The 56,832-nt window shown below is 70.5% G+C and carries 56 protein-coding genes and 2 riboswitches (2 of these 58 only partly in view); of the genes, 20 read left to right on the top strand and 36 right to left on the bottom strand.

Translation table 11 applies throughout. The features are described from left to right. A protein-coding gene (locus IEZ13_RS34920; RefSeq protein WP_183225293.1) for a cytidylyltransferase domain-containing protein crosses the window boundary here: on the top strand, positions 1–9 show its end. The gene continues 717 nt to the left of window position 1, outside the view; 9 of the gene's 726 nt are visible here — the last part of the coding sequence; its start codon lies off the left edge, out of view; it ends in the stop codon at positions 7–9. After that, on the top strand, positions 6–1,013 hold the full coding sequence (locus IEZ13_RS34915) for a PseG/SpsG family protein (RefSeq protein ID WP_183225294.1): 1,008 nt from the start codon (positions 6–8) through the stop codon (positions 1,011–1,013). The genes IEZ13_RS34920 and IEZ13_RS34915 overlap by 4 nt, the downstream gene beginning before the upstream one ends. Here IEZ13_RS34915 and IEZ13_RS34910 read toward each other — a convergent pair. From IEZ13_RS34910 to IEZ13_RS34895, 4 genes are all read right to left on the bottom strand, one after another. Next, positions 991–2,004 (bottom strand): NADPH:quinone reductase, encoded by a 1,014-nt coding sequence (locus tag IEZ13_RS34910; protein WP_183225295.1) that lies wholly within the window; start codon positions 2,002–2,004, stop codon positions 991–993. The genes IEZ13_RS34915 and IEZ13_RS34910 overlap by 23 nt on opposite strands. 116 nt (positions 2,005–2,120) lie before the next feature. Beyond that, entirely contained in the window at positions 2,121–2,843 is a 723-nt protein-coding gene (locus tag IEZ13_RS34905) for an anti-sigma factor family protein (RefSeq protein ID WP_183225296.1), read from the bottom strand. Next, positions 2,840–3,409: a sigma-70 family RNA polymerase sigma factor gene (locus IEZ13_RS34900; protein ID WP_229795410.1), complete on the bottom strand. Its 570-nt coding sequence runs from the start codon at positions 3,407–3,409 to the stop codon at positions 2,840–2,842. The genes IEZ13_RS34905 and IEZ13_RS34900 overlap by 4 nt, the downstream gene beginning before the upstream one ends. Positions 3,410–3,507: 98 nt before the next feature. Continuing rightward, positions 3,508–4,584, bottom strand: coding sequence for a neprosin family prolyl endopeptidase (locus IEZ13_RS34895; RefSeq protein ID WP_229795408.1), 1,077 nt, complete (start codon positions 4,582–4,584; stop codon positions 3,508–3,510). Between the two features lie 359 nt (positions 4,585–4,943). Here IEZ13_RS34895 and IEZ13_RS34890 point away from each other — a divergent pair, with 359 nt between their 5' ends. After that, the gene (locus IEZ13_RS34890; protein WP_183225299.1) at positions 4,944–5,396 is read left to right on the top strand and encodes a cysteine dioxygenase; all 453 of its coding nucleotides are present in this window, start codon (positions 4,944–4,946) and stop codon (positions 5,394–5,396) included. Between the two features lie 6 nt (positions 5,397–5,402). Here IEZ13_RS34890 and IEZ13_RS34885 read toward each other — a convergent pair whose 3' ends face one another. From IEZ13_RS34885 to IEZ13_RS34865, 5 genes are all read right to left on the bottom strand, one after another. After that, complete coding sequence (locus IEZ13_RS34885) at positions 5,403–5,963, bottom strand: hypothetical protein (protein ID WP_183225300.1); 561 nt, start codon at positions 5,961–5,963, stop codon at positions 5,403–5,405. Between the two features lie 25 nt (positions 5,964–5,988). Further along, a complete protein-coding gene (locus IEZ13_RS34880) occupies positions 5,989–7,086 on the bottom strand; it encodes an AAA family ATPase (protein WP_183225301.1) in 1,098 nt (365 codons plus the stop codon). Then, positions 7,083–7,709: a nicotinamide riboside transporter PnuC gene (gene pnuC, locus IEZ13_RS34875; protein WP_183225302.1), complete on the bottom strand. Its 627-nt coding sequence runs from the start codon at positions 7,707–7,709 to the stop codon at positions 7,083–7,085. The genes IEZ13_RS34880 and pnuC overlap by 4 nt, the downstream gene beginning before the upstream one ends. A gap of 42 nt (positions 7,710–7,751) precedes the next feature. Beyond that, complete coding sequence (locus IEZ13_RS34870; RefSeq protein ID WP_183225303.1) at positions 7,752–8,114, bottom strand: Atu4866 domain-containing protein; 363 nt, start codon at positions 8,112–8,114, stop codon at positions 7,752–7,754. Positions 8,115–8,233: 119 nt separating this feature from the next. Beyond that, positions 8,234–8,797 (bottom strand): TetR/AcrR family transcriptional regulator, encoded by a 564-nt coding sequence (locus IEZ13_RS34865; RefSeq protein WP_183225304.1) that lies wholly within the window; start codon positions 8,795–8,797, stop codon positions 8,234–8,236. Between the two features lie 223 nt (positions 8,798–9,020). Between IEZ13_RS34865 and IEZ13_RS34860 the strand changes: the two genes are divergently transcribed. Both IEZ13_RS34860 and IEZ13_RS34855 read left to right on the top strand, forming a co-directional pair. After that, positions 9,021–9,917: an ABC transporter permease gene (locus IEZ13_RS34860; RefSeq protein ID WP_183225305.1), complete on the top strand. Its 897-nt coding sequence runs from the start codon at positions 9,021–9,023 to the stop codon at positions 9,915–9,917. Further along, on the top strand, positions 9,910–10,680 hold the full coding sequence (locus tag IEZ13_RS34855) for an ABC transporter ATP-binding protein (RefSeq protein WP_183225306.1): 771 nt from the start codon (positions 9,910–9,912) through the stop codon (positions 10,678–10,680). Before IEZ13_RS34860 ends, IEZ13_RS34855 begins: the two co-directional genes overlap by 8 nt. A 21-nt stretch (positions 10,681–10,701) precedes the next feature. Here IEZ13_RS34855 and IEZ13_RS34850 read toward each other — a convergent pair whose 3' ends face one another. Continuing rightward, positions 10,702–11,697, bottom strand: a complete 996-nt coding sequence (locus IEZ13_RS34850; protein WP_229795406.1) for a coiled-coil domain-containing protein — start codon at positions 11,695–11,697, stop codon at positions 10,702–10,704. Positions 11,698–11,734: 37 nt separating this feature from the next. Further along, positions 11,735–11,950: riboswitch (cyclic di-AMP (ydaO/yuaA leader) on the bottom strand. A gap of 207 nt (positions 11,951–12,157) precedes the next feature. Continuing rightward, a riboswitch (cyclic di-AMP (ydaO/yuaA leader) is annotated at positions 12,158–12,292 on the top strand. Between the two features lie 4 nt (positions 12,293–12,296). Between IEZ13_RS34850 and IEZ13_RS34845 the strand changes: the two genes are divergently transcribed. Further along, positions 12,297–13,313 (top strand): coiled-coil domain-containing protein, encoded by a 1,017-nt coding sequence (locus tag IEZ13_RS34845; protein ID WP_183225308.1) that lies wholly within the window; start codon positions 12,297–12,299, stop codon positions 13,311–13,313. Between the two features lie 54 nt (positions 13,314–13,367). On the opposite strand, the gene IEZ13_RS34840 is transcribed toward IEZ13_RS34845, so the two are convergent. From IEZ13_RS34840 to IEZ13_RS34820, 5 genes are all read right to left on the bottom strand, one after another. Beyond that, on the bottom strand, positions 13,368–15,731 hold the full coding sequence (locus IEZ13_RS34840; RefSeq protein ID WP_183225309.1) for a glycoside hydrolase family 65 protein: 2,364 nt from the start codon (positions 15,729–15,731) through the stop codon (positions 13,368–13,370). Positions 15,732–15,754: 23 nt separating this feature from the next. Next, entirely contained in the window at positions 15,755–16,489 is a 735-nt protein-coding gene (locus IEZ13_RS34835; protein ID WP_183225310.1) for a beta-phosphoglucomutase family hydrolase, read from the bottom strand. Between the two features lie 91 nt (positions 16,490–16,580). After that, positions 16,581–17,015, bottom strand: coding sequence for an ATP-binding protein (locus IEZ13_RS34830; protein ID WP_229795404.1), 435 nt, complete (start codon positions 17,013–17,015; stop codon positions 16,581–16,583). Positions 17,016–17,120: 105 nt separating this feature from the next. Then, positions 17,121–18,401, bottom strand: a complete 1,281-nt coding sequence (locus tag IEZ13_RS34825; protein ID WP_183225312.1) for an ABC transporter ATP-binding protein — start codon at positions 18,399–18,401, stop codon at positions 17,121–17,123. 364 nt (positions 18,402–18,765) lie between these two features. Then, positions 18,766–20,625, bottom strand: a complete 1,860-nt coding sequence (locus IEZ13_RS34820; RefSeq protein ID WP_183225313.1) for a DUF5941 domain-containing protein — start codon at positions 20,623–20,625, stop codon at positions 18,766–18,768. Positions 20,626–20,844: 219 nt separating this feature from the next. Between IEZ13_RS34820 and IEZ13_RS34815 the strand changes: the two genes are divergently transcribed. Next, complete coding sequence (locus IEZ13_RS34815; protein WP_183225314.1) at positions 20,845–21,042, top strand: PspC domain-containing protein; 198 nt, start codon at positions 20,845–20,847, stop codon at positions 21,040–21,042. 135 nt (positions 21,043–21,177) lie between these two features. Here the strand turns inward: IEZ13_RS34815 and IEZ13_RS34810 are convergent, their stop codons facing one another. The 7 genes from IEZ13_RS34810 to pdxH are packed head-to-tail and all read right to left on the bottom strand — an operon-like array spanning position 21,178 to position 27,002. Continuing rightward, positions 21,178–21,894 carry a DUF4230 domain-containing protein gene (locus IEZ13_RS34810; protein ID WP_183225315.1) on the bottom strand — a complete coding sequence of 239 codons (717 nt, stop codon included), beginning with the start codon at positions 21,892–21,894 and terminating at the stop codon, positions 21,178–21,180. A gap of 58 nt (positions 21,895–21,952) precedes the next feature. Beyond that, positions 21,953–23,128 (bottom strand): acyl-CoA dehydrogenase family protein, encoded by a 1,176-nt coding sequence (locus IEZ13_RS34805; protein ID WP_183225316.1) that lies wholly within the window; start codon positions 23,126–23,128, stop codon positions 21,953–21,955. A gap of 48 nt (positions 23,129–23,176) precedes the next feature. Beyond that, a complete protein-coding gene (locus IEZ13_RS34800) occupies positions 23,177–23,473 on the bottom strand; it encodes a type II toxin-antitoxin system VapB family antitoxin (RefSeq protein WP_183225317.1) in 297 nt (98 codons plus the stop codon). A gap of 50 nt (positions 23,474–23,523) precedes the next feature. Beyond that, the gene (locus IEZ13_RS34795; protein ID WP_183225318.1) at positions 23,524–24,141 is read right to left on the bottom strand and encodes a nitroreductase family protein; all 618 of its coding nucleotides are present in this window, start codon (positions 24,139–24,141) and stop codon (positions 23,524–23,526) included. Then, on the bottom strand, positions 24,141–25,061 hold the full coding sequence (locus IEZ13_RS34790; protein WP_183225319.1) for an aldose 1-epimerase family protein: 921 nt from the start codon (positions 25,059–25,061) through the stop codon (positions 24,141–24,143). The genes IEZ13_RS34795 and IEZ13_RS34790 overlap by 1 nt, the downstream gene beginning before the upstream one ends. Positions 25,062–25,071: 10 nt before the next feature. Then, on the bottom strand, positions 25,072–26,319 hold the full coding sequence (locus tag IEZ13_RS34785) for an MFS transporter (protein ID WP_183225487.1): 1,248 nt from the start codon (positions 26,317–26,319) through the stop codon (positions 25,072–25,074). A gap of 29 nt (positions 26,320–26,348) precedes the next feature. Further along, on the bottom strand, positions 26,349–27,002 hold the full coding sequence (gene pdxH / locus IEZ13_RS34780) for a pyridoxamine 5'-phosphate oxidase (RefSeq protein ID WP_183225320.1): 654 nt from the start codon (positions 27,000–27,002) through the stop codon (positions 26,349–26,351). Between the two features lie 204 nt (positions 27,003–27,206). Here pdxH and IEZ13_RS34775 point away from each other — a divergent pair, with 204 nt between their 5' ends. The 4 genes from IEZ13_RS34775 to thpR all read left to right on the top strand — a co-directional run bounded on the left by IEZ13_RS34775 (position 27,207) and on the right by thpR (position 31,166). Continuing rightward, positions 27,207–28,313: a citrate synthase 2 gene (locus IEZ13_RS34775; protein WP_183225321.1), complete on the top strand. Its 1,107-nt coding sequence runs from the start codon at positions 27,207–27,209 to the stop codon at positions 28,311–28,313. A 2-nt stretch (positions 28,314–28,315) separates the two neighbouring features. After that, positions 28,316–29,434, top strand: coding sequence for a phosphoserine transaminase (gene serC / locus IEZ13_RS34770; RefSeq protein WP_183225322.1), 1,119 nt, complete (start codon positions 28,316–28,318; stop codon positions 29,432–29,434). Between the two features lie 200 nt (positions 29,435–29,634). Continuing rightward, positions 29,635–30,687: a septation protein SepH gene (sepH, locus tag IEZ13_RS34765; RefSeq protein WP_183225323.1), complete on the top strand. Its 1,053-nt coding sequence runs from the start codon at positions 29,635–29,637 to the stop codon at positions 30,685–30,687. Further along, positions 30,636–31,166 carry an RNA 2',3'-cyclic phosphodiesterase gene (gene thpR / locus IEZ13_RS34760; protein WP_183225488.1) on the top strand — a complete coding sequence of 177 codons (531 nt, stop codon included), beginning with the start codon at positions 30,636–30,638 and terminating at the stop codon, positions 31,164–31,166. Before sepH ends, thpR begins: the two co-directional genes overlap by 52 nt. A gap of 4 nt (positions 31,167–31,170) precedes the next feature. On the opposite strand, the gene IEZ13_RS34755 is transcribed toward thpR, so the two are convergent. The 4 genes from IEZ13_RS34755 to IEZ13_RS34740 all read right to left on the bottom strand — a co-directional run bounded on the left by IEZ13_RS34755 (position 31,171) and on the right by IEZ13_RS34740 (position 35,261). Then, positions 31,171–31,737, bottom strand: a complete 567-nt coding sequence (locus tag IEZ13_RS34755) for a hypothetical protein (RefSeq protein WP_183225324.1) — start codon at positions 31,735–31,737, stop codon at positions 31,171–31,173. Positions 31,738–31,841: 104 nt separating this feature from the next. Further along, positions 31,842–33,188 carry an MFS transporter gene (locus IEZ13_RS34750; RefSeq protein ID WP_183225325.1) on the bottom strand — a complete coding sequence of 449 codons (1,347 nt, stop codon included), beginning with the start codon at positions 33,186–33,188 and terminating at the stop codon, positions 31,842–31,844. A 70-nt stretch (positions 33,189–33,258) separates the two neighbouring features. After that, positions 33,259–33,693, bottom strand: a complete 435-nt coding sequence (locus tag IEZ13_RS34745; protein ID WP_183225326.1) for a MarR family winged helix-turn-helix transcriptional regulator — start codon at positions 33,691–33,693, stop codon at positions 33,259–33,261. A gap of 116 nt (positions 33,694–33,809) precedes the next feature. After that, complete coding sequence (locus tag IEZ13_RS34740) at positions 33,810–35,261, bottom strand: NCS2 family permease (RefSeq protein ID WP_183225327.1); 1,452 nt, start codon at positions 35,259–35,261, stop codon at positions 33,810–33,812. Between the two features lie 134 nt (positions 35,262–35,395). On the opposite strand from IEZ13_RS34740, the gene IEZ13_RS34735 reads away from it, so the two are divergent. Continuing rightward, positions 35,396–35,701: a DUF2530 domain-containing protein gene (locus IEZ13_RS34735; RefSeq protein WP_372441920.1), complete on the top strand. Its 306-nt coding sequence runs from the start codon at positions 35,396–35,398 to the stop codon at positions 35,699–35,701. On the opposite strand, the gene IEZ13_RS34730 is transcribed toward IEZ13_RS34735, so the two are convergent. After that, positions 35,698–36,567 carry a DUF3027 domain-containing protein gene (locus IEZ13_RS34730; protein WP_221246041.1) on the bottom strand — a complete coding sequence of 290 codons (870 nt, stop codon included), beginning with the start codon at positions 36,565–36,567 and terminating at the stop codon, positions 35,698–35,700. The genes IEZ13_RS34735 and IEZ13_RS34730 overlap by 4 nt on opposite strands. Before the next feature lie 54 nt (positions 36,568–36,621). Between IEZ13_RS34730 and IEZ13_RS34725 the strand changes: the two genes are divergently transcribed. The 4 genes from IEZ13_RS34725 (at position 36,622) to IEZ13_RS34710 (ending at position 42,862) form a co-directional block, all read left to right on the top strand. Then, positions 36,622–38,646, top strand: a complete 2,025-nt coding sequence (locus IEZ13_RS34725) for an MFS transporter (RefSeq protein WP_183225329.1) — start codon at positions 36,622–36,624, stop codon at positions 38,644–38,646. Between the two features lie 1,019 nt (positions 38,647–39,665). Next, positions 39,666–40,298, top strand: a complete 633-nt coding sequence (locus IEZ13_RS34720) for a futalosine hydrolase (RefSeq protein ID WP_183225330.1) — start codon at positions 39,666–39,668, stop codon at positions 40,296–40,298. Positions 40,299–40,919: 621 nt separating this feature from the next. Then, positions 40,920–42,116 (top strand): MFS transporter, encoded by a 1,197-nt coding sequence (locus tag IEZ13_RS34715; RefSeq protein WP_183225331.1) that lies wholly within the window; start codon positions 40,920–40,922, stop codon positions 42,114–42,116. Between the two features lie 149 nt (positions 42,117–42,265). After that, positions 42,266–42,862, top strand: a complete 597-nt coding sequence (locus IEZ13_RS34710) for a TetR/AcrR family transcriptional regulator (protein ID WP_183225332.1) — start codon at positions 42,266–42,268, stop codon at positions 42,860–42,862. On the opposite strand, the gene IEZ13_RS34705 is transcribed toward IEZ13_RS34710, so the two are convergent. From IEZ13_RS34705 to IEZ13_RS34695, 3 genes are read right to left on the bottom strand one after another with little or no spacing between them, the layout of a single operon-like run. Next, positions 42,847–44,199 carry a GH1 family beta-glucosidase gene (locus IEZ13_RS34705; protein ID WP_183225333.1) on the bottom strand — a complete coding sequence of 451 codons (1,353 nt, stop codon included), beginning with the start codon at positions 44,197–44,199 and terminating at the stop codon, positions 42,847–42,849. The genes IEZ13_RS34710 and IEZ13_RS34705 overlap by 16 nt on opposite strands. Before the next feature lie 11 nt (positions 44,200–44,210). Continuing rightward, a complete protein-coding gene (locus IEZ13_RS34700) occupies positions 44,211–45,386 on the bottom strand; it encodes an MFS transporter (RefSeq protein WP_203834037.1) in 1,176 nt (391 codons plus the stop codon). Beyond that, the gene (locus tag IEZ13_RS34695; protein WP_183225334.1) at positions 45,383–47,395 is read right to left on the bottom strand and encodes an amidohydrolase family protein; all 2,013 of its coding nucleotides are present in this window, start codon (positions 47,393–47,395) and stop codon (positions 45,383–45,385) included. Before IEZ13_RS34695 ends, IEZ13_RS34700 begins: the two co-directional genes overlap by 4 nt. 123 nt (positions 47,396–47,518) lie before the next feature. On the opposite strand from IEZ13_RS34695, the gene IEZ13_RS34690 reads away from it, so the two are divergent. Continuing rightward, positions 47,519–48,328 carry a 1,4-dihydroxy-6-naphtoate synthase gene (locus IEZ13_RS34690; protein ID WP_183225335.1) on the top strand — a complete coding sequence of 270 codons (810 nt, stop codon included), beginning with the start codon at positions 47,519–47,521 and terminating at the stop codon, positions 48,326–48,328. Between the two features lie 6 nt (positions 48,329–48,334). Here the strand turns inward: IEZ13_RS34690 and IEZ13_RS34685 are convergent, their stop codons facing one another. Genes IEZ13_RS34685 through IEZ13_RS34675 form a run of 3 tightly spaced genes read right to left on the bottom strand, consistent with a single transcriptional unit; the run spans position 48,335 to position 49,591 of the window. Beyond that, the gene (locus IEZ13_RS34685; RefSeq protein WP_183225336.1) at positions 48,335–48,721 is read right to left on the bottom strand and encodes a cold-shock protein; all 387 of its coding nucleotides are present in this window, start codon (positions 48,719–48,721) and stop codon (positions 48,335–48,337) included. A 46-nt stretch (positions 48,722–48,767) separates the two neighbouring features. Beyond that, entirely contained in the window at positions 48,768–49,394 is a 627-nt protein-coding gene (locus IEZ13_RS34680; protein ID WP_268240176.1) for an HAD family hydrolase, read from the bottom strand. Then, positions 49,391–49,591, bottom strand: a complete 201-nt coding sequence (locus tag IEZ13_RS34675) for a hypothetical protein (RefSeq protein ID WP_183225337.1) — start codon at positions 49,589–49,591, stop codon at positions 49,391–49,393. The genes IEZ13_RS34680 and IEZ13_RS34675 overlap by 4 nt, the downstream gene beginning before the upstream one ends. A 78-nt stretch (positions 49,592–49,669) precedes the next feature. Here IEZ13_RS34675 and IEZ13_RS34670 point away from each other — a divergent pair, with 78 nt between their 5' ends. The 3 genes from IEZ13_RS34670 to IEZ13_RS34660 all read left to right on the top strand — a co-directional run bounded on the left by IEZ13_RS34670 (position 49,670) and on the right by IEZ13_RS34660 (position 54,388). Further along, on the top strand, positions 49,670–52,054 hold the full coding sequence (locus IEZ13_RS34670) for a helicase-associated domain-containing protein (RefSeq protein WP_183225338.1): 2,385 nt from the start codon (positions 49,670–49,672) through the stop codon (positions 52,052–52,054). Between the two features lie 189 nt (positions 52,055–52,243). Further along, complete coding sequence (locus tag IEZ13_RS34665; RefSeq protein WP_183225339.1) at positions 52,244–53,905, top strand: DNA repair helicase XPB; 1,662 nt, start codon at positions 52,244–52,246, stop codon at positions 53,903–53,905. A gap of 222 nt (positions 53,906–54,127) precedes the next feature. Then, a complete protein-coding gene (locus tag IEZ13_RS34660) occupies positions 54,128–54,388 on the top strand; it encodes a YcxB family protein (RefSeq protein ID WP_183225340.1) in 261 nt (86 codons plus the stop codon). Between the two features lie 43 nt (positions 54,389–54,431). Here the strand turns inward: IEZ13_RS34660 and IEZ13_RS47030 are convergent, their stop codons facing one another. The 3 genes from IEZ13_RS47030 to ligD form a co-directional block, all read right to left on the bottom strand. Beyond that, the gene (locus tag IEZ13_RS47030) at positions 54,432–54,815 is read right to left on the bottom strand and encodes a hypothetical protein (RefSeq protein ID WP_229795402.1); all 384 of its coding nucleotides are present in this window, start codon (positions 54,813–54,815) and stop codon (positions 54,432–54,434) included. Between the two features lie 3 nt (positions 54,816–54,818). Continuing rightward, on the bottom strand, positions 54,819–56,282 hold the full coding sequence (locus IEZ13_RS34650; RefSeq protein WP_229795422.1) for an Ig-like domain-containing protein: 1,464 nt from the start codon (positions 56,280–56,282) through the stop codon (positions 54,819–54,821). 71 nt (positions 56,283–56,353) lie between these two features. Next, positions 56,354–56,832: the 3' portion of a non-homologous end-joining DNA ligase gene (gene ligD / locus IEZ13_RS34645; RefSeq protein ID WP_183225342.1), read on the bottom strand. The gene runs 430 nt beyond the window's last position; the window shows 479 of its 909 coding nt (coding positions 431–909); its start codon lies off the right edge, out of view; it ends in the stop codon at positions 56,354–56,356.

Genomic DNA, 56,832 nt, shown 5'->3' with positions numbered 1-56,832 from the left:
CAGGCATGATCTCCGTGGGGATCCGGTGTGACGCCGGACCGCGTACCGGGGTGGGCCACCTGGTGCGGTGCGTGGCGCTCGCCGAGGAGCTGACCGCCCGCGGGGTGGACGTGCACTTCCTCAGCGACCTGGGCGGGCTGGAGTGGGCCGCCGCGCAGCTCGACCAGCGCGGGCTGCCCTGGCATCCGGCGCCCTACGACGAGGTGGGACTGGTCGCGGCGGCCGAACGGCTGAACCTGGACGCGCTGGTGGTGGACTCCTACACGCTGCCGCCGTCGCACAGCCGGGCGGTCCGCGGCACCGGCCGGACCGTGCTGGCCATCGTGGACGGTGACCCGCGCGGCCAGGACGCGGACATCTACGTCGACCAGAACCTGGACGCCGCCCTCGACATCGGGGACGTCCGGCTAGCCGGGCTGGACCATGCGCTGCTGCGTGCCTCGGTGCGGCGGTTGCGGCCCTCTTCTGCGCCGGTGCACTCGAATGCCCGTACGCCCAAGGTTGTCGCGTTCTTCGGCGGAACCGACGCCTACCGTGCCGCGCCGCAGGTGGCGCGACTGCTCGCCTGGACCGCGGCGCCCTTCGACGCCACCGTCGTCGCCGCCGACGACGGACTGCGCACCGAACTGCTCGCGGTCCCGCCCGGCGAGGGCCAGACCCTGCACGTCATCGAACCGACCGACCGCCTGCCCGAACTGCTCGCCGACGCCGATCTGGTGGTCAGCGCGAGCGGCACGTCGACGTGGGAGCTGCTGTGCCTGGGCCGGGCCGCCGCGCTGGTCTGGGTCGTCGACAACCAGAAACGGGGGTACGAACGGACCGTCGCCCGTGGCTACGCGGCCGGCCTGGGACGTCTCGGGGAGCTGGGCGGGGAGGCGGTGACCACGCTGCGCCGGCTGCTACTGAACCCGGGCGATCGGACCGCCCTGGCCGTCCGCGGATGGGCCGCGGTGGACGGCCGGGGTGTCGAACGGGTGGCGGACAGCCTGCTCAGGGAGCGGTCACCTCGATGACGACCTTGCCGACGGCATGGTTCTCGACGGCCTCGTGCGCCTCGGCGACCCGGTCCAGCGGGAACCGGATGATCGGCAGCCCGGCCTCCTCGCCGACCCGGAAGGCGCCCGTGTTGGCCGCCTCGGCGACCGCCGCCACCGCGTTCGCCTTCTGCTCGGGTGTGGTCGTGTAGGTGAGCACGAAGTCGAGGCTGACGTTCTTCAGCATCGCCTTGAAGCTGGGCACGCTGAACTTCCCGCCCACGTAGATGGCGATGTTGCCGCCCGGGGCGATCACGTCCAGGTCGAGGTCGAGGTTCGCGGTGTTCACCTCGACGATCACGTTCGGGCCGCCCGGGCTCAGCTCCCGGACCCGGGCCGCGACGTCCTCCTCCCGGTAGTCGATCACCGCGTCGGCGCCGGCGGCGAGCGCGAGGGCCGCCTTCTCCTTCGTGCTGACCGTGGTCAGCACGGTGGCGCCGGCCCACTTGGCGAGCTGGATGGCCGCGTTGCCGACCGCGCCCGCGCCACCGGCGACCAGCACGGTCCGGCCGTCCAGCGCGCCCGGGACCAGCCGGGCCGGGCCGTCGGTGGCCAGGGTGAGGCAGCGGTGCGCGGTGAGCGCCGGAATGCCCAGGTCGGCGCCGACCTCGAACGGGATGTCGTCGTTCATCCGGACCACCTGGTGACGGGGCAGTACCACGTACTCCTGGGCGGTGCCGTTCGCGCGGCCGAACCCGGCGTCCCACACCCACACCCGGTCGCCCGGCTCAAGATCGGAGACGCCCTCGCCGAGGGCGTCGACCACACCGGCCCCGTCCTGGTTCGGCACCCGGGGTGGGGCCACCCCGTCCGGCACGCCACGACCGGCCCGGGTGCCGGTGTCGGTGGGGTTCACCGCGGAGAGAACGATCCGGACGCGGACCTCCCCGGCGGCGGCCAGCGGCAGACCACGGTCGACGAGTCGGAGGACGGAAGCGGGGCCAGTTTCGGGGAAGACGGCGGCACGCATGTCTCTCACCCTATTCGCGCTCAGTGATCCATCTCGGTTGCCGAACAGGAGTAGTGGGCGGTGATCGCCGGGACGGGGTTTCATGACTCTCCTTCGACCCATCCCGGCAACCGCTTTCAGGCCACCGTCGCCGTGCCCAGCACCTTCCCCTCGCGGTCGGTGATCAGGATGGCGTCGACCTCGGCCGCCTTCACCGAACTGGCCCCGGTCAGCTTCGCCTCGCCGTCCAGCGTGTCGCCCCAGGCGGCGGCCTGCTCGGTGGCGCCGCCCTTGGTGCGCACCAGGCACAGGAAGGGACCGTTCCCGGATATCCGGCTCACGTCCAGCCCCACTTCGACACCCCACTTCTTCGGGGTGATCGACGCCTGGCCGGTGAGCCCGCTGCCCGGCGCCGGCTGGAACCGCGCGCTGATCAACTGCACGCTGGGCAGCGCCTCCGGACCTCCCGGGGTGCCCTCGCCGGTGTTCGTCATGATCCCGTAGCCGATCGCGGCGGCCGCGATGAGCGTGACCGAGGCGGCGGCCAGCCACCGCACCCGGTTCACCCGGGTCTGCTTGAACTTCTGCTGCCGCATCCGGCTGAGCAGGTTCTCGATGTTCTGCGGGCTCGGCCGGGCGGCCGGTGAGACCGCGAGCGCCGCGCCGCCACCCAGGTGCCGCGCGTCCGGCAGACTCTGCAGCATTTCCGGTACGGGGGAGAGCCGGTCGAGTTCGGCCCGGCACTCCGCGCAGTCGTGCAGATGTTCGTCGAGCCGGTCGGTGTCCGCCTCGTCCAGGCCGCCCAGGAGATATCCGCCCAGCAGACGATGCAGAGCGCCGTGCTCGTCAAGATCGCTCATCGCAACATCCCCATCTCCTCGAAGACGGTTCGCAGTGCGCGGACGGCGTAGTAGGCCCGGGATTTGACGGTGCCCTCCGGCACCGACAGCTTCCGCGCCGCGTCCGCCACGCTCTGCCCCTCGTAATACATCGCCTGGATGACCGCCCGGTGTTCCGGCGAGAGGCGTTCCAGAGCCTCCGCCACCAACCAGCCTTCCACCATCTGATCGACATTGTCCGCCGACGGCACCGAGTTGACCGCGTTCTCGTCGGCGACCAGCTTTGGCCGGCGCTGTTCGGCCCGCCAGGCGTTGGTCACCACGTTGCGGGCGATGGTGAGCAGGTACGACCTGGTCCGCCCCGGTTCCGGGTCGAGGTGGTCGATGTGCTTCCAGGCTCGCAGAAGTGTCTCCTGAACCAGGTCCTCCGCCTTGTGCCGGTCGTTCACGTACCGGGAGACGAAGTTGATCAGGACGGCATAGTGTTCGGTGTAGAGCGCGGTCATCAGTTGCTCGTCGGGGTTCACCCGTCGCTTCATCGGCGCCAGCTCTCCCCTCGGGTTCGGCCCGGCCACCTCGATGTACATCGTGGCATGTGGACCGGTTCAAGGACCGCCCCGGAAAACCGGAAAACACCGATGCCCGGCACCCTCCAGGGGCCGGGCATCGAGTCTGGGGATTCAGGTCAGCAGGATCCGGGGCCGCCGTACCGGAAGGTCCGGGCGCTCAACTTGGTGACCGTGTAGAGGTCGCTGGTGCTGCGGATGTGCATCTCCGCCGCGGGCCCGTTGAGGTAGGTCAGGCTGCCGACCCGGGCGGCCGTCGTGTCGTTGCCGTCCCTGCCGTTGCCCATCTGGGTGCAGGGGGTGGCGGTGGCCGCGGCCACCTCACCGAAGACCTGGACCAGGCCGGTCTTGGAGAATTTCACGGTCGGCCACAGCCACTCCGGGAAGTAGCCCACCCACTCGGTGTCGTAGGCGATCCACCAGGCCCCGTTGAAGTACTGGATGCCGAACCGCTTCGTGATGTCCTGCGGCAGCGTGTCACCGGGCCGGATGTTGTCGCTGTACTGCACGAAACCGCAGCCGTTGTAGCAGGTCGGCTTCCGGTCCACCCAGTGGTAGACGAACAGGTGGGGATCGTCGTCGCCGTTGACCACACGGTCCACGTTCCAGCCGACCTCGACGATCTGGGCGCCGTCGGCGGACTGCACGGCCAGCTCGGCCAGCGTGTGGTAGTCGGATCGGGCCAGGACCGGCCGGCTGATCGTCAGGTTCGCGTACGCCCCGTCGGAGACCGCGGCCTGCGACCCGACGTTGTAGAGGAAGTGGACGGTCGGCCTGGCCGCGGCGGCGGTCGGGGTGGGGCTCGGCGGCTCCGGCGGCACGACCGTGGTCGTCTCCTTCTTGAGCACCCCGGAACGCGTGGAACGGCCCTTCGGCGCGTACTCCTCCTCGGCCTCCTCGCCGCTCGCGTCGGGCGCGGCCGCGTCCAGCCCGGCGGCCTTCAGCGCGCCGCTGCTGGCGCCGTCGCGCCCGGTCTGGATCTCCTGGGGCCGCTGACCCCAGGGCAGCTTCGTCGGCGGGGCCTCGACCGGCGGCTCGCCACCCTCCGCCGGACCGGGGTCGGCCGGCGCAACCGCGGGGACAGTTCTCTCCGGGATCTGCTCCGCACCCGCGTTGAGGGTTGAGACGACTCCGATGGAGCCGACCACGGCTGCGGTTAGGCCGGCGGCGAACAGCCCGCGGCGTGACTTCGACACGTGTCCGTCCTCGGTGTGGGGGCATCGGAGGCGGGGTGCGGCGGCCTCCGGCGACCGGTTCTCGGCGGCGCTGGTCACCATATAGCCATCTCGATTGGGCAGGGACCGCCTGAGCAGCGGATTCTGTCGAAACGGCCGATCGGGGTAGGCCGATCTGGTGACAGACCACCCAAAAATCTCGACACAGCGTGGCGACATGGTCGCTCAACGCTGTTTTTCGCACCACGCCTCGAAAGAGGCATACCTCGCCAAGCCTCTTTCGAGGCCGAAGCCTCCGGCGGATTCGCCCCACACGGGTGACGATCATGTGATAAAACCTATCTGGTCTATAGGTTTTGTATGCCTGCCGGGAGGCTGCCGTGTCCGACCATCTCGCCATCGCGCAGTGGTACTCCGCCACCGCACACGACTGGGCCGTCGCGCCCCGCTTCAATCCGGTGGACCGCTGGTACCACCGGCTCGCGGTGGCCGACGGTCACGAGGTCTGGTTGCTCACCTGGCTGCCCGGACAGGCCACCGAGATCCACGACCACGGTGGCTCGTCCGGCGCGTTCTTCGTGCACAGCGGCGATCTCACCGAGGACACCGTGTCGACGGCCGGCGGCCGGCCCCGGATCGTCTCCCGGGAGCTGGGTGAGGGCGTGGGCCGCCGGTTCGGCGGCCACCACATCCACCGGATCGTCAACAACGGCATCCGGCCTGCGGTCAGCGTGCACGTCTACGGTCCGGCGCTGACCAGCATGACCAAGTACCGGCTCGGGCCGGACGGCCTGGAGGTCCTGACCGTGGAGCGGGCCGGCGCCGAGTGGTGAGCCCGGCTACTCCGGGTAGACCACGCCGGAGCGGCCGCTGTACAGGTTCCGGGTGCCGTCCAACCGATGGCCGGTGTTCGGCGCGTCCAGCCAGACGATGTAGGCGGCGCCCGGGGTCAGCCCGGTGACCGTGGTGCTCATCGCGCACCCGCTGCCCGGCGCCACCTCCTGCCACACCGGTTGCGGCTGTGGGCCTTTCACCAGCTTCTGCGGCACGGCCGCCACCCGGTAGTTCGAGTTGAACTGGGTCGGCCAGTCGACCTTGAGCGAGCCGGCGCCCGGGGTCACCCGGACCGGGATCAGCGCCGGGTCGGTCCGCGGCCAGAGCTTCGTACACCTCGGGTCGGGGGTGGGCACGGAGAGCGAGACCTCCGGTGTCGGGCTGGGGGCGCCCATCGTGACCGACGGGGACGGGGTCGCCTGCCCCTGCTGCACGAGCAGCCAGGACTCGCCGTCCCGCGCGGCGCCCTCGGTCGTCGCGGTGCGGTCGCCGAGGCCCAACGCGGCGCAGCCGCCGAGCGTGAGCGACGTCGCCGCCAGCGCGATCGCGATCCTGGTGTGCCGCACGTGCCGTCCTTCCGATCGGGGTCACCTACTGATCGGCGGCGGCCACCGGGGTTTTAGGGCGCAGCGGCTCGGCGAATCGCCAGCCCTCGGCGAGCAGGTCGTCGACGGCCCGGATCGCGGTGCGCAGGCGTCGCCCGTACGGCCCGGTCAGCTCCACCCACGGCGTGCCGCCGGCCGCCAGCCCGGCCCGGAACCGCCCGGTCATCCACTGCCGCAGGTGTTCGCCGTCACGCAACCCGTCGTCCTCGAACGGCACGTCCGCGCAGTCGGTCAGCAGGTAGAGGTCCGGCGCCCGGACCAGCTCGCACACCGCGGGCGAGGCGCTGCCCAGATAGCGCTCCTCCCAGACCGTGGTGGCGAAGGCGTCCGTGTCACCGAAGATCACCGGTGAGCCGGCATGGGCGGCCGCGTCCTCGTCCGCGCTCTGCTCGACCGCGACCGTCACGAAGTCCGCCCGGTCCCAGTTCACGTCGAAGACGGTGGCCTCCGGCCGGTCCGCCCGCAGCTCGGCGAGCTTGCGCTCGGTGAGCTCCCGGCCGAACTCGGGCACCCAGCGGGTGCCCGCCCAGACACCGCCGCGGGTCCGGTAGTGCCGGGCCAGCGCACGGGCCATGGTGGTGGTGCCGGTCGACTCGGCGCCCACCACGATCACCCGCCGGGCCAGGTGACCCCGGGCACCGGCCCGCAGCCGGTCCCAGTGCGCGGCCGGGTCGGCGCGGATCGCCGTACCGGAGACCGGCACGCGGAGCCGGTCCGGGTCGAGCAGGACCGGCTCGGCGTGGAAGCGGCGGGCCAGCTCGACCCCGTACGCCTCGGAGGAGAACACCGCGTCCACCCGGTCGACGCCGGCCGCCGCCCGGAAGACCGCCATGTGCAGCTCCCACACCGCCGGGTCGGCGTAGTCGATCGGGTGGTCGTCGTGCACCCCGGCGAACCGGACGTTCGGGCCGTGCTCGGCGCGCAGCCACGCCAGCCGATCGGCCAGCGGGATACTCTCCGCCGAGGAGGGCGCCACCACCACGGTGACCCGTTCGCAGGCGGCGGCCGCGGCGTCGATCAGCGCGTGGTGGCCCTCGTGCGGCGGATAGAACTTCCCGACGATCAGCCCGTGCCGGTACCTCATGCCGGAACCGCCCCGGGCCGTGCCCGCAGCGCCACCCGCCACGAACGCAGGCCCAGCACGCACAGGAGCAGGAAGGCCACGTACAGGATCGCGGTGAGCCGGAGATCCTTGTACACGTAGAGCGGGATGTAGATCAGGTCGGCGGCGATCCAGATCCACCAGCTCTCCACCAGCTTGCGGGTCTGGCCGTAGGTGGCCAGCAGGGACAGCGCCGTGGTGAGCCCGTCGGCCAGCGGGACCGTGGAGCCGGTGAGCCGGTCCAGGAAGAGCCAGAGGCCGGCGGTGAGCAGCACCCCGGCCACGATCAGGCCGGTCCACTCGGGACGGGTCGTGGAGCGGACCTCCAGGGCGGACCGGTTCTGGCCGCCGTACAGCCAGGCCCACCAGCCGTAGCAGCCGAGGATCACGTAGACGATCTGGAGGGTGGCGTCGGCGTACAGGCCCGCCGACCAGAAGACGACCATCAGCAGGAGCACGTTGAGGATGCCGAGCGGCCAGTTGAGGATGTGCCGGCGGACCAGGAGGCCGACGTTCACGAGCCCGGTCAGGAACCCGAGCACCTCGGCCCAGGACGTCGGCACGCCGAACGCCACCAGCGCCGGACTGTTCAACCAATCGATCATGGGGGACAGCATCACCGCCGTACGCCCGGGGAGGGAACCGGGTTATCCGGCGGGACGCAGGCGGTGGCCGGCCATCTCCAGCTCACCGTCCTGGACGGCGACCGCGGTCTGCAGGCCGGAGTCGTCCCGGAGCAGCACCGACCCGCCCTCGATCCGGTAGGTGCCGCGGGCCGGCCGTCGCCGGCCGGCCACCTCACCGGCGTACGTCCCGTCGGTCCGCAGGCTCAGCCGGACCACGCCGTCGGCGCTGTGCCACGAGCCCACCACGGCGTCGCTGATCGCCAGCGGGGGCCGGGGGCCGCCGGACCCGGAGTACGGGCCCGGCGAGCCCCCGAGCGCGATGGCCAGCAGCGAGGTGGCGTCGAGGACGGTGAAGTCGACACGGGAATCACAGACAGGGGTCACGATCAGCGGCTCCGGGGGTGTCGGGTCGGGGTCGGCCCTAACGGTCGGCACTCCCGGCCCGCGACGCTGGATTAGCTGAGTTGCAAACGGGAGCGGTCCGGTGCGCGTTCGGTTGCCGGTCAGCCGGTGGCGCGCAACGCCGCGGTCACCGCCACCGTGAACTTCTCCAGGTAGTCCTCTCCGATCGGCTGCCGGGCCACGGCCAGCCGCCAGTAGAGCGGGCCGAGGATCATGTCCACGGCCACCTCCGGATCGGTGCCCTCGGGCAGCTCGCCGCGGGTCACCGCCTGCCCGATCAGCTTCTCGCCGACGGCCTGCTGGTGGGTCCGGAGAGCCCGTTGCAGGGTCTCGGCGATCTGCGGGTTGCGGGCCGCCTCAGCCATCAGGTCAGGGATGATCTGGGACGCGATCCGGTGCTGGAGAGCCGTGCTCACGATCATCAGGAGGAGCTGGAGGTCACCGGAGAAACTGCCGGTGTCGGGAAGTGGAACTTTCCGCTCCGCGACATCCGAGATTATCTCCATTACCATTTCGAGCTTGTTGCTCCATCGACGGTAGATCGCCGTCTTGCCGACCCCGGCACGGCGGGCCACCGCCTCGATGGACAACCGGCCGTAACCGACCTCCGCCAGCTCACTCATGACGGCGTTTCGGATCGCCACGGTGATATCGCCTCGGAGCACCGCCGCTCCGGCTGGTGCGCGCTTGATTGTCGCCACACGGTCACTATAGCGCTACGACGTAACGGTTGCGTTCCGCCGTTTGGTCAGCTACCGTCACATCCACGTCGATACGAACCCGTTCCATCGGCATCGGCGGGGGCCTGTCATGCTGCATGCTGTGACCTCGCACCAGGCATCGGATCCCGCCGCGCCCTTCGGGCCGACCAGATCGGAGCACCACCCCATGCCAGAGACGGCGGTCGCCGAGACCGACGCCGGCCTCTCCCCCAAGGAGCTGGCCCGGCGCCACGGCCTGAGCGCGTCCGGGCGGCTTCCGAGCCTTCCGGACTACACCCGGCAGCTGTGGGAGTACCGGCACTTCATCCGGGCCCACTCCAGCGCGAAGATGACGTCCGCACTGGGCAACACCAAGCTCGGCGCGGTGTGGCAGGTGCTCACCCCGATCATCAACGCGGCTGTCTACTACGTCATCTTCGGCCTGGTCCTCGGTGGCCACGAGGAGATGCCGAACTTCATCGCGTACCTCTGCATCGGTGTTTTCGTGTTCCAGTTCACCCAGTCGGTGGTGCAGACCGGGACGAACGCGATCACCGGCAACCTGGGGCTGATCCGCGCGCTGCACTTCCCCCGGGCCAGCCTGCCGCTCTCCGCCTCTCTGGTGGAGATCCGCAACTTCGTGGTGGCGGTGTTCGTCCTGATGGGCATCGTGCTGATCACCGGCGAGCCGATCACCGTCGAGTGGCTGATCGTGGTGCCGGCCCTGATCCTGCAGTCGTTCTTCAACGTCGGCCTGGGCCTGTTCATGGCCCGCTACGGCTCCAAGGTGCGCGACGTCAAGCAGCTGATCCCGTTCATCATGCGGTTCTGGCTGTACGGATCGGCTGTCCTCTACCCGGTGACGAAGTTCCAGGACCTGCTGAGCGGCTGGCAGCTCCAGGTGGTCGAGGCCAACCCGCTGCTGGTCTACATCGAGCTGATGCGCCACGCGTTGCTCAAGGAAGCGACCCTGGCGAACTCCCCGGCCGTGCTGTGGATCGAGGCGGTCGTCTGGACCGTGGTCGTCGGCATCGGCGGCTTCGTTTACTTCTGGCGCGGAGAGAAGGGCTACGGCCGTGGCTGACAACGAGCGGGTTCCCACCGTCATCGCCGACGAGGCCCACATCATCTACAAGGTCCACCAGGCCGGTGCGTCCAGTTCCAGCCCGCTGGCCAGCTTCAAACGCCTGGCCACCCGGAGCAAGAACTCGAACATCCGTGAGGTGCACGCGGTCAAGGGTGTCAGCTTCGTGGCCTACAAGGGCGAGGCGATCGGCCTGATCGGCACCAACGGCTCGGGCAAGTCGACCCTTCTGCGCGCGGTGGCCGGTCTGCTGCCGGTCTCCCGGGGCGCGATCTACGCCTCCGGCCAGCCGTCCCTGCTGGGTGTGAACGCGGCACTGATGAACGAGCTGCCCGGCGACCGCAACGTCGAGCTGGGCTGCCTCGCGATGGGCATGTCGCCGGCCGAGGTGCGGGCGAAGAAGGACGAGATCATCGAGTTCTCCGGCATCAACGACAAGGGCGACTTCTCCACCCTGCCGATGCGGACGTACTCCTCGGGCATGTCGGCCCGGCTGCGCTTCTCGATCGCGGCCGCCAAGCAGCACGACGTGCTCCTGATCGACGAGGCGCTGGCCACCGGTGACGCCAAGTTCCGCAGGCGCAGCGAGGCCCGGGTCCGGGAGCTGCGCGCCCAGGCCGGCACGGTGTTCCTGGTGAGCCACAGCGAGCAGTCGATCCGGGACACCTGTGAGCGGTGCATCTGGCTGGAGGCCGGCACGATCCGCGCCGACGGCCCGACCGACGAGGTGATGAAGGAGTACGAGGCCTTCGCCCGCAGGTAGGCCCCGCACTCCCCCGGTGGTTCAGTTGACCGACAGGTGCACGTGGTTGGTGTGGTCGCTGGACGGGTCGCCGCCCGCCCCGCTGTACGACTTCCAGCCACTGCTCGGCAGCCAGATCCGGCGGTACCAGATCACGTACAGGACGTCCAGGTCGTCCGCGTTGTTGATGAAGTAGTTCGCCAGGTTGTCGCCGTACGTCTTGTCGGCTCCCGTGGCGTCCCCGCCGAAGGTGCCCTTCTCGGCGGAGAAGTCGCAGGCCCGGCCCTTGGGGTGCTCGCCGCTGTTCTGCGTACGCCAGCACTTGGTGAACCGGGTGAAGCCGTCCGCCCGGGCCTGCTTGTAGGCATGCAGCAGGGTCGCGGTGATGCAGCCGCCGGTGCCGGTCGGGTCGTCCTGGTTGCAGCTCGACCCGCCCGGGCCCGGCTCCGCGTCGGCACTGCCGCCGCCGTCGGAGGAGGACGAGGCGTCCGAGCCCTGGTTCGCCGCCTTGAGCGCCGCCTCGGCCTTGGCCTTCTGCTTCGCCATCACGGTGACCTGCTTCTGCTGGTCCTTGATCGCGATGTCGATGGAGTCCTTGGCCTTCTGGCGGTCGTCGCGGGTGGTCTTCAGGCCCTGGATCGCCCGGCTCTGGTCGGCCGCGACGATGGCCAGGGTCTCGGCCCGGCCCAGGAAGCCCTCGGCCGAATCGGCGGCGAGCACGGCTGACATCGGCCCGGCCCGGCCCGCGGTGTACGCCTGCGTGGCGATCAGGTCGAGTTGCTCCTGCTGTGGCCCGAGCTCGGTGTCCAGGCGCTTGAGCTCCGAGGTCAGCTTGGTCTGCTGCTCCTTGGAGGTCTTCAGCTTCTTCTTGGCCTCGATGTAGCCGCTGGAGGCCTTCTCGAGTTGTTCGATGAGGGACTTCGATCCGCCCTCACCGTCGTCCCCGGTGTCTCCGGGGGCGGCGAGCAGCCGGGGGGCCGCGCTGGCCGGCGACGCGACGACGGCCAGTCCGCACGCGGCGACGAGCAGCGCCAGCAACGCCGCTAATCGCCGCGCAGTGTTCTGCTGCACAGGCATTTCCTTCCGTCGGCCGCCGGCCGGGTTAGCTGACGGGTTCGGGACGAAGGAAATCCCTACCGCGAGTAGCGGATTCACCCCGGGATGCGGCTTATTCGCGACCTACCTCGAGCCTCGCTCGCCGTAGGCCGACAACGGTGGCCCTCACCGTCGCGAATAAGTCGCACATTGGTTCCCCGGCTCGCCATTCACGGCGATTAGGCGGCGGCCCCCGCGCGGGAACCGCACCGACCATACCGACTCGATCGACAGATCGACAGTTCTCGTACGCACCGCAATTGCCCCGACACGACAGGTGATTGCAATTACGGAATGTGTTTGCGAGGTAACTCTTTTCGCGGTTCCTGGGGTCTGATCCACGGCGATATCTCGGGTAAACTGGCCGCCGGTCCTGCCAGGACGGCACCGCCCCCGAGTTGCCGGCAGGCCGCCGCCCAATCGTCGCAAGACGAGCCGGGGAACCAGGTTCACTGGGGTGTATCCGCAGTTTGCGGTAGGGATTGCTTCCGTCCCGAACCCGTCAGCTAACTCGGTCGGCGGTGTCACGGAAGGAACTGTTGATGGCAGCAAGTCCCCGCCGGTGGCTGATACTTGCCCTGGCGCCGCTGGTGAGCGCCCTGATGTTCATGGCGCCCGCGACTCCGGCCGCGGCCGAGCCAGGCGGCTCCTCATCCTCCGCACAGGAGGAGGACGAGGACGCAACTCTCAACGACGTGATCGAGTCGACCAACCGGCGCTACGCCTCCGCGAAGTCCGCGGTGACGCAGTCCACCAAGACGCAGGCCAAACTGGCCACGCAGATCAAGGCGGCGGAGGGCCGGCGGGACGCACTGATCCCCGAGGTCGACCAGATCGCCAAGCAGCAGTACATGACCGGCAACCTGAGCGCCATGGGCTTCCTTCTCAGGTCCCAGGACTCGGGCGACTTCCTGACCAAGGCGGTCTCCCTCGAAGAGATCAACAAGCTGCACGACGCCAAGCTGCACGAGCTCAACGTGGCGATCACCGAGATCTCGGAGAGCAAGGCGAAGCTGGATGCCGAGGTCAAGGCGCAGCAGCAGAACGCCGCCGTGATGAAGAAGCAGAAGGACGCGGCCGACAAGGCGTTCCAACTGGTCGGCGGCAAGTCGGTGACCAAGGGCCTCGTGGTGGCGGACTCGCCGGAGGCCGACCCGGCGCCGCGGAACTCCTCCGGCGGTTTCTCCTCGGAGGGCTGCACCGAGGACGACCCGACCACCGGCGGCTGCATCACCAAGCGCACGCTGCACATGTACAAAGAGACCAAGAAGGCCGGCTTCAACATGTTCGTCGGCTGCCACCGCGACGGCGGGCCCTTCGAACACCCCAAGGGCCGTGCCTGCGACTGGTCGTTGCAGAAGAGCGGATTCTCGGTCTACGACACCGACAAGGAATTCAGGTACGGCAACAACCTGATGGCGTTCCTGGTCCGTAACGCCGACGAGCTCGGCATCTACTACGTGATCTGGAACAAGATGATCTGGTTCCCGGCATCGGGCTGGAAGACCTACCACGGGGTCAGTGACCACACCGACCACGTACACGTCTCGATGCTCTGACGGACCTCATGAGAACGGCCCCCGCCCATCCGGACGGGGGCCGTTCTCATGTGCTCAGTGCACCGCGCGCCGGACCGGAGCGCGGCCGTGCGGCTGGGTCGGCGCCGGGCCCGGCGGCACCGCGGCCGGGATCGGCATGGTGACCGGTCGCACCTGGGTCACCTCGAGTTCCTTGCCGTGGTGGACCAGGGTGAGCCGGGCCTGCCCGCCACCGTTGCGCAGCGAGTAGGTCACCTCGTCGGAGGTCACGTTGACGCGCAGCCGCAGACCCCGCCAGAGCAGCGAGAACTCCAGATTGTTGATCCGGCTGGGCAGCCGCGGCGCGAAGCTCAGCTGGCCGTTGAAGTCCCGCATGCCGCCGAGGCCGGCGACCAACGCGATCCAGGAGCCGGCCAGGGACGCCACGTGCACGCCGTCCCGCGCGTTCTGGTGCAGGTCGTGCAGGTCCATCAGGGCGGCCTCGCCCAGGTAGTCGTGCGCCAGCTCGAGATGCCCGGTCTCGGCCGCCATGACCGCCTGGATGCAGGCCGACAGCGACGAGTCCCGGACGGTACGGGCGTCGTAGTACGCGAAGTTGCGCGCCTTCTCCTCCGGGGTGAACGCGTCGCCCCGGATGTACATCGCCATCACCAGGTCGGCCTGCTTGACCACCTGCTTGCGGTACAGGTCGAAGTACGGGAAGTTGAGCAGCAGCGGGTAGCCCTCCGGCGGCGTGCCCTCGAAGTCCCACTCCTGGAGCCGGGTGAAGCCCTCGCACTGCTGGTGGACGCCCAGCTCCTTGTCGTAGGGGATGTGCACGGCCGCCGCCGCGTCCCGCCAGGAGGCCGCCTCCTCGTCGTTGACCCCGAGACCGCGGGCCAGGTCCGGGTGCCGCTGGCAGGCGTCGACGGCGGCCATCAGGTTCTGCTGCGCCATCAGGTTGGTGTAGATGTTGTCGTTCACCACGGCGGTGTACTCGTCCGGCCCGGTGACGCCGTCGATGTGGAACCGCCCGTGCCGGTCGTGGTGGCCCAGCGACCGCCACAGCCGCGCCGTCTCCACGAGCAGCTCCAGGCCGACCTCACGCTCGAAGTCGAAGTCCCCGGTGGCCTGCACGTAGCGGCGGACCGCGTCGGCGATGTCGGCGGCGATGTGGAAGCCGGCGGTGCCGGCCGGCCAGTAGCCCGAGCACTCCTGGCCGCGAATGGTCCGCCACGGAAAGGCCGCCCCCGACAGGCCCAGCGTCTGCGCCCGCTCCCGGGCCAGATCCAGCGTCGAGTGCCGCCAGCGCAGCACGTCGGCCGCCGCGGAGGGCTGGGTGTAGGTGAGCGCCGGCAGCACGAACGTCTCGGCGTCCCAGAACGTGTGGCCGTCGTAGCCGGGGCCGGTCAGGCCCTTGGAGCCGATCGGCCGCTTCTCCGCCCGGGCGCCGGCCTGGAGCGTGTGGAAGAGGCCGAACCGAACCGCCTGCTGCACCTCCGGGTCGCCCTCGACCTTGACGTCCGAGTGGTCCCAGAACGCGTCCAGGTAGTCCTGCTGCTGCTGGACCAGACCCTCCCAGCCGTCCAGCCGGGCGCTGGCCAGGGCCGCCCCGACCTGGTCGCGCAGGGCGGGCAGCGAGCGCATGCTGGACCACCCGTACGCCGCCAGCTTGACCACCCGCAGCTTCTGCCCGGGCTCCAGACGGCAGGCGACCGTGGTGCGCAGCCAGTCCGGGTGGCCCTCGGTGGTGATGGCGTGCCGGCCCGGGGTCTCGACCAGGTGCTCCATGGCCGCGGCCATCCGCAGGTCACTGGCCTTCGTGCGGTGGATCAGGATGCCGCCGGCGGGCTGCTCCATCATCTCCTCGGCCAGCAGCGGGCGGTCCAGCACGGCGGCCACCCGGGGGTCCTTGCTCATCGGCGGCAACTGCTCGTTCGCCACCAGCTCGGATTGCAGGATCAGCCGGGCCGAGGTCTCCAGGGGCTCCACCTCGTACAGGAAGGCCACGACCGCGCGCTGGGTGAACGAGACCAGCCGGACGGTCCGCACCCGGACACCCTGGCCGGACGGGGACACCCACTCGACGCACCGTTCCAGCAGGCCCGCCCGCAGGTCGAGGCAGCGCTCGTGGGAGCGCAACTCGCCGTACCGGACGTCGAACGGCTCGTCGTTGACGAGCAGGCGCATCAGCTTGGCGTTGGTGACGTTGACCATGGTCTGGCCGGACTCGGGAAAACCGTACCCCGCCTCGGCGTGCGGCAGCGGCCGCAGCTCATAGAACGAGTTCAGATAGCTGCCCGGCAGACCGTGCGGCTCGCCCTCGTCCAGGTTTCCGCGTATCCCGATGTGGCCGTTCGAGAGAGCGAATACCGACTCGGACTGGGCCATCAGGTCCAGGTCGAGCCGGGTCTCCCGGATGTGCCAAGGGTCGACGGGATAAGCCCGTTCACGGATCACGGTCGTGCCTCTCGTAACTGATTTCAGAGGAGGTCTTTGAGATCTTGCACCACGATGTCGGCGCCGTGTTCGCGCAGCGCGTCAGCCTGGCCCACCCGGTCCACGCCGATCACGATGCCGAAGCCACCGGCCCGGCCGGCGGCCACGCCCGCCTGGGCGTCCTCGAACACGGCACAGCTCGCCGGGTCGAGGCCGAGCAGCTCGGCGCCCTTGAGGAAGGTATCCGGCGCGGGCTTGCCGGGCAGACCCAGCTCACGCGCGACGACGCCGTCCACGCGGGCCTCCAGGAGGTCGGCGATCCCGGCCGCCTCCAGGACGTCCTTGCAGTTGGCGCTCGCCGACACGACCGCACGGCGTAGACCGGCGGCCCTGGCGGCCCTCAGGTACTCCACCGATCCGGGGTAGACCTGGACGGCGCCTTCTTTGATCTTCTGTAGCACGAGCACGTTCTTGCGATTGCCGATGCCGTTGACGGTCTCCCGATCGGGGGTGTCGTCCGGGTCGCCCTCGGGCAGGGTGATGCCCCGGGACGCCAGGAACGTCCGGACACCGTCGGCACGCTGACGGCCGTCGACATAACGGTGATAGTCGACGCCGGAATCGAATGGGACGAAAAGTTGATCATGTCTTTCCGCCCACGATTCCAGGAACGTATCGAACGTTTGTTTCCATGCGGCGCTGTGCACGAGCGCGGTCTGCGTCAGCACGCCGTCAAGATCGAAAAGGCAAGCGGTCACCTGTGAAGGAAGTCCGAGCACGCGCCCAATGTAGCCGGACGCGATCCACGAGGAGCGCGGAAGGGCGTCTTCACATTTCCACGATGTTTCACAAGGCGTTCAACCTGCTGTTTCACCGGGGATCCGGCACGACATCCAGACCGATACGTAGGCCGATCGAGGTACCGATCGGCCCGGTGGCCGTCGTGACCTCGTCACAGAGCTGATGAGCCAGCCAGAGACCCCGGCCGCCGACCTCGAACGTCTCCGGCGTGCGCACGCGGTCCAGAAAGGCGCTCGGGATGCCCGGGCCGGCGTCGTCCACCACGCACCACACCGAGCCGCCGTCGATCCGCAGCACGACCCGGCCCCGCCCACCCGCGTGCAGCACCACGTTGGTGATCACTTCGTTGACGGCCAGCACGAACCCGTCCAGGCGGTCACCGGCGAGCCCGGCGACGCCCAGCAACCGGGTGATCTCATGCCGCAGGATCGTGATGTCGTCCCGGCCGAAGGCACGGTCCAGCAGCACCGGCCACGCCCGCGAGGGGCCGGAAGCCGCGCGCACGCCTTGGCCGTTCCTTTCCTCCACCGTGCAGCAGCCTACGCGCTGTGGCCGACCGGTAGCGGGAGGCATCCGTGGACGCGCCCGGAAGTGGCGCGGGACCCCCGGTCAGCGCCAGCCGACATCGATCCGGTCACCCCGCTCGTCGAAGAAGTGCACGGCGTCCATCCGCACCGACACGGCCAGCGGATGACCGGGACCGATCGCCGGGTACGGCGCCAGGCGCACCGCCAGCTCGGCCGGCTTGCGGTGATGCTTGCCCACCTCGCTCAGCACACCGACACGGCCCTGCGGGGCCACCGGCTCCGGCGTCTGGCCGGCCAGACGTTGCAGCGCCTTCCGGAACCCGCCACCGACGCTCCGGGTCTCGGTCACCGGGCCGCTCATCTCGTCCACCACGATCGCCGTGGCGCCGATGTCCAGGTATGCCAGCGACTCGTGCCCGTGGTGCTCCAGGAAGCGGATCCGGCCCTGGAAGACGGGCCCCTGCGTGTCCGGCGTGACCGGGGTGAGCGCCTCGGCCCGGATGCCGACCACGATCCGCTCGCCGTGGTAGCGGGCCACCGCCCGGGCGCGTGGGTCGTTCCACGGCATGTAGAGCGTCTGCTCGCCGAAGCTCAGCGCGATGTACTGGTCCAGGTGCACGTAGACCGCGGCCTCGAGCAGGTTCATCTTGGGCGAGCCCAGGAAGGCGGCGACGTACAGGGTGGCCGGGCGCCGGTAGACCTCGGTCGGCGTGCCGACGTCCTGGAGCACGCCCTTGCGCATGATCGCGACGCGGTCCGCCATGGTCAGCGCCTCGGCCTGGTCGTGGGTCACGTACATGGTCGTCACACCCAGCTCACGAGTCATGCTCGTGATCTCGGCGCGCAACTCGGCGCGGAGTCCACTGTCAAGGTTGGACAATGGCTCGTCCATCAGGAAGATGCCTGGTCGACGCACCATGGCGCGGCCCATCGCGACCCGCTGCCGCTGACCGCCGGAGAGCTGACTCGGCCGCCGCGCCAGGACCTCGCCGATGCCGAGCGCGCCGGCGATCGCGTCCACCCGCTCCTGCCTCGGTGTCGGCTCGATACCGGACAGCTTCAGCGGGAAACCGATGTTCTCCGAGACGGTCATGTGCGGATAGAGCGCGAAATCCTGAAACACCATCGCGATGCTGCGGTCCCGCGGCGGCAGCTCCAGAACGGGCTCGCCGTTCAGGAGAATGTCCCCCTGCGTGGGATCCTCCAACCCGGCGATCATCCGCAGCACGGTCGACTTTCCGCAGCCCGAAGGCCCGAGCAGGACCATGAACTCGCCGTCCTGCACATCCAGGCTGACGTTGTCGACGGCAGTGGTGCCGTCTGGCCAGATCTTGGTGACCTCTTTCAGCGCGACGGTGGACACCGTCAACCTCCCGCATCGACTGTGATCCCGATCCCACGACGGTCGGCGATCGGGTACTGACTCTGCGAGTGGCTTCGATGCTTCGCCATCGGGCGAAAGTGCCATTTGCACATAGTGATCAATCGATTACAGAGATCAGACCTTTTCGCCTCTCTCATGTGCACGTGCACAGAAAAACATTTTTCATCGGTACGCGACACAAGCCCACAAAAGCACTTTCTCGCCCCGCCAAGCCCCGCGATCAATTGCCACTCAAGCCCGTGCCGCGCCCGCCGGCATGCCCCACCCAACGCACCGATCTTGGACGCTTCGCCACCGCGGGCGGTGGCGAAGCGTCCAAGATCGGCGTAACGGGGTTGTGGGGCTAGCGGGACGCCTTCCAGTCCTTCACGGCGGTGAGGGTGAACGTGAACAAGACGGCGGCCGCCAGGAGGGCCGTGGCGGAGGTGGCATAACCCAGGAGGGCCGCGACGACCAGGAGCAGGACGCGGCCGTCCCAGCCGAGGACGGCGCCGCCCGCACCGGTCGCCGGGGCGCCCTTCTCCATCCGGGCGGTCAGGTCGTAGTGGCGCATGGCCAGAGCGAACAGCAGCAGGAAGACCACGGCGGGCGGAACCGGCCCGTAGAGGCCCACGGCCGCCACCGTCAGGTACTCGGCGGCCCGCAGGGCGGCCGGCACCAGCCAGTCCAGGGAGCCGTCGTGCCGCACCCGCGCCGGGAAGCCGCAGACCAGCACCGGAATCACCACGAGCGCGAGCACCCACGGCCGATGGCCCGGCCCGGCGGCGGCCGTCGCGGCCACCGCGGCCATGGCGTAGACCGTGAAGAGGGCGGCGAACGGCAGCGGCCGCCCGGCGCCCACCCGGCTCAGCACCGACCGCACCAGCGGCCCGTCGTCGCGGTGCCGCATGGTGTCGACCGTGTGCAGCACCCCGACCCGCATGGAGAGGGCCCGCAGCGACCGCAGCGCCAGCGTGTAGGCCGCCGCCAGCAGACCGAAACCGACCACGGCGGCCAGCGTCACCCGGCCGTCGGTGAACGCGGCCAGCACGGCGATCAGCGCCCACCGCTCACCGATCGGGAAGACCACGATCCGCTTGGCCCAGTAGATCAGTGACCCGCGCTGGCTCTGCGCCTTGACCGAGGCCGCGGTGAGCCGCGCACCCACTCCACCGGACGCGGCCGGGGCGGGACGGGCGGCGGCCTCGTCGTGCAGGGCGCCGTACCAGGTGTCGGTCATGTGCCGGGCGGTCTGGAGGATGATCGCGGCGATCGCGAGCGGCCACGCGTACGGCAGCCCGATCCGCTCCGCCCCGGCCGCCAGACCGGCGTAGACCGCGTACTCCTTGGCCCGGTCGGCCATCGTGTCGAGCCAGCCGCCGAAGGCGTCGAACTTCCGCGTGTACCGCGCCAGTTGCCCGTCCACGCAGTCGAGCACGAACCCGAGGTAGAGCAGCACCCCGCCGAGCACCATGGCGACCCGGGAGGCCTGCCAGAACAGCAGCGCCGCGGCGACCGCGAAGAGCACCGACAGCCCGGTCACCGCGGTCGGTGTCAGCCGGAGCCGGGCGGCGGCCCGGGTGACCAGCGGCGACCAGCTGCTCACCGCGTACGTCGTGAAGAAGTCGTCCTGTTCCTTGACGGCGAGCCGGAGTCGCGCCGCGTCCTCGTCCACCGCGGCGACCGCGGCCCGTGCCCCGGCCAGCTCCGCCTCGGTGGTGACCTGCTCGGCGTGCAGCAGGCGCACCCGGGTGGCGACCGGCACGAACCCGTCGGCGAGCATCTCGGCCAGCACGTCGGGGTGGTCGGCGGCCTTCTCCAGCAGCGGCAGCTCGGCGGGGGCGATGCACATGGCGCCCAGGTAGCGCACGGTCCCGCCGCCGGGCGGGGCGGCGATGACGCGGCCCCGGTCCTCTTTGAGCTCACCGGCCGGGTCGGCGGCGACCAGCACGGTGCTGCGCCCGGCCGGCTCGGTGGCCAGCGTCCAGAGCAGGCTGCCGTGCGCGACCAGGTTGTCGGCGCAGATCAGGAGGGGGACACCCGCGTCGCGGGCCTGCCGGGCCAGCTCCCGCAGGCGGACGGCCTCGCCGTCGCCCGGGGTGAGGCGGTGGACCGCCGGGATCCCGGCCGCCCGCAGCGCACCGGTCAGGTCGCCGGCGAGCCGGTCGGCGTCACTGTCCGGGATGGCGGGGCCGGTCCGTGCGGTCAGAACGGCCAGCGTCACCGGAGCACCACCGCTTGCCTCCTCAGCCTGACGGACCGGTCCTCACCAGGCCCGAAACGCGGTCCAGGTTAACAGCGGGCGTCACATGGGTACGGGTCACCCTTACGGGAGCTGACTCGCTCGCATCCACCCGTGGAACGAGGGACGGCCCGGCTCCCGTACCTACCGTCGAAGTGGCCACGGCAGAGAGCCGGGGCCGCCGCCGAAGGAGTGGATGACGTGACCAGCCCCCTCAGGACCCGCTCGTTCTCCCGCCCCCGTAACAACCGCCGGATCGCCGGTGTGTGCGCCGGGTTGGCCCAGCGTTTCGGGATGCGCCCCGGCACCGTCCGGCTGCTGTTCGTCCTGTCCTGCCTGCTCCCGGGCCCGCAGTTCCTGGCCTACCTGGTCCTCTGGGCGCTGATGCCCAGCGAGTGACGCCCGTCGGAGGGCGTGAGCCCGAAAACGGGTAGGCGACACCGGCCTGGTCGGCTCCCCCCGTACGCCGGCCGGTGATCGCCGGTGGCGTCGCTCTCCGGGCAACGAGGCCCGGAGAGCGACGACCACCGCGGGTCATGGGTTGGCGAAGGTCACCGTGACCGTCGAATAGCCCAGCCGGGCGAAGAGGCTCTCCAGCATGCGCTGCGTGTTCTCCCGGGCTCGCTCGTCCAGCCCGCTCGCCCGGGCCGCCTCGGTGATCCGCTGCTGGGCGAGCTGATAGACCTGCTGCTGCTTGGCGGGATCGTCGCGGAAGGCGTCACCGATCCGGTTGAAGAGCCCGCGCTCCTCGGCGACCACGTAACTGCGCTCCATGTCGAGAGCGGCCGTGGACTGCTGCGGGGCGGGCAGCCTCAGCTCGATCGTCTTCTTCTCCTCGTCCACCTTGAGCGCGTCACCGGCCAGGCCGCCGAAGTCGACATAGGCCTCGACGGTGCCCGAGCCGACGAACAGTGTCCGCCGGTTGATCAGGAAGTCGGGGATGTTGTCCCGGTTCTCCTGGAGATCGACGATGACCTGGAAGGTGCCGTCGGCGGCCACGAACCGCTCCAGGTCGCGCATGGACTCGAGGAGCACCGGCTGGCTGCGGTCGGTCGTCCGGTCGGCGAACGGGTTGTCGAAGGTGGGCAGCACGTTGATCGCGCGCAGCCCGAGGCAGGACGCCACCAGCAGGGCGAAGACAACGCCCACGAAGATCAGCAGCCGGGCGAACCCGCTGGGTCCGCGCTGAACGGCCGGGAATTCGCTGGTGGGCTCGGGGTCGGGGGATGCGGGGGCGGGCGATTCGGCCATGTCTAAACGGTACGGAGGGGGTACGACAATCCGCGACCGGAGCACCCGCTCGGACACCTCACCGCGCGAAAGCGTTCAAACCGGTCAGCTTCTGCCCGATCGACAGCTGGTGGATCTCCGACGTCCCCTCGTACGTCAGCACGCTCTCCAGATTGCTGGCGTGCCGCATCACCGGGTACTCCGCCAGGATCCCGTTGGCCCCCATGATCGTCCGGCACTGCCGAGCGATCTTGATGGCCTCCCGCACGTTGTTCAGCTTCCCGACGCTGATCTGCTCCGGCCGCAGCGGTCCGTCCTGCCGCTCCCGCCGCCGCCCCAGATGCAACGCCAGCAGGAAGCCCTTCTGCAGCTCCAGAGCCATGTCCGCGAGCTTGGCCTGGGTCAGCTGGAACCCGGCGATCGGCCGGCCGAACTGCTCCCGCGCGGCCGCGTAGTCGAGCGCCGTGTCCAGGCAGTCCCGGGCCGCCCCGAGCACACCCCAGATGATGCTGAGCCGGGCCTCGGTGAGGCAGGACAGTGGCGCCATCAGGCTGCGGGCGCCGGGCAGCCGGGCGCTCTCCGGAAGCCGGACCCCGTCCAGGGCGATCTCGCCGGTGCTGGACGCGCGCAGCGACATCTTGTGGCTGATCTCGCGGGCCGCGTAGCCGCTCACATCGGTCGGGACGACGAATCCGGCCACGCCCTTGTCGGCTCGCGCCCAGATGATCGCCACGTCGGCGATCGGCGCGTTGAGGATCCAGGTCTTCACGCCGTCGAGCACCCAGTCGTCGCCGTCCCGACGGGCCCGGGTGGACATGCCGGTCGGGTCGGAGCCGTGGTCCGGCTCGGCCAGGCCGAAGCAGCCGATCGCCCGGCCGGACGCCAGCGCCGGGAGCCAGGCGAGTTTCTGCTCCTCCGAGCCGTAGCGCCAGATCGCGTACATCACCAGGGAGCCCTGCACCGAGATCAGCGAGCGGATCCCGGAGTCGGCGGCCTCCACCTCCATGCAGGCCAGGCCGAGGGCGACCACCGACGAGCCGGCGCAGCCATACCCCGTCAGGTGCATGCCGAACAGGCCGGCCTTGCCGAACTCGACGGCCAGCTCCCGGATCGGGGCATCGCCGTTCTCGTACCACTCGGCCACGGCCGGACGAACGTGATCGTCGGTGACGCGGCGGGCGAGAGCGCGGGCGTCGCGCTCCTCATCACTCAGCAAATCGTCAAGATCCAGCAGGTCAAGAGGTCGAACACCCATGACCCAAGCTAACCGGCGGGCGTCCAACATCGACAGACCCGGATGAGATCAGACCTCCAGGACCAGCACCCGCGCGTGGATCTCCTTGCGCTGCTGCAGTGCCGCGCGCAGGGCGCGGTGCAGACCGTCCTCCAGATAGAGGGCGCCCTGATATTCCACGACATGGGGGAAAAGGTCGCCATAGAAGGTGGAGTCCTCGGCGAGGAGCTTGTCCAGCGCCAGCTCGCGCTTGGTGGTGATGAGGTCGGCGAGCCAGACCTTGCGCGGCGGAATGTCCGCCCACTCCTTGAGCGTGGTCTGGTGATCGGGGTACGGGGCTCCGTCCCGGACCGCTTTGAAGATCACGGCGGCTGCCCTTTCCGTGAGAACCGTATGCCAGCGTAACCCCGGGCCGGTCAGACCTCGCCCGCCGAAGTCCACCGGCCATGATGCACCACGGAGTCCACCGGACGGTGCCCGCGCCGCAGTGACGGTGACCTCTTGTCCTCGCCCCGGTACCCGATCGTCAGTGCTCCGATCGGGCGGAACTCCGGCGGCACCCCGAACGCCTCCTTGACGGCGTCCACCCGGCCGGCGGGCAGCCCGATGAAGCACGATCCGAGGTCCTCGTTGACCGCGGTGAGGTGCATGAGCAGGGCGGCGAACCCGGTGTCGATGTCCCAGAACGGCGCGGGCCAGCGTGACTCGTCACGATCCGCCCAGCCTTTGTCGGGCTGGGCGTAACGCTCCAGATAGGCCGATTTGTTGGACAGCGCCACGATGATCAGCGGCGCCGTCCGCATCCGGACCAGCCAGCCCCCGGCCGGCCCCTCGGCATCCGCGGTCGCCGCCCAGAACCGGTCCCGATCGGCCCGCGCGGTGAGGACCAGGAAACTCCAGCCCTGCGAGAAGCCGGCCGACGGCGCCCGCAGGCCGTGCCGGACGATCTTGTCGACCAGCTCCGGCGGGACCGGGCGGTCCGGGTCGTAACCGCGCACCATCCGCCGCCGGCGGATCACCTCGTCGAACTCCATCAGGCCCGGATGCCCCAGGACGTCGACCAGGCGGTGCCGGGCTGAAGGACGACCAGGTCACGCCCGGTCCGGAAGGCATCCGGCGGGCAGGTCATCGGCTCCACCGCGACGGACCGGCGGAACCGCTCGCCGTGCAGGGTGTCGGCGGTGAAGACCTGCCAGTAGCGGTACTTGTCGTCGGCCCAGACCACGATGCTCCGGCCGGAGGCCGGGTCGGACAGGGTGACCGCGGTGATCCCGTCGGGGCCGAAGTCGATGTCCCCGAAGGTGGTGTCCAGCACCAGGTCACCGATCCGGCGGGGCTCACTGAAGTCGAACTCGGTCCCGGCGATCTTGGAGGCGCCGATCGGCAGCAGCCGGTTGTCCGCCAGGATCCGCGACCTCGCCGGCACGTGGAGCACGGTGTCCTCCACGGTCACGCCAGGCAGACGCAGGTATGGGTGGACCGAGTACCCCCAGGGCGCGTTCGACTCCGAGGTGTTCACCACCTCCTGCACCGCCCGGAGCCCGTCGGCCGACACCGACCAGCGGTTACGCAGGCGCAGCGACCACGGGTAGCCGACCTGGGCGGGCAGGTCGTACTCCAGCGTGACCGCGTCGGCGGTCTGCTCGACGGCGTGCCAGCGGGACCAGTTGACCAGCCCGTGGATGGCGTTGTGCCGGGCCGGCTCGGTGAGCGCGAGCTGGTACGACCGGCCCTCGAACTCGTATTTCCCGTCCCGGATCCGGTTGGGCCATGGCGCCAGGATCTGCCCGGCCGAGCCTGGGGCGATCTCGTCCTCGCCGAAGCCGTCCAGCAGCTCGGTGCCGTCGACGGAGTACGCCCGCAGCGTGCCACCGATCTCGGTGACGACGGCGCGGTGCCCCGCCGCCTCGATCGACCACTGGATCCCGGACCTCGCGGCTGACTCTGCGCTCATACCCGCGACATTATCCGGCGTCCACCCGCTCCGGCTCGGACTGGTAGCGGATCAGCGCGGGCGAGGTACACGCGAGCACCACGGCCAGTCCGGCGGCGACGAACCCGCCGCCCACCCAGGACGCGCCGACGCTGGTCAGGTCGGCGGTGGCCCCGGCCCGCAGGTCACCGAGGCGGGGTCCACCGGCCACCACCACGGTGAACACGCCCTGGAGGCGGCCGCGCAGCCGGTCCGGCGCGAAGGTCTGCATGATCGTCTGCCGGTAGACCGCGCTGACCAGGTCGGCCGCGCCGGCCAGGGCGAGCATCAGCACCATCACCCACAGGTGGTCGGCCAGCCCGGAGAGGCCGATCGCCACACCCCAGCCGACCACCGCGACCACCAGGGCCAGCCCCTGCCGGCCGATCCGGCCGATCCAGCCCGAGGTGAGCCCGCCGATCATCGCGCCGATCGCGATCGCGCTGTACAGCCAGCCGACCACCGAGCCGCCGCCGAACTGGACCGCGACCGCCGGGAACAGGGCCCGGGGCATTGCGAACACCATGGCGATCAGGTCGATGACGAAGGAGAGCAGCAGCACCGGCTGGGTGGCCAGGAACCGCAGGCCGGCGAGGATGCCGCGGAGTCCGGCGCTGGGCTTCTCGCCGTGATCCTCGTGGGCCGCGGGCGGAATGTCCGGCAGCCGCCAGGTGGCCCAGAACGTGACGGTGAACATCAGGACGTCCACCGCGTACGCCACGGTCACGCCGGTGCCGGTGGACCAGACGCCCATGATCACGCCGGCCGTGAGCGGACCGAGCACCCCACCGGCCGTGATGGTCGTGTAGTTCAGTGTGTTGGCGGCCGGGACCAGGCGCTCCGGGACGATCCGCGGCACGATCGCCTGCCGGGCCGGGGAACTGACCGCGAACCCGGCCGACTGCACCGCGGTGAGCGCGAGCAGCAGGTGCCCGCTGCGCACCCCGAGCAGCGCCTGGATCAGCAGCGCCAGCGTGCCGGCCCAGGTGATCACCGAGCTGCACAGCAGCAGTTTGCGCCGGTCCACCACGTCGGCCACCGCGCCGCCCCAGAGACCGAAGATCAACAGCGGGACCAGCCCGGCCACGCCGAGCAGGCCCACCCAGGTGGGCGATCCGGTGATCGCGAACATCTGCACCGGTACGGCCACCGCGGTGAATTGGAAGCCGAAGTACGACGCGCCGTTGCCGATCCAGGTCCGCCGGAACGTGGGCACACGCAACGGCCGCGTGTCGATCATCCAGGACCGCGGCCGCCGGGTGGCCTGACTCAAGGCGCCAGCCTCTCCACCGCCCAGCCCGGACCGGTCGCGCGGTAGCGGAGGCGGTCGTGCAGCCGGCTGGTCCGGCCCTGCCAGAACTCCACGGCGTCGGGCCGCACCCGCAGCCCGCCCCAGTGCGGCGGGGCCGGCACCGGACCGGTCCCGAACCGCTCGGCCACCGCGGCCAGGCGATCGTCCAGCGCCTCCGGCCCGGGCAGCACCGTCGACTGCGGGCTGGCCCAGGCGCCGAGCTGGGAGCCGCGCGGCCGGGAGGCGAAGTACTCCTCGGTCTCCGCGCGCGAGACCCGCTCGACCGGGCCGGTCACGATCACCTGCCGCTGCATCGGAAACCACGGGAAGACCAGGCTCGCGTACGGATTGGCGGCCGTCTCCCGGCCCTTGCGCGACTCGTAGTTGGTGAAGAAGACGAAACCGCGGTCGTCGTACCCCTTGAGGAGAACGGTCCGTGCCGAGGGACGCGCCCCGGCGTCCGCGGTGGCCACGATCATCGCGTTGGGCTCCGGCAGGCCGAAGGCCGTCGCGTCGGCGAACCAGCGCCCGAACTGCTCCGGCCAGGTGGCGGCCAGAACACTCTCGGTCAGCGGCGGCCACTCCCCGTAGTCACGGCGCATCCCGGCGGGTGACGGTGCTTCAGCCCCCATGCCGCTCCCTCGCTCTCGGCCCTTCCCCGGCGCAAACTACTGAGGTAACCCCGGGATGTGAAACGAACCGTAAATCCCCCACCGCGAATCGTCAGTTGAACCAGGATGGGTGTCATCCAGAGCACAATCGCGATGGGTCGACCATGCCGTTACCCGGCGGGCAAGATGAATGGCCCACCGCAGTTCGGTTCCACAGGGAGTGCCGTGACCGACTTCAAGCCGGGGCTCGAGGGCGTCATCGCGTTCGAGACCGAGATCGCCGAGCCCAACCGTGACGGTGGCGCCCTGCGATACCGCGGCGTCGACATCGAGGACCTGATCGGGCAAGTCTCCTTCGGCAACGTCTGGGGACTGCTGGTGGACGGCCGGTTCGGCCCGGGGCTGCCACCCGCCGAGCCGTTCCCGGTGCCGGTGCACTCCGGGGACATCCGGGTCGACGTGCAGTCCGCCGTCGCGATGCTGGCGCCCTACTGGGGCCTGTCCCAGATGCTCGACATCAGCGACGAGCAGGCCCGCCGCGACCTGGCCCGGGTGTCGGTGACCGCGCTGTCCTTCGTCGCCCAGGCGGCCCGCGGGCTGGGCCTGCCGGCCGTCCCGCAGAAGGACATCGACAAGGCCGAGACCATCGTGGAGCGGTTCATGCGCCGGTGGCGTGGCGAGCCGGACCCACGGCATGTCAAGGCCGTCGACGCGTACTTCATCTCCTCCTGTGAGCACGGTCTCAACGCGTCCACCTTCACCACCCGGATCGTCGCCTCCACCGGCGCCGACGCGGCCGCCTGCATCTCCTCCGGGATCGGCGCGCTCTCCGGCCCGCTGCACGGCGGGGCGCCCACCCGGGTGCTGCACATGATCGAGGCGGTCGAGCGCAGCGGCGACGCGGCCGGCTATGTGAAGGACCTGCTGGACCGCGGTGAGCGGCTGATGGGCTTCGGCCACCGGGTCTACCGCGCCGAGGACCCGCGGGCCAAGCTGCTCCGCCGGATCGCGAAGGACCTGGGCGCCCCGCGCTTCGAGGTGGCCGAGGCACTGGAGCGGGCCGCGCTGGCCGAGCTGCACGAGCGCAAACCCGACCAGCATCTGTGGACGAACGTGGAGTTCTGGGCCGCCGTGGTGCTCGACTTCGCCGAGGTCCCGGCGCACATGTTCACCTCGATGTTCACGTGCGCCCGGGTGGCCGGGTGGAGCGCGCACATCCTGGAGCAGAAGAAGCTCGGGCGGATCCTGCGACCGGGTCTCCACTATGTGGGACCGGAGCCACGGAAGCCGCAGGAGGTCGAGGGCTGGGATCAGCTCCCGCATAATGTGTGATCGTGGCTGACATCCGGATCCCCGACACGATCAAACCCGTAGACGGCCGTTTCGGCTCGGGCCCGAGCAAGGTCCGTCCCGAGGGTGTCGAGGCGCTCTCCGCGGTGTCCCGCACCTTCATGGGCACCTCGCACCGGCAGAGCACGGTGAAGGACCAGGTGGCCCGGCTGCGCCGCGGTCTGGCCGAGTTCTTCTCGATCCCCGACGGATACGAGGTGATCCTGTCCAACGGCGGGACCAGCGCCTTCTGGGAGGTCGCCACCTTCGGCCTGGTCCGGGAGAAGGCCCAGTTCGCCGAGTTCGGCGAGTTCGGCGCCAAGTTCGTGCAGGCGGTCACGGACGCGCCCTTCCTGGCCGAGCCGACCGTGCACCGGGCCCCCGGCGGCCAGGCGTCGTTCTTGCGCGCCGAAGCCGGCGCCGACGTCTACGCCACCGTGCAGAACGAGACGTCCACCGGTGTGGCCGTCCCGGTCCGCCGGGTCGAGGGCGCCGACCCGGGCGCGCTCCTGCTCACCGACGCCACCTCGGGCGGCGGCAGCCTCGACGTCGACGTCCGGGAGACCGACGTCTACTACCTGGCCCCGCAGAAGGCGCTCGGCTCGGACGGCGGGATCTGGCTGGCCCTCATGTCGCCGGCCGCGATCGAGCGGGCGTACCAGATCAAGGCGTCCGGGCGGTACATTCCTCAGTTCCTGGACCTGGTGACCGCGATCGAGCAGTCCCGACTGGAGCAGACCTACAACACTCCGGCGCTGGCCACCGTCTTCCTCGCCGCCGAGCAGGTCGACTGGATGAACGCGCAGGGCGGTCTGTCCTGGGCGGTCAAGCGGAGTGCGGAGAGCGCGGCGGCGATCTACGGCTGGGCCGACCGGTCGTCGTTCGCGCAGCCGTTCGTCACCGACCCGGCGCTGCGCTCGGCCGCGGTGGCCACCATCGACTTCGAGGGTGTGGACGCCGCTGCCATCGCGACGGTGTTGCGCGCCAACGACGTGGTGGACACCGAGCCCTACCGCAAGCTGGGCCGCAACCAGCTCCGCGTCGCCCTCTACCCGACCGTCGACCCGTCCGACGTGACCGCTCTCACAGCCTGCATCGACTATGTGGCCGAACGTTTGGGTTAGTCATATTGACGGCGCTCCGGGCGTACCGATAAAGGTTGAAGGAAGCCGCCGGCGGAGAACGAAGATCATCTCCGCTGGTCAGCAGTTTGACGGCGTGGCTTACCCCCATCGGGTGACCAAGGGGCGTACCGTGTTCCGAAACGCGCCCGGGTGAATGACTCTCGGGAGCACAGGCCAACGCGACGAGACGGAGGCAACGCATGCGGCCGGTACGCTTCGTCGCCCTCTCTGAAGACGGTCAGGCTCTCGTGCTCGCCGACGAGGTCGGGCGCCTGCTGGCTCTCCCCATCGACGAGCGTGTGTCCGGGGTCCTCACCGAGGGTCCCGCGGCTCCCGGCACGGCCGTGGCGGTCCTGTCCGCCGAGTCGGCGCCCTCGCTGTCCCCGCGTGACATCCAGGCCCGCATCCGGTCCGGCGAGTCCGCCGAGGATGTGGCCCGCATCGCCGGTGTCCCGGTCGACCGGGTCCTGCGCTATGCCGGCCCGGTGTTGCAGGAGCGGGCCATGCTGGCCCAGCACGCTCGCCGGACCAGGCTGAAGACGTCCGACTCCGGTCAGCCACTGTCCGAGGTGGTCGACAGCCGTCTCGCGCAGCACGGCATCGACACCGAGAAGATCTCGTGGGACGCGTTCCGCCGCGACGACGGCACCTGGCGCATCGTCGCCACCTGGCCGTCCGGCAAGGCCACCGCCCAGGCCATCTGGGATCTGGACAAGGGCCGTCAGGTGGTGTCGCCGCACGACGACATGGCTCAATATCTGTGCGCCGAGCGCCCCACCCAGATCCTCGGTCAGGAGCCCGCTCCCGAGCGCGGCGGCCACGGTCTGCCCGGTCCCGCCCGGAGCACCGAGCCGAGCCGTGGCGGCCACGGTCTGCCCAGCGCCGACCCGGCGCCGTCCCGTTCGGGCCGTGACCCGATCCGTGCCGGCCGTGACGCGCTGCTGGCCTCGCTCGACCGGCCGCTCGAGGGTTCGTCCGGCCGTGGCCTGGAGCCGGCTCCCCGCCGCCCGGTCGCCGGGGGCGCCGCGGCGCTGATGGGCGGTGGTTCGGGTTCCGCCTTCGACGACGACGCCGACCTGCCGAAGGAGGTGCCGGCCGTGCCGTCCCTGGCGGTGCTGCGCCCGCGCCGCACGGTGGGCCAGAGCACCTCGGCCAACACCGAGTCGGAGGAGAGCAACAAGCCGCGCAAGCGTCTCCCGAGCTGGGACGACGTGTTGTTCGGCGGCGGCCCGGCGGCCCGCGAGTCGTCCTGACCGGCCCGCGCCTCTTCGTCGCCGTCTTCCCGTCCGCGGAGGCCCGCGACCATCTGCGCCGTCACCTGCCGCCGCACGCCGCCCGCCGCCCGGACAAGTGGCATGTCACCCTGGCGTTCCTCGGCGACGTGCCGGAGGAGCCGGTCGTCGAGGCCCTGACCACGGTTCCCGGTCCCGGCCCGGTGCGTCTGCACCTGGCCGGCAGCGGGCGGTTCGGCTCGGTGCTCTGGGCCGGTCTGCTCGGTGATCTGGAGCCGTTGACGGCCTTCCGCGAGCGGGTCCGGGTCGCGCTGACCGAGGCCGGGTTCCCGATCGACGGGCGGCCGTTCCACCCCCATCTCACGATCTCCTACCGGTTCGACCGCCGCGTCGTGGCGGCGCTCGCCGACTACTCCGGACCGTCCTGGGAGGTCGACGAGTTCTCCCTGGTCAGCAGCGTGGACGGCGAATATCACCGGCTCTGGGCCGGCCCGCTCTGACTCCTCAGGCGGACGGGCCGGTCTCCCGGCGCAGGATCAGGCCGGCCGCCTCCAACGTGGCCTCAACGCGGAGCCGCTCCAGATCCAGGTCCGAGCCGGTCAGCGACTGCAGGCGCTCCGGGACGCCCAGGCAGCGGCACGCCATCCGCAGGTAGGTGTCGTAGGCCAGCATGACGGCGTTGAACAGCGCCTCCGACTGCGCCACCAGCCCGCTTCGCCGCTGCTGGTCGAGACGGCGCAGCTCGTACGCGATCCGCTCGATCGGCGGCGGGCGCAGCGCGGCCAGGCGGGACGGGTCCCAGCTCTTCATCCCGCGCTCGAGGCGCCGCAGCGAGGCACGTTCGTGGCGGCCTCGCGGGCCCCGCTCGACCCGGCGGCGGGACCGGCGGGCCAGGTGGCGTTGGGCGGCGCGGTCACGGCCGTTACGGGCGCGCAGCTCGCGGCGGCCCCGGCGGGTGAGCAGATGGCGCAGGTCGGACGCCTGGCCGCTGAGCATGATGGTGGCGGCGCACGGCAGGATCAGCAGCGCCGAAAGCGCCGCCGACAGCACAGCGAGATGCGCGATCGCCACGGTTAGACGCTAGGCCCTGTCCGGCCAGGCGGGAATACCCGTTTGGTGGACCCGGCCTGCCGACCTTGCCGGGATCCCGGAGAAGTCCGGGATCGGCGGACCGATCAGACGTTCACGCCGGAACCGGAGTGCGCGAGCGGTTCGGCGTGCGCGCGGGACGCGCTCCGCGGCCGCGGAACCACCGGGGTGACGGCCAGCCGGATCCGCCGGCTCGGCCGCCTCTCGATCCGCAACCGCTCGCCGCTGGCCCGCAGCTGCCAGGCCAGTGCGCCCAGCGCGGCCACGAAGCTGACCAGACCGGCCGCCCAGATGCTCGACGGCACCCCGAAATGCTCACCCCACCAGCCGGAGAGCGTCGCCCCGATCGGTGTCGTACCGAGGAAGACCAGCACGTACAGGGCCATGACCCGGCCCCGGTACTCCGGGTCGACGCCCATCTGCACCCGATGGTTCGCCCCCTGGGCCAGGTAGATCGAGAAGAAGCCGGTGGGCACCAGCAGCAGCGCCGCGACCGCGAAGTTGGGCGCGAACCCGACCGCGAACTCGAACACCCCGAAGAACAGCGCCGCGCCGATCACCTTGTAGACGCCGGGGCGGGTCCGGCGGCGGGTGCCGGCCAGCGCGCCACCCAGCGAGCCGATGGCCAGACACGTGGTGAGCAGGCCGAACGACGACGGGCCGGCGTTGAACTCGATCTTCGCGAGGGCGGCCAGCGTGACCGGGAAGTTGAAGCCGATCATGCCGATCACGGCCATCATGCCGATCGGCAGCAGCAGGTCGTGCCGTTTGCCGACGTAGCGCAGGCCGTCGATCACCCGGGCGTCACCGCCGGCCCGGCGGTCGGTGCCGTGCAGCTCGGCGGGGCGCATCCGCAGGTAGGTGAAGACCGGCGCGACCGCCAGCACCGTCGAGATCAGGAACACCCCGGGCGTGGCGAGCACCGCGAGCAGCACGCCGGCCAGGGCCGGGCCGCTGATCCGGGCGATGTTGAAGGTGGCCGCGGAGAGCGCCAGCGCGTTCGGCAGCAGCCGCAGCTCGACCAGCTCGGAGACGAACGCCTGCCGCACCGGGGTCTCCACCGCGTTCGCGATGCCGAGGAACAGCGCGGACACGAACACGTGCCACAGCTCGACCACCCCGGCCGCGACCAGCACCGCGAAGAGGATCGCGAAGGCGGCGAAAGCGGCGTTCGCCGCGACCAGCAGCTTGCGCTTGTCGTACCGGTCGGCCAGGCGGCCACTCCAGAGGGTCAAGACCATCACCGGTACGAACTGAAGCGCCGTGACCATGCCCAGTGCCCCGGGTGAGTCGCCGGAGAGCTCGAGTACCAGCCAGTCCTGGGCGGTGAACATCATCCACACCCCGACCAGCTTCACCAGCTGCCCGCCGGCGAACAGTCGGTAGTTCGGAACCCGCAGGGATAGGAATGTGGTGTTCAGGGCTGCCCGCACGCGGTATGCGCCTCCTCGGTCGTACGCGTCATCCTCGTGTGATGAAGCGAGCGACCTCGGAAGGGCGGGGTCAGCCCCGGGCGACCCGCTGCAGGATCTCCGCAGCGTGTGCCAGGGTGTCCCGTTCCTCGGGGGTGAGCCGGTCCAGCTGGACGGCGAGCCACTCGTTACGGGCCCGCTCGTGCAGTGCGTAAACCGCCCGGCCCTCGTCCGTGGCGGCCAGGATCACCTGGCGCCCGTCGGTCGGATGCGGCGTACGCGCGACGAGCCCGCGCTCCTCCAGCTTTCCCACGATCTTCGTCATCGTCGGGGGCTGGACGCGCTCCACGTCGGCGAGCTCACGCGGAGTCAGCGCGCCGGCCAGCTGGAGGCTGGTCAGCGCGGACAACTGACTGAACGTCAGATCACCCACGGGGCGGGCCTGCCGGACCCGCCGACTGAACCGGATGATCGCATCCCGCAGCGTCTTGGCCAGCGATTCCGCTGTCGTGCGCTCCGTCGTCATCACCCGCTCCATCACGGTCCTTAGCCTAGCTAATGAGCATGGCTAACGACATCCGATTATCCGTATGACAGCCGTCACCGGGCACGCTAGCGCACCCGGTTGACGGCCGAGAATCCTCAGAGGATCCAGGACTCCAGCGGACCCCTGGTGAAGTACAGGACGAACAGGGCGGCGATGCCGTACATCATCGGGTGGATCTCCCGCGCCCGGCCGGTGGCCACCTTCAGGACGACGTAGGTGATGATCCCGGCCCCGATGCCGTTGGAGATCGAGTAGGTGAACGGCATCAGCGTGACGGTGAGGAAGGCCGGCAACGCGATGGTGTAGTCCGTCCAGTCGATCTGCCGGACCGCGGTCATCATCAGGAAGCCGACCACCACGAGCGCGGTCGACGCCGCCTCGAACGGCACCACCTTCACCAGCGGCGCGAAGAACATCGCCACCAGGAAGAGCACACCGGTGACCACGCTGGCCAGACCGGTCCGGGCGCCCTCACCGACGCCGGACGCGCTCTCCACGTACGACGTGTTGCTGGACACGCTGGCCGCGCCACCGGCCGCGGCGGCGATCGAGTCGACGAGCAGGATCTCGGTGGACCGCGGCGGCATGCCGTCGGCGTCGAGCAGCCCGCCCTCCTGGCCGACCGCGACCATCGTGCCCATGGTGTCGAAGAAGTCCGTCACGAGCAGCGTGAAGACGAACATCAGCGCGACCAGCGGACCGGCCGTCGACCACGAGTCGAGGACGTTGAACTTCCCGATCAGCGACAGGTCGGGAGTGTCGATGATCCGCTCGGGCAGCGCCGGCACGTTCAGCGACCAGCCTCCCGGCTTGACCACGGCCGGGCCGAGACCGGCGATCGCCTCCACGATGATCGCGATGACCGTGGTGCTCAGGATGCCGATCAGGATCGCGCCCTTGACCTTGCGGACGAACAGCACCAGCGTGATCATCAGGCCGACCACGAAGACGAACGTGGGCCAGGTCACCAGCTTGCCGCCGAGGCCCAGCTCGACCGGGACGGTGGTGTTGGCGGCGTCCGGCACCCGGTGCACGAACCCGGCGTCGACCAGGCCGATGATCATCAGGAACAGGCCGATGCCCACGCCGATCGCGGTCTTCAACTGCGTCGGCACCGCCTTGAACACCGCGGTACGCAGCCCGGTCAGCACCAGGATCGCGATCAGCACACCCTCGATGACCACCAGGCCCATCGCGTCGGCCCAGGTCATCTCGGGCGCGATCTCGTACGCCACCAGGGCGTTCACACCGAGGCCGGCGGCCAGCGCCAGCGGGAACCGGGCGACCACCCCCATCAGGATGGTCATCACACCGGCGACCAGGGCGGTACCGGCCGCGAGAGCCGCGATCGGCAGCCTGGCGCCGGCCCCGTCCACGCCACCGGCCAGGATCAGCGGATTCAGCACCACGATGTAGGCCATCGTGAAGAACGTGACGAAGCCGCCACGCACCTCGCGGCTCATCGTCGAGCCGCGCTTGGATATCTCGAAGAACCGGTCGAGGGCCTTCTTCGCCGTGCCGGTGCCCGGTTCGCTCTCTACAGACATGGGACCTTCCGAAAGGGGGCGCATGAATGAACGCGCGCATGCTTTCAGATGCAACTACCTCGGTAAAAGCCGTGCGATGTTACAACTCTCACGCGCTGCGCCGATGCGATCCGTAATGGCCGTACCCTGGCGGAGTGAGTGACCTGTCTCCCGCCACGCACGCCGGCGACCCGCTGCCGGCCCTCACCGTGGTGACCGGGACGAAACCACGGCCCGCACCACTCGATCCCCCGATGGTCCCGTTCGCGCTGGCCGGCGTCGCCGCCTTCGCCGTCGCGACGTTGATCACATGGTTCACCGATGCGCCCGACCTGTGGTTCCAGACCTGCCTGGCCGGGCTGCTGTGGGGCATCCCGGGCACGCTGACCATGGTCGTGCACGACCGGAACAGGCGGCGCCGCCGGGCGCTGACGCACCCGGAGTTCACCATCGACGGCTAGCTGTGGCCGTAATCCTCGGCCGGCTCGCCGGACTCCACCGAGCCGTGCCCGCGGCTGACCGCCACGGCCTCCACCTCGCTGTCGTCGTAGACCGTGGGGAGCTCGTCGACCGGCTGCTCGGCCGCGCTGAGCAGCGCCTCCGAGTGGGCGCCGCAGCCGTGGTCGGCGCTGACCGCCCGGCCGTCGTCCGGCGCGTACAGATTGCCGCAGACGCCGAACATCTGCCGCATCGTCCCGGCGAGCGGAAGGTAGAAGCCGCAGGTGCCGCAGCGGGCGTTGCGCGGGGCGGCCGCGGAGATCGGCGCCTCCGGGCCGGCGTCGCCGTCATACCACCGCTGGGCCGTCTCCATCCGGCCGTCCTTGGACATCACCCGGGACCGGCCGAGGCCCAGCTCCCAGGACACGTCCTCGACGGCCGCGTCGTCACTGAGCACATAGCCCGGGGTGAGCCGCTCGTCGTCGGGCGCGGTCGGCATCAGGTCGCCGACACCCAGATCGCCCGGCTGCACCCGCTCGTTCCACGGCACCCAGCCGGGGGCGAGCAGCGCGTCCGGCCCGGGCAGCAGCACCGTCTCGCAGACCGTGACGTGCCGGCTGCGCGGGACGCGGGTCACCGTCACCGCCCAGCGCCAGCCCTGGTAACCGGCCAGATGGCTCTCGAAGAAATGGGTGACGACCCGATCGGCCTCGGCGACGGCTTCGAGATGCTCACCGATGTCGCTGGGATCCACTTCGGTGATGGCGCCACGGGCCACCCCGACAGCATCGGCACAGACCTGGTCGAGTCGGGCGGCGCGGGTGGTGGTCCTGGAGGTCACCCGCCCATTGTTGCCTACCGAACCCGGGTCCCCGCAACGACTCCCCAGATAGACCGGCGCGGAACCGGGCGCGGGTCGCCCGCATCAGTCAGGATGGTTCCCATGCCGCTGCTTCCCACTCTCGGACGCACCGTCGGCACCGGCATCAAGGCCGCCCGCCTGCTGGTGCGCGGCTCGGTGCGCGGCGGCGCCTGGGCCACCCGCCGCGTCGGCTCGGCCCGCGCCCGCGGCGCCGCCAACGAGATCGGCATGATCCGGCTCTTCGACCTGCACGCCGTCTCGTGCGCGGGCGACGCCCTCATCGCGATCGGCCTGGCCGGCACCATCTTCAGCGTCCCGCTCGGCGAGGCACGCAGCAAGGTGGGGCTCTACCTGCTCATCACGATGGTCCCGTTCGCGCTCCTCGCACCGATCGTCGGGCCGCTGCTCGACCACTTCCGCCACGGCCGCCGGTATGCACTGGCCGCCACCTTCCTGGGCCGCGCCTTCCTGGCCTACGTGATGTCCGACAACCTGCTCGGGTGGGGTCTCTATCCGGCGGCCTTCGGGGTGCTCGCGCTCTCCCGGGCGTACGGGGTGGCCCGCTCCGCCGCCGTGCCACGCCTGCTGCCGGAAGGTGTCGGACTGTCCCAGGTGGGCGCACGAGCCAGCGTCTACGGCACCTTCGCGGGCATCCTGGTGGCGCCGATCGGCCTGCTCGCCTTCAAATTCGGGCCACAGTGGCCGCTGCGGGTCGCGACTCTGATCTTCCTCATCGGCATGGTCGTGTCGCTCCGCCTGCCGCCCCGCGCCGACTCCGACCCGCCCGAGGAGCTACCCCGTGCCTGGCACACCGTGCTGCGCATGGGCCGCGGCGGGGACCGCCCGCTCTCCGGCCCCCTGGTCGTCGCCACCCTGATCGGCAGCAGCAGCCTGCGCCTGCTCTACGGCTTCCTGCTGCTCTTCCTCACCTTCGCGATCATGGGCGGCCAGCTGACCACCTCGGTCCTCGGCGTGGAACTCGCCCGCGGCGCCGCGGTCGGCCTGGTCGGCGCCGCCCTGGCCATCGGCACCTTCATCTCCACGGCGGCCGGCACCGGCCTGCGCATCCGCCGACCCCTGGCCCTCCAGTCCAGCGGCCTGATCGTCACGGCCGGCGTGGCGGTGCTCACCACGATCTTCTACAACCTCGCGACGGTCACGCTGCTGGCGCTGCTCACCGCGATCTTCAGCGGCATCGCCAAGCTGTCCGTGGACGCCAGCATCCAGGAGCGGGTCCCGGAACGGCAGCGGGCCACCGCCTTCGCCCACTCGGAGACCGCACTCATGCTGGCCTGGGTGGCCGGCGGCGGCCTCGGCATCATCCCGTTCGACGGCCGCCTCGGCATCGGCTTCGCCGCCCTGCTCGCCGTCCTGGCCGCGGCCCGGGCCGCCTGGTCGGCCGCCCGCCTGCACAACGAACGCCTCGCGGGCCGCCCCGACGCCCTCCCCCTCGACCCCGACACCCTCTCTCTCAACCCCGACGTCGAGCCGGACCAGGACGGCACTGGCCCCACCCCCGGCGCCCGCCGGACCACGGACCCTCTCCGGCCATCCCGCCGCGCCGACCCGGACACCACCGATCCAGACACCACCGGCCCCACCCCGGGCACCCGCCGGACCACGGACCCTCTCCGGTCCTCCCACGGCGCCGACCCGGACACCACCGATCCGGACGCCCCCTGGACCCCGACCACCATCCGCCCCGAGCCGACGAGCGGGTCGCGGCCCACCCCACCCAGCCCCGGCGGTGACCCGGCCCGCCGCACCACCGCGAAGTCACCCCGCGCGGCCGGCCCGACCTCCCGAACCCGCAAGGTCGCGGCCGCCACACCCACTCCTCGCCGCCCGGCCGACGCCGACTCCGGCGACACCGAGCGGCTCGGTCCCCCGTCGACCGGCCGCCGCTGGTGGGGAGCAAAACGCAAGACCACGGCAACCGGCCCCGAACCCGAGCCGGCCGGTGCGGCCCGCCCCACCGCACGCACCGAGAGCCGCGACTGGGACGACCTCGCCGACGACGAGCCCACCACCCGGAATCCGGCGGCACCCCCCGGATTCCACGTCTACCGGCCGTCCTCCGCCCCACGCGACGACCCCGAATCGTGACCTGGCCACCACAGCCCACACGCCGCACCCTCAGGCAACGCCACCCCACACGCCGCACCCTCAGGCAACGCCGCCCTCACACGCCGCACCCTCGGGCAACGCCACCCCCACACACCGCGATCTTGGGTGTTAAGAGGCCTCCGCGAGTCTTTTGCTTGGTTGGCCGCGGCATGACGTCAAGCACCGCATCGGGTGAACCGCCGCCGAGGCAATACGGGGGCATATTGCGTTGAAAGCACCTTTTGTCTTCTGGTCAGCGCCTCATAGGGTCCGTTTTACGCGCTTTGCCCGGCAGCTTTTCGCGATCTTGGTGAGTTGCCCACCTCTGGAGGTGGGCAACTCACCAAGATCGGCCCCGCCGCCCTCCCCTCGGTCGAGGGATTGCGGAAATGGGCGCGGACAGCCAAGAAGGAGGCTCCCGCGAGTCGACCAAAGCCCAAGATTGAAGATGCAAACTTGGATCTTGAGGATTGGGATACCTCCAAGAAGCACCCAGCACTCAAGATCAGGACCGCGTCCGAGCCATGGCCCGGAGAGCCTCACCGCACGACATTGAGGCGGCGGGCAGGACGGAAGCAACACAGCCCTGACTTAAGGACCGGAGAGCGCGAGAACAACATAAAGGCGGTGGACGGGGGCGGGAGTGCACGAGCACGACATCAGGCGAATGGACCGGGCGGAAGCTCACGAGCACGACATCAGGCGAATGGACCGGGCGGAAGCTAACGAGCACGACCGAAAGCCAGTGGACCGGGGCGAAAGTGCACGAGCGCGACATCAAAGCCGGTGGACCGGATCGAAGCGGACGATCGCCACACCAAGTCAGTGGCTGGGCGGAAGCGCACGATAGCAACATAAAAGCGGTGGGCGGGCTGAGGCGCACGCTAGCAACATAAAGGCAGTGGGCGGGCTGAAGCGCACGACCGCGACATAAAGGCGGTAGGCGGGCGGAAGCGCGATCCCGACTTGGCGAAACGCTGCAGACCGCACGAGACTGATCCGGTGAACGGCGAGGACCTGTGACCGCGTACCCCCTCCTGATCGTGACCGCGGTGGCCGCCGAGGCCGATGCCTTCCGCGCCCACCTCGACCCGGACCGTGCCGTGGTCGAGGCCGTAGGCGTCGGGCCAGCCGCCGCCGCCGCCGGGACCGCCCGCCTGCTCGCCACCGGCCACTACCGCGCGGTGCTCAGCGCCGGCATCGCGGGCGGTTTCCCCGGCCGGGCCCCGGTCGGCAGCCTGGTGATCGCCACCCGCAGCATCGCCGCCGACCTGGGTGCCGAATCCCCTGACGGTTTCCTCCCGATCGAGGAGCTCGGCTTCGGCAGCAGCGCCCTCGACGCCGATCCCACCCTTGTCAAGGCCCTGGGGACCGCCCTGCCCGAGGCGATCCCCGGCGAGATCCTCACCCTCGCCACGGTCACCGGCACGGCGGAGACCGCCGACCGCCTGGCCACCCGCTTCCCCCTCGCGGCGGCGGAGGCGATGGAGGGGTACGGCGTCGCCGTCGCCGCATCCGGAGCCGGCCTGCCCTTCGCCGAACTCCGCGCCGTCTCCAACCCGGTCGGCCCCCGCGACCGCGCCGCCTGGCGCCTGGCCGACGCGTTCGCCGCCCTCCGCGCCGCCACTCCGGCCCTCAACGCACTCCCTTGATCAAAACCCTCCCCGGTACGCCGAAGCCCGCCCTCCTGCCCCTCAACGGACGGCCCCGCATCCCTGAACAGCACGGCCAGCCGACCAAGCCCCACCGGCCGGCCGTGGGGGCTGCCTCAACCCCGCGAGACAGACAGCACTGAGAACCAGCCAAGAAGCACGAGCTGGCCGGGAGGGCTGTCTCGAGCGGCACGAGACAGTACAGAACCAGCCGCGAACCACCAGCTGGCCATGAGAGCTGTCTCAAGCGGCACGAGACAGCACTGAGAACCAGCCGGGGAGGACCGGCTGGCCGGAAGAGCTGTTCCGAGCGACACGAAACAGCACTCAGAACCAGCCGGGGAGGACCGGCTGGCCGGGAGGGCTGCTTTGGGTGGGCGCGCGACAGCGCTGACGGAACGGCAGGGGCTGGGGTGTCTCGGGGCTGCGCGGGCCGTACCGGAGAAGTGTGGCGGTTTGCAGGGAAGTGACCTGATCGCGGGCTTCCCGGATCCTGATCGTGAGGGCCGCCGAGTGGATCATTTACATCGACACTGTTGCCGTCGGGGGCCGTGGGCGGCATGCTGCGCTGAACGAAGGATGTGACCGGGAACACCGCCGCCGACTCCGAAGCGAGGCTCGATGAACGACGTCAGCGGCACCGCAATGTCGGCGGGAGCCCGGGCCCGGCTGATCGGCGCCGGATATGCCGCGCAAGGGCTCGGCTACGCGACGGTCGTGACGGCGCTGCCGGAGTTCAAGGACCGTCAGGGCATCGACGACACGTTCGTTTCGGCGATCCTGCTGCTGGTGTGCGTCGCGGCGGCGGGCGGCTCGGTGCTGGCTGACCGGATCGCCGCCCGGTGGGGCAGCCGGTACGCGCTCGCCTCCGGCCTCCTGATCGTCGGTCTGGGCCTGGCCGGGACCACCTTCCGGTCACCGAACGCGGTGTTCGCGGCCATCCTGCTCGCCTACGGGGTGGGCCTGGGCGCGGTGGACGCCTCGCTGAGCATGCAGGGTGTGCTGGTGCAGGCCCGCCTCGGGCGCAGTGTGATGAGCCGGCTCTTCGCCGCCTACACGGCCGCGGCCATCGCGGCGGCGCTGCTCATGTCGGCGGTGCTGGCCGGCGGCGTGGGGGCGGCCGTGGCGGTGGCGGTGGCGGCGCTGTTCGCGATCGTCGTGGGGCTGGTGGGCTGGCGGCTGTTCGAGCCGGGGCGCACCCTGCGGTCCGCGGTCGCGCATGCCGGGGGCGGTCAGGGCGTACGCAGGATCGTGGTGGTCTGCGGGATGTTGATCTTCACGGCGTTCCTGGTGGACTCGGCGGTCAGCACGTGGAGTTCGGTCTATCTGAAGGACTCGCTGGCCGCGGCCGCCTCGGTGGCGCCGCTCGGGTACGCCGCCTACCAGGGTGCGGTGCTGGTCAGCCGGCTGGTGGCCGACCACATGACGCCGCGGGCCGGGCGGGTGCCGCTCGCGATCGGTTCCCTGGTGGTGTGCGGTGTGGGCTGCGGTCTTGTGGTCGTGCTGCCGGCGGTGGGCGCCGCGGTGGCCGGGTTCGCGATCGCCGGCATCGGGGTCGGCGTGCTGGTGCCGCTGGCCTTCAGCGCGGCCGGTGAGGCGGCTCTGGCCAGCAGCGACGAGGTGATCGCGAAGGTGAATCTGTTCAACTACGGCGGCGCGCTGGGCGGGGCGGTGCTGATCGGGACACTGTCCGAACCGATCGGGTTGCGCTGGGCGTTCCTGATCCCGGTGGTTGCGGTGATCGCGACCCTGCCGCTGGCCCGCCGTCTGGCCAACCTGACGGTGACCGCGCCGACGGTCGACAAGGCGCTGGCCTGACGCCGACCACGCCAGCAGTCGACAAGGCGCCGGTCTGAAGGTGACCGCGCCGACGGTCGACGAAGCGCCGGCCTGACGCTGACCGCGCCAGCGGTGGACAAAGGCCGCCGGACCGGCGGTGGGCGGCAGCAGAGGCATAAGCTGGCGCCGTGCCGAAGCTGGTGGATCACGACCTGAGGCGGGCGGAGCTGCTGGCGGCGGCGTGGCGTGTGGTCCGGGCGCGCGGTGTCGAGGGCACCACCACCCGGGCGATCGCCGACGAGGCGGGTTGTTCGCTCAGCGTGCTGGCCCACTTCCTGGGCGGCAAGGACGACATCCTGGTGGCCGCGCAGCGGGCGGTCTACGACCGGATCGTGGAGCGCGCCTTCCGGATCGGTGGTGACCTGTTCGGGCTGGACGCGTTGCGCGCCGCCCTGGAGGCGGTGCTGCCGATCGACGAGGAGCGGGCCGCCGACGCGCATGTGAACGTGGCCTTCGCCGGGGCGGCGCTGTCGCATCCGCGGCTGGCCGAGTCACGCCGTGCCTCGCACCGGGAGATCCGCGGCCACCTGCGGACCTGCCTGCGCGAGGCGCGCGAGTTGGGCGAGCTGCGCGCGGGGGTCGACGACGAGGCCGTGATCGACGATTTCATCATCCTGGTCGAGGGCAGCACCCTGCTCAGCCTGGTGGACGGCTGGGCGGAGGAGGGACGCGCCGAGCGGCTGTCCCGCCTCGCCACCACATTCACTGATCAGTTGCGTGGCTGAGCCGCGATCAGATCCCGATACCAGAACCAAGAATCCTTTTTTGTACGCTCAAGCGTCGAAAAATCAACGTAAATGAGCCCGAAGCGTTCGTCGTACCCCGCGGCCCACTCGAAGTTGTCGATCGCCGACCAGACGTAGTATCCGTCCACCCGTACCCCGGCGGTGATCGCGTCCGAGACCGCACGCAGGTGCGCGTCCAGGTAGGAGATTCGCCGCTCGTCGTGGACCCGGCCGTCCGGCCCGGGCGGCGAGTCGTGGAACGACGCCCCGTTCTCCGTGATGATCACCGGAGGCAGGTCCGGGTACCGGTCGCGCAGCGTCACGAGGATGTCGGTGAGCCCGGCCGGCACGACGGCCCACCCGAAGTCGGTCCGCTCGTCGCTCTTGACCGGCACCGGCGAGAACGGCATGTCCGCCGGGATGTCCACTTCGAGCACACCGGAGTAGTCCTTCCCCGCCTTCGGCGCCTCGATCATCGTGGGCTCGTAGTAGTTGACCCCGTAGAAGTCGAGCCGCGCCCGGATCAGTTCGAGGTCCCGGTCGAGCTGGGCCTCCGGCACCCCGACTCCGGCCCGGATCAGCTCGTCCGGATAGTCGCCGAGCAGAATCGGGTCGGAGAAGGTCCAGTTGGTGAGCGCCGAGAAGATCGCCGCCGCCTCGACGTCGGCCGGATCGTCACTGGCCGCCGTGACCGGGAAGTGCTGCTGCGCGACCCCGATGGACCCGGCCCCGTGGGTACGCAGGACCTGCACCGCCAGCCCGTGCGCGAGCAACTGGTGGTGCGCCGCCGGCAGGGCGCCCAGTCCGAGTCCGCGGGCCGGGGCGTGGTCGGCGAGCGCGTACCCGTACAGGGTGTGCACGTTCATCTCGTTCATGGTGATCCAGTCCCGGACCCGGTCGCCGAGGCACAGCACGAGGGCACTGGCGTGGTCGGCGAGCCGGTGCGCGGTGTCCCGGTTCATCCAGCCGCCGGCGTCCTCCAGTTCCTGCGGCAGGTCCCAGTGGTAGAGCGTCGGCATCGGGCGGACCCCGGAGGCGAGCAGCCTGTCCACGAGCCGGTCGTAGAAGTCGAGGTCACCGGCGAGCACCCGGGGCCAGGAGAACGAGAACCGGTAGTCGTGCACACCGGCCTCGGCGATGAGGTCGACGTCCGAGGCGTACCGGTGGTAGTGGTCGCTCGCCACCCGGGCGTCCTGGCCGTGCCGGACGGCTCCGGGGCGGGCGGTGAAGGTGTCCCAGATGCTCGGGCCCTTGCCGCCCGCGTCGGCCGCGCCCTCGATCTGGTACGCCGAGGTGGACATGCCGAACCGGAAACCGGGTGGGAACTGGGGGTACACGGTGTTTCCTTTCAGCGCAGCGCCCGCAGGCGGGGCAGGAGCGCCAGCGCGGCCAGCGCGATGGCGGCGGTGAGCAGGTAGAGGGTGGGATAGCCGCCGAGGCCGGTGACGATCGGCGCGGCCAGCACCGGGGCGAGCAGTTGCGGCAGGGTTCCGGCGACGTTGGCGACGCCGAGCATGGTGGCGCGGGTCTCGGCGTCCGGCAGGACGTGGGTCATGACCGCCATGTCGACCGCGATGTAGGCGCCCCAGCCGACCCCGACCAGCACCGACGCCCCGATGACCACCGGCACGACGGGGACCAGGGCCATCAGCGCGGTGCCGAGGGCGAGCAGGACCGCGCCGGCCGCAACGAAGACCTTGCGCCGTTCCCAGCGGTCGGACAGCACTCCCCCGGCGAATCCGGCGATGCCCGCGAAGAGCACGTTGACGACGGTCACGATGAGCACCCAGGTGGCCGCGTCGCCGACGCGCACCCGGTCCGACAGGTAGTAGAGCAGGTAGACCAGGACCAGGGCGTTGACCAGGTTGAGCAGGAAACGGATCAGCCAGGCCCAGGCGAACTGCCCGCCCGGCCACGCCCAGTGGATCCGCTCGCGGGCGGAGACCACCGGTACGTCCCGGTAGACGAGCAGCAGCGCCCCGCCGAGCGCCGGGACAGCGATCGCCACCGCGACGTAGCCCCACGAGCCGGCGCCGACGGCGACCGCGATGGCGGTGCCGAGCACCACGCCGACGATCTGGGCCACCCCGAAGAGGGCGCCGACCGTGCCGCGCTGGTTCTCCGGCACCCGGTCGCCGATCATCGCGGCGAGTGCGGCGAGCGGCCCGTTCAGCCCGACCTGGACGAGGATCCAGCCGGTGGCCATGGTGCCGGTGGTGTCCGCGCCGGAGAGCACGAGCAGTCCGGCGACCCCGGTGACGGTTCCGGCCAGGAAGATCGGCCGGCGGGCCCGCAGCCGGTCGGAGAGGATCCCCCACAGCGGGTTGGCGACCATGGAGGCCGCCGCTCCCCAGGCCGTGACCAGGGCGAGCAGCGCCTCCTTACCGTCGTCACCGGCGAGGCGGGCGGCCTGTTCGGGCAGCAGGATCTGGATCGGCCCGAACCAGCCGGCCGCGATCCCGATCATGGCCAGCGCGTAGGCCGTCATCCAGCGACGGCCCACGCGCGCCTCGACAAGGGTCACGCACGCGCCCTTTCCCACATCACCGTGTACGCCTCGGCGCCGCTCAGCAACTGCGACCGGAGCAGCGGCCCGTCGGATCCGGCCTGGTTGATCAGGTCGGTGACCCAGTCGGCGTAGAGGCCGTACTGGGCGACGCCGTCGGTGTTGAGGTCGAAGGTGCGGGTGCCGTAGACCTGCCGGGTGACGGTGGTGCCGTTGACCGCGGTGAACGGGTAGGTGAGCGGGCTGGATCCGGCGTTCAGACGGGGCGCGGCCTGCGTGCCCAGCCCGTTCACGTCGGTGCCCACGCCGTACCCGGTGATCTTGGAGCCGTTGGCGAGGGCCCGATGGGTGCGCCATTCGTCGAGGAAGGTGCCGGTGCCCTGACCGTCGTCGGTGGCCGAGAACGCGTAGCTGGCCACGAACCCGCCGAGCCCGAGGAGGCGGTTGACCATGGAGGGGTCGGACCAGGTGTGCACCGAGGTGACGCCCGGGTAGCCGGCCCGCTCGGCGAGATCGAGGACCGCCGACGCGGTCTTCACCCCCATGTGGTCGAGGTGGATGATCATGCCGCGGGCCATCATCGCTTCGACGAGGTACGTGCCGAGCTCGGTCAAGCCGCGCGTGTTGCAGATCTTCCCGCTCGGGTAGACCGGCAGGACCGTCCCGGCCGGCAGGCTGATCCCGAGTGCGAGCAGCTTGGCGATGTCGTCGCTGACCAGCGGCTGCTCGTTGTCGGACGGCCCGGTGCAGCTGGTCGCCTGCCACCAGTGGCCGGTGGAGATCAGGTTGCCGACGTTGACGGCCGCGCCGGTGACGCCCTCGTCGAAACGGGTGCCGCCGAACGCGTTGTCGAACTTGTGCACCGGGTAGAAGCCGCTGACACCCATGCTCTCCAGCTCGTCGAGCCCGGCGTCGATGTCGGCCGTGGTGCACTGCGGCACGCCCTTGACCTCTCGGCAGCCGAAGATCTCCGAGTTCTCCACGCCGATGGTGACCGCGAGCTTGCCCTGCGCGGCGATCTGCCGGACCTGTTCCGGGGTGGTGGCCAGGCGGAACCAGCCCCTACCCGGGCCGCCGCTGCGGGCGTCCACGTAGTCCTGCATCTTCCGGAGATAGGTGGACTGTGCCCTGATCTGGTCCATCTCGTCGCAGGAGGTGTGCTCCGCGGTCAGCCCGCAGATCACCCGGTTGGCCACCAGCAGCACGTTGAGCACCCGCTGGCCGGACTGCCAGGCCCGTTCCAGGCTGCGGAAGTAGGACGCCTCGTGCAGCATCGTGTCGTGCTGCGGCCAGTCGCCGAAGGTGGGCCAGCCGTCCTCGGCCGAGCTGATCGGGTCGGTGCCCGCGATGATGGCCTCCAGCAGGGCGCCCCAGCCGAGAGTGGCGTGCGAGGCACAGCCTTTCAGCGCGACCGGGGCGCCGCCGGCGGCGTAGGCGTCCCCGCAGTGCAGCGACCCGCCGAACGCTTCCGCCGCCGTGATGTGGGCGTGCGCGTCGATCCAGCCGACCAGCCGGCCCTGCGCGTCGACGCCGGCGGCCGGGGTGCCGCTCACGCCGGTGGCGATGTCCGGGATCGAGGCGCAACCGGTCGCCGGGGTGAGCACGAAGGTGGAGCCGCCGGCGCCGAGGCCGCCCAGGTAGTTGCCCATCTGCTGCCCGGTGGCCGTGGACACCAGCCGGTACTGGCCGTCGGCGGCGCTGACCGTCCAGTCGGCGCGGTCGCCGTACTCGGAGCCGGCCCAGACCCAGCCGAGGACGCTCTGATAGATCGGGGCGCCGGTCGAGTCGCGCACCTGGTAGCGGCCGAGCTGGGTGGCCTCGAAGCGGAACTTCTCGGCGCTCGACGCGGTGCTGGTGAACCCGTACCCGACGCTGTCCTTGAAGACGTACCTGTTCGAGGTCTTGAGGGTGACGCACGCACCCTCGAGATCGTTTGCCGGCGCCCAGTTCGCGGCTCCGTAGGCGGGCGCGGGCAGCCCACCGACGAGGCCGAGCACCAGGACGCCGGCGACCAGCGAACGAGCCACGCGGCACCCCCTTGGTAGATCATTTGATCCGACAAGGCGGAGTGTAAGAACGGTCACACCTCCGAGGCCAGAGGGAGACGTGAATATTTTTCTCTGGAGGCAGATGAGAAGTAGCGTTGTGGCGTGACGCTCTCCCTGGCGGTCTCCCCGTGCCCCAACGACACCTTCGTGTTCCACGCGCTGATCCACGGGTTGGTGCCCGGCGCCCCGCCGGTGGACCTGACCTTCGCCGACGTCGACGTCACCAACACGGCGGCTCTCGACGGCCGGTTCGACCTGGTCAAGGTGAGTTACGCGGCACTGCCCTGGCTGCTCGGCGACTATGAGCTGCTGCCCTGCGGGGGCGCGCTCGGGCGTGGCTGTGGCCCACTGGTGCTGACCCGGGACCGCGCCGACCTCAACGGCGCGACCGTGGCGGTGCCCGGTGACCGCACCACGGCGTACCTTTTGTTCCGCCTCTGGGCCGCCGATCAGCGCCCGGCCCGGATCGAGGTCGTCCCGTTCCACGAGATCATGCCGGGGGTGGCCGAGGGCCGCTTCGACGCCGGCCTGGTGATCCACGAGGCCCGGTTCACCTATCCGAGGTACGGGCTGTCCGCCCTGGTCGACCTCGGCGAGTGGTGGGAGACCGACACCGGCCTGCCGATCCCGCTCGGCGCCATCCTCGCCAAGCGCGGCACGGTCGACCCGGCCGCCGCCACCGGGTGGATCCGCGAGTCGCTACGGCACGGCTGGCGCGACCCGGCCGCCAGCCAGGACTTCGTCCTCACCAACGCGCAGGAGATGGAGCCGACCGTGGTGAAACAGCACATCGAGCTGTATGTCAACGAATTCACCCTGGAGCTGGGCGAAGACGGACTCGCCGCCGCCGACGCCCTGCTCGGGCGCGCGGCGGCGGCGGGTCTGACGCCTGCGGTGCCGTCTTTCCGGTAGCGGAACCTAGATCTCGAACTCGCGGGCGACCGCGTGCACCAGCTGCGCGATCTTCAGCGAGGTCTTCTTGTCGGGGTAGCGCCCACGCTGCAACGACGGCTGCACCGTGCTCTCCAGCACCTTGATCATGTCTTCGATCATGCTGGCCAGCTCGTCCGCCGGGCGGCGGCGCAGCTCGGCCAGGGAGGGCGGCGCGTCCAGCAGCTTCACACCGAGGGCCTGTGCGCCCTTGCGGCTGTCGACGACGCCGAACTCGATCCGCTGTCCCGTCTTCAGCTCGGTGACCCCCGCCGGCAGCGATCCCTTGGGCAGGAAAACGTCACCACCCTCGTCACTGGTGACGAAACCGAATCCCTTCGTCGCGTCGTACCACTTCACTCGACCCGTGGGCACCGCTGACCTCAACTTCACTCAATGGACACAACCGCTCACGGCTAGGCTATCCAGAGGAGCGCTCGGACCCAACTGCAATCTCACTCAACAGTGCCGGGAATGTGGTGAGATCGGACAGAACGTGAGACGCCCCGGCCTCCCACAGCTCCCGCTCGGAACAGGGGCCGGTGAGCAGCCCGACCCCGGGGACGCCGGCGGTCCGGGCGGCCACCATGTCGGCCGCATGATCACCCACATACCACCGCACCCCGTGCTCCACCAGCGCGGACGCCTTGCCCTCGGCGAACAGGTCACCGGCCAGTTCGTCGGCCCGCAGACCCAGGTGGTCGAGGTGCAACCGGGCCAGCCGGCCCAGCTTCGAGGTCACCACCACGACCCGCAGCCCGGCCGCCCGCACCGCGGCGAGCGCCTCGACGGCGCCGGGCATGGGCCGGCTCGGGGTGACCGCGTGATCCGGATAGAGCCCCCGGAAGGAGGTCACCGCCTCCTCGACCGCCTCCTCCGCGAACCAGTGCCGCAGCTCGGTCCGCAACGGCGGGCCGAGCCGGGAGACCGCGAGGTCAGCGTCCACGTGCACACCGGTGAGAGCGGTGAGCGCCCGGTACGTCTCCCGGATGCCCGGCCGGGAGTCGATCAGGGTCATGTCCAGGTCGAAACCGACCGCACCACTCACGGGTGACGGCTGGCGGCCCGGTAGCTCAGGCTCTCCACCGGAAGCGGGAAGGTCTGGTCGTCGCCGAACGGTGACGGGGCGGCGGCACGGTCGGAGATGAGTTCGGACACGTGCAGCTTGCCCTTCATGTCCACGCCCCGCAGTCCGGCGACCTCGTTCGCCGGCGTCGACGAACCCGCGGTCTGTGCCTTCGCCACTTTCGGTCCTCCTCAGATCGAGGTCCGGCCACGCCCGGACCGGACACCATCGTCCCATGAACGTTAGCGTTGAAGACGATGGCCACCACATTCGCCGATCAACTACGGTCGCTGCCCGACGAAGCGCTGGGCGCGCTCATACAACTGCGCCCCGACCTCGTCGTCCCGGTGCCCGCCGACATCTCGGCCCTCGCCGTACGCGCACAGTCCCGTAACTCGGTCGCCCGCTGCCTGGACGGCCTCGACGAGTTCACGCTCCTCGTCCTCGACGCGGCTCGCCTGAGCCGGGCCGCCGACACCGCGCTGACCTCGGTCGACGCGATCCTGGCGCTGACCGAGGGCGTTCCCGGGGAGGACACCCGGGTCGCGATCGACCGGCTCCGGGTCCGCTTCCTGCTACACGGGCCGCCCGAGGCGCTACAGATCGTCGGCGCGGTCGACGAGGTCACCTCCCCCTACCCGGCCGGGCTCGGCCGACCCGCCGACTACCTGGACGCGCAGGCCGCCGCTCTCTGCGCCGACCGGGCCAAGCTGCGCCGCACCGTGCTGGCCGCGCCGCCCGGCGCCCGCGCCGTGCTGGACCGGCTGGCCGCGGGTCCCCCGATCGGGGCGCTCAACCGTGACTCCGTGGCCGAGCCGGTGAAATGGCTCGTCGAACAGCACGTGCTGGTCCCGGTCTCGGAGGCGGGCCGCGCCCCACGGCCGGACGGCGACCTGGTCGAGCTGCCCCGCGAGGTGGGCATGCTGCTGCGCCGCGACACCGGTCCGCTCGGTGTGCTGCGGCCGGTCGCGCCGGTACCGGACGGCCCGTCCCGTGACCCGCAGGCCGCCGACTCGGCCGGCGCCGGGCAGACCATGGAGGCGGTCCGCGCCACCGAGGCGATCCTCGAGGCCCTCGCCGTCGAACCCGCCGCCCTGCTGCGCACCGGCGGCCTCGGCGTCCGCGACCTGAAGCGGCTGGCCAGAGCGGCCGGCATCGACGAGGCGGGCGCCGCGCTGCTGATCGAGACGGCGTACGCGGCCGGTCTCCTCGGCGAGTCCGAAGCCGCCCCGGCCCGGGCCACCACGCCCGCGCAGGACGTGTTCCTGCCCACCGGGGCGTACGACCTGTGGCGCGCCACCGGAGTCGCCCACCGCTGGGCCGCCCTGGCCCGGTCCTGGCTCACCATGACCCGGCAGCCCGGACTCGTCGGCCGCCGCGACGAACGCGACCGGCCGGTCAACGCCCTCGCCCCGGACGCCGAACGCGCCGGCGCCCCACAGGCCCGCCGGGAGGCCCTCGGCACCCTCGCCGACCTGGAACCCGGCGCCGCACCCACGGTCGACGACCTGCTCGGGCTGCTGTCCTGGCAGAGCCCACGGCGTGCCCGCGGGCGGGAGGCGGCACACCGGGACGCGTACTCCGGCGCCGCCCTGCTCGGCGTCACCGGATTGGGGGCGCTCACGTCGTACGCCCGATTGCTGCTCGCCGATGGAGAGACGGACGGCGGCGACCCACTCGGGGTGCATCCGGAGGATGCCCATGCCGACGCGGTGCGCGCGCTGGACCGGCTGCTGCCCGCCCCGGTGGATCACGTGCTGGTGCAGGCCGATCTGACCGTGGTGGTGCCCGGCCCGCCCGAGCCGGAGCTGGCGGCGGAGCTGGACGTGCTGGCCGAGCCGGAGTCGGCCGGCGGCGCGAGCGTCTTCCGGGTCACCCCGGCCAGCATGCGACGCGCCCTCGACGTCGGCTATCAGGCCGCCGACCTGCACGAACTGTTCCGTCGCCGCTCCCGGACCCCGGTGCCGCAGACGCTGACCTACCTGATCGACGACGCGGCCCGCAGGCACGGCGGGCTGCGCAGCGGCTCGGCCGGCTCCTACCTGCGCAGCGACGACGAGGCACTGCTCGCCGAGGTGGCCGGCGACAAGCGGCTGACCACCCTCGACCTGCGCCGGATCGCGCCGACCGTGCTGGTCAGCCCACGCCCGGTGGCCCGGCTGCTGGGCGCCCTCCGCGAGGCCGGGTACGCACCGGTTGCCGAGGACGCCGGCGGTGCCACCGTGCTGACCAGGCCGAAAGCACGCCGGGCCCCCACCCGCAGCGCCCGCGCCCCCGAGACGACCGGCCCGGTGCTGATCGGTCCCCGGCTCGCCGGCGTGGTGGAACAGCTGCGGCGCGGCGACATCGCCACCCGCGCCGCGCGGCGCGCGCCGGTCACCGTGCGGGCCGCGCACGGCCACGCGGTGCCCGGCCTGACCGCCGTCCAGCAGCACACCCAGGCCATGGCGGTGCTCCAGCAGGCGGTCCGCGACAAGGCCCGGGTCTGGGTGGGCTACGTCGACTCGCACGGCGCGACCCTGTCCCGGCTGGTCCGCCCGGTCTCCCTGAGCGCCGGCTACCTACGGGCCGAGGACGAACGAGGCGAGAGCCTGCACACCTTCGCCCTGCACCGCATAACCGCGGCGGTCACCGAGGAGTAGGAGCTTTTGCCGGGTCGCGCGCCCCCGTATTGCGCACGACCCGGCACCAGTAACACGCGCCGGGGCGGCGGAACGTTGCAGTCGATTTCGAAGATCGTATTTTCTCTGCTCAGGCCCTCGTCATCCGCGTACCGCCGGACGCGTGGCACACTGGAGGGTCGGTTTTCCCCAGGTTCGGAGGCGTACAGGGTGAGCGGCGGACCACTGATCGTGCAGTCGGACAAGACCCTGCTCCTGGAGGTCGATCATCCGGACTCGCAGGCCTGCCGGATGGCGATCGCGCCGTTCGCCGAGCTGGAGCGGTCGCCGGAGCATGTTCACACGTACCGGCTGACCCCTCTCGGCCTGTGGAACAGCCGAGCCGCCGGGCACGACGCGGAGAGCGTGGTCGACGCGCTGATCAAGTTCTCCCGCTACCCGGTGCCGCACGCGCTGCTGGTCGACGTCGCCGAGACGATGGACCGGTACGGCCGTCTCCAACTGCTGAACGACCCGGTGCACGGCCTGGTCCTGCGCGGCCTCGACAAGATCGTGCTGATCGAGGTGGCCAAGTCGAAGAAGCTGGCCGGCATGCTCGGCGCCCGCCTCGACGACGAGACCATCACGGTGCACGGCTCCGAGCGCGGCCGCCTCAAGCAGGCGCTGCTCAAGCTGGGCTGGCCGGCCGAGGACCTGGCCGGCTACGTGGACGGCGAGGCGCACGCGATCGCCCTCAAGGAGGACGGCTGGACCCTGCGCTCCTACCAGCAGGAGGCGGTGGACGGGTTCTGGGCCGGCGGCTCGGGTGTCGTGGTGCTGCCCTGCGGCGCGGGCAAGACGCTGGTCGGCGCGGCCGCGATGGCGCAGGCGTCGGCGACGACCCTGATCCTGGTGACGAACACGGTGGCCGGCCGCCAGTGGAAGCGGGAGCTGCTGGCCCGCACCACGCTCACCGAGGAGGAGATCGGCGAGTACAGCGGCGAGCGCAAGGAGATCCGCCCGGTCACCATCGCGACGTACCAGGTGCTCACGTCACGCCGCGGCGGCACCTTCACCCATCTCGACCTGTTCGGCGCCCGTGACTGGGGCCTGGTCGTCTACGACGAGGTCCACCTCCTGCCCGCGCCGATCTTCCGCTTCACCGCGGACCTCCAGGCCCGGCGCCGCCTCGGCCTCACCGCGACTCTGGTACGCGAGGACGGTCGCGAAGGTGACGTGTTCTCGCTGATCGGCCCGAAACGCTACGACGCCCCGTGGAAGGACATCGAGGCCCAGGGCTGGATCGCCCCGGCCGAGTGCGTCGAAGTCCGGGTCACCCTCACCGAGGCGGAGCGGATGGCGTACGCGGTGACCGAGGCCGAGGAGCGTTATCGGGCCGCGGCCACCGCGCGTACCAAACTGCCGGTGGTGAAAGCCCTGGTGAAGAAGCACCCGGGCGAGCAGGTGCTGGTCATCGGCGGTTTCCTGGACCAGCTGCACGAGCTGGGCGAGTTCCTGGACGCCCCGATCGTGCAGGGCGCCACCACGAACAGGGAGCGGGAGCGGCTCTTCGACGCGTTCCGTGACGGTTCGCTTCGGACGCTGGTGCTGTCGAAGGTCGGCAACTTCTCGATCGACCTGCCCGAGGCGGCGGTGGCCATTCAGGTGTCCGGCACGTTCGGTTCCCGCCAGGAGGAGGCCCAGCGCCTGGGCCGGGTGCTGCGCCCCAAGGGCGACGGCCGCCAGGCCCACTTCTACACGGTCGTCTCCCGCGACACCATCGACACCGAGTACGCGGCCCATCGCCAGCGCTTCCTCGCCGAACAGGGCTACGCCTACACGATCGTCGACGCCGACGACGTCCTCGGCCCGCCCATCCCCAAGATCGACTGATCTATACACTTCCACGCGTGCATGTCACGGGTGAGTACCAGATCAGCTACCGCGCCTTCCGCCGGATCGTCCTGGAGAACCTCGGCTCGAAGCGCCACGTCTTGAGAATCAGCGGCGCCGTGATCCTGGTTTTCCTGGCCGTGACCGGTCTGGAGGGGCCGCGATCTGGGCCTGCTCTGCGGCGCCCTCGTCGGAGTCGCGTTCCCGGACGCGATCGCCTACGTGTTCTGGCATCAGCAGCGTCAGACGCAGGCCCACCCGGTCCGGTACGAGATCGACGAGACCGGGGTGCGCATCCAATCGGCACACAGCGACAGCCGGATCGCGTGGGCGGGCCTGACCTGGGTCAGGACCCGCCGTCACGCGTGGCTGCTGAAGAACGGCGTGGTCCAGTCGGCCATCCCCCGGGCCGCCTTCTCCCCGGAGGACCAGGCCGCCGTGGACGCCTTCCTCACGAAGGGCGCCGTCCGTATCAAGGCTTGACCGCTACCGTCACCCGGTTGACCAACCTGGCTGGACATCACACCTAGCTCAGCAGTGCCGCGATCAGGGCGATGGCCACGACTGTGATGACGATCACGTTGAGGGCCATCACCCCCCGGAAGCCGCTGGATTTCTGCTGGCCGGGCGCCCCGAGCTGACCTTTTGCGAAGGTGATGGTGGGTGCCATGTACTCCAGGCCCACCCCGGTCTCCGGAACGGTGAGATCGAGGGTGGCCCGGCCGGCCCGGAGGGGGAGGACGTACGGCACGTACACCTCGATGCGATGCGGGCCGGGTGCCATGCCGACCGGCCGTTTACCCCAGCCCGTACCGGCCTGCTCGACTCCGTCGACGAAGATCTTCGGCGAGGTCGCGGAGTAGAGGAACGACGACGACGGGTACCGCAGGTCGATGATCGAGGGGTTCATGTCCTAGCGCTTCCAAATCCGTGTGGGTGAGGTGGTCACGTTGCCGGCCTTGTCGTAGGCACGCAGCTGCACCTTGATCTTCTTGCCGTACTTCTTGGTGTTGATCGAGAACTTGTAGGCGGCCGCATAGTCCTTGGCGACCACCTTCCCGTTGATCAGCAGCTCGACCCGGGCGATGCCGTACTCCTCCGAGACCGACACCGCGACCTTGACCGTGCCCTTGACCTTCGCCCCGTTCTTCGGCGCCATGATCACGGTGAAGTAGGGCGCGTTGTTGTCCACGATGTAGCTCCGGCGGACCTCCGTGACGTTGCCCAGCCGGTCATAGATCTGCCAGAGGACTGTATTCCTGCCCTGCACGAACGGCATCGACACCCGGTACGGCGACTCCCGGACGCCCGCGAACGGCGCCGAATCTCCGCCGTAGTACACCTGTCCCCCGGAGATCCCGGAGGCGTCGGTGGCCTTGAACTCGGTCCAGATCTTCTCGCCGCGCACCAGGGCGCCCTGCGCCGGAGTCACCGCGGTGACGGTGGGCGCGGTGGCGTCAACCCGAACCTTGCGGGTCACCACGGTCACGTTGCCGACCGCGTCGAACACTCGGGCCTCGACGTCCGCGATCCGGCTGACGTTGCCGAAGTCGTATCTCGCGACCTGGCTGGTCGACCTGAGGGCCCCGTCGATCCACCACTCGATCCGGGCGACGTCCTTCGGGTCCCAGTAGGAGACCGCGATGACCCCCTCACCGGGACCGATGACCTCGGGGATCCAGTTCGTGCTGGCGTAGACGTCGGGCCCGACGCCGTCGATCTTGTAATCACGGCGGTACCCGAAACGGTTGCCGGCGTGATCCTCCACGGTGACGTACACGATGGCGGTCCGCTCCTGGCCCGTGTTGTCCCAGGTCAACGCCCATGGCGCCGCGGTCGCCGTGCTGATCACCCCCCACTCGGCCGCGAAACCGTAGGAGAGGGTGACTCGTGCGGTGTCGTCCGGAAGGCCCAGCGGGGTGATGGTGGCGACGCCGCCCAGCGTCACGGACTCATCCGGAGTGATCGAAGTCGCCGTCGGCGTCCGGAAGTCGGTGCGAACCCGCACGGTACGCGAGCCCATGTTCCCCGCCGGGTCCCAGGCACGGACGGTGACGTCCACGTCCGTGTTGTCGCCCACGGCCACACCCCCGATCCTGACCCGGCCGGACCACTTCCAGGTCTTGGGGTCCCACTCCCCGCTCGGTGGGAGGAAGCTGTTGACGAAGGCGCCGTTGACGAGGACATCGACCTTCACCACGCCGTTCTCGTCACTGAAGGCGGGCCGCAGGATCGTCTCCGTGCCGAGGAAACCGCCCTCGGGGAGACCGGTGGAGATGACGGTCGGAGGCGTGACGTCGGTGGCCGCGGCCGCCGGTCCGGCCAGCGAGATGATCAAAGAGCTGGAAAGCGCCGCGACGGCGGCGTGACGCAGCATGCCCACAGATGGCTCCCCGCTGAAAAAGAATGCGGGAGCACCCTACGTGCCAAGATCAAAACAGTCGACCTCTAAACGGGCACGATCGGTCCGGGATGAAGCATGTCGGCGAGCAGGTCGCCGTGTTCCTCGACGCGGTCCAGGGTTTCGGCCGCACCGCACTGCCAGGATGGGATCTCGCCCGTGGCCATGGCCATCACCTCGTCCCAGGTCAGGGGGGTCGAGGCGGTGGGTGTGGCGCCGGCCCGCAGGGAGTAGGGCGCGACCGTCGTCTTGAACGCGTTGTTCTGGCTCCAGTCGATGAAGATCTTGCCGGGGCGCAGCTGCCTGGCCATCTTCGCGGTGATCGAGCCGGGCACCACCTTCGCCAGCTCCTCGGCGACTCTTTTCGCGTAGCCGGAGATCACGTCGGAGGACTGGGTTCCGGAGATCGGGCAGCACAACTGCATGCCCTTCTTCCCGGACGTCTTGGGATAGGCGGTGATGCCGTCCGCGCCCAGCCGGTCGCGCATCAGCATGGCCACCGCGCAGCATTCGCGCAGGCCGGCCG

Source organism: Actinoplanes campanulatus (assembly GCF_014647795.1).
Classification (GTDB): domain Bacteria; phylum Actinomycetota; class Actinomycetes; order Mycobacteriales; family Micromonosporaceae; genus Actinoplanes; species Actinoplanes campanulatus.
Note: the sequence above shows the minus strand (reverse complement) of the source record. Positions and strands in the feature narration are given on the sequence as shown.

Bases quoted from the DNA above. Each gene is read 5' to 3' on its own strand.
- IEZ13_RS47030 (WP_229795402.1), bottom strand. From the start codon at position 54,815: ATGAACCCCTCGATCATCGACCTGCGGTACCCGTCGTCGTCGTTCCTC.
- IEZ13_RS34790 (WP_183225319.1), bottom strand. From the start codon at position 25,061: ATGAGCGCAGAGTCAGCCGCGAGGTCCGGGATCCAGTGGTCGATCGAG.
- IEZ13_RS34740 (WP_183225327.1), bottom strand. From the start codon at position 35,261: ATGTCTGTAGAGAGCGAACCGGGCACCGGCACGGCGAAGAAGGCCCTC.
- IEZ13_RS34805 (WP_183225316.1), bottom strand. From the start codon at position 23,128: ATGGGTGTTCGACCTCTTGACCTGCTGGATCTTGACGATTTGCTGAGT.
- IEZ13_RS34910 (WP_183225295.1), bottom strand. From the start codon at position 2,004: ATGCGTGCCGCCGTCTTCCCCGAAACTGGCCCCGCTTCCGTCCTCCGA.
- sepH (WP_183225323.1), top strand. From the start codon at position 29,635: ATGCGGCCGGTACGCTTCGTCGCCCTCTCTGAAGACGGTCAGGCTCTC.
- IEZ13_RS34745 (WP_183225326.1), bottom strand. From the start codon at position 33,693: ATGACGACGGAGCGCACGACAGCGGAATCGCTGGCCAAGACGCTGCGG.
- pdxH (WP_183225320.1), bottom strand. From the start codon at position 27,002: ATGGGGGCTGAAGCACCGTCACCCGCCGGGATGCGCCGTGACTACGGG.
- IEZ13_RS34810 (WP_183225315.1), bottom strand. From the start codon at position 21,894: ATGGCCGAATCGCCCGCCCCCGCATCCCCCGACCCCGAGCCCACCAGC.
- IEZ13_RS34715 (WP_183225331.1), top strand. From the start codon at position 40,920: ATGAACGACGTCAGCGGCACCGCAATGTCGGCGGGAGCCCGGGCCCGG.
- IEZ13_RS34845 (WP_183225308.1), top strand. From the start codon at position 12,297: ATGGCAGCAAGTCCCCGCCGGTGGCTGATACTTGCCCTGGCGCCGCTG.
- IEZ13_RS34880 (WP_183225301.1), bottom strand. From the start codon at position 7,086: ATGAGGTACCGGCACGGGCTGATCGTCGGGAAGTTCTATCCGCCGCAC.
- IEZ13_RS34785 (WP_183225487.1), bottom strand. From the start codon at position 26,319: ATGATCGACACGCGGCCGTTGCGTGTGCCCACGTTCCGGCGGACCTGG.
- pnuC (WP_183225302.1), bottom strand. From the start codon at position 7,709: ATGATCGATTGGTTGAACAGTCCGGCGCTGGTGGCGTTCGGCGTGCCG.
- IEZ13_RS34905 (WP_183225296.1), bottom strand. From the start codon at position 2,843: ATGAGCGATCTTGACGAGCACGGCGCTCTGCATCGTCTGCTGGGCGGA.
- IEZ13_RS34670 (WP_183225338.1), top strand. From the start codon at position 49,670: ATGGCCACCACATTCGCCGATCAACTACGGTCGCTGCCCGACGAAGCG.
- IEZ13_RS34795 (WP_183225318.1), bottom strand. From the start codon at position 24,141: ATGGAGTTCGACGAGGTGATCCGCCGGCGGCGGATGGTGCGCGGTTAC.
- IEZ13_RS34860 (WP_183225305.1), top strand. From the start codon at position 9,021: ATGCCAGAGACGGCGGTCGCCGAGACCGACGCCGGCCTCTCCCCCAAG.
- IEZ13_RS34900 (WP_229795410.1), bottom strand. From the start codon at position 3,409: ATGTACATCGAGGTGGCCGGGCCGAACCCGAGGGGAGAGCTGGCGCCG.
- IEZ13_RS34650 (WP_229795422.1), bottom strand. From the start codon at position 56,282: ATGCTGCGTCACGCCGCCGTCGCGGCGCTTTCCAGCTCTTTGATCATC.
- IEZ13_RS34915 (WP_183225294.1), top strand. From the start codon at position 6: ATGATCTCCGTGGGGATCCGGTGTGACGCCGGACCGCGTACCGGGGTG.
- IEZ13_RS34725 (WP_183225329.1), top strand. From the start codon at position 36,622: ATGCCGCTGCTTCCCACTCTCGGACGCACCGTCGGCACCGGCATCAAG.